The organism is Maricaulis sp., assembly GCF_030149235.1.
Lineage (GTDB): Bacteria > Pseudomonadota > Alphaproteobacteria > Caulobacterales > Maricaulaceae > Maricaulis.
The window spans coordinates 1-40,935 of record NZ_JASBRW010000047.1 but is presented as its reverse complement, the minus strand read 5'-3'; the positions used below and the strand labels follow the sequence as shown (position 1 = coordinate 40,935).

At 63.0% G+C, this 40,935-nt stretch carries 42 protein-coding genes and 1 tRNA gene; 18 read left to right on the top strand and 25 right to left on the bottom strand.

The genetic code is table 11. From position 1 onward, the window contains the following. The 4 genes from Q1V51_RS07145 to Q1V51_RS07130 all read right to left on the bottom strand — a co-directional run. On the bottom strand, positions 1-831 hold an 831-nt coding region (locus tag Q1V51_RS07145), incomplete at its 3' end, for a CCA tRNA nucleotidyltransferase (RefSeq protein ID WP_300554614.1). Continuing rightward, positions 831-1,151, bottom strand: coding sequence for a DUF6111 family protein (locus Q1V51_RS07140; RefSeq protein ID WP_300554611.1), 321 nt, complete (start codon positions 1,149-1,151; stop codon positions 831-833). The genes Q1V51_RS07140 and Q1V51_RS07145, both read right to left, overlap by 1 nt. Before the next feature lie 3 nt (positions 1,152-1,154). Next, positions 1,155-1,772, bottom strand: a complete 618-nt coding sequence (locus Q1V51_RS07135) for a CoA pyrophosphatase (protein ID WP_300554609.1) — start codon at positions 1,770-1,772, stop codon at positions 1,155-1,157. After that, a complete protein-coding gene (locus Q1V51_RS07130) occupies positions 1,765-2,334 on the bottom strand; it encodes a DUF1285 domain-containing protein (RefSeq protein ID WP_300554606.1) in 570 nt (189 codons plus the stop codon). Before Q1V51_RS07130 ends, Q1V51_RS07135 begins: the two co-directional genes overlap by 8 nt. An 82-nt stretch (positions 2,335-2,416) precedes the next feature. On the opposite strand from Q1V51_RS07130, the gene Q1V51_RS07125 reads away from it, so the two are divergent. From Q1V51_RS07125 to Q1V51_RS07095, 7 genes are all read left to right on the top strand, one after another. Next, positions 2,417-3,415 (top strand): MoxR family ATPase, encoded by a 999-nt coding sequence (locus tag Q1V51_RS07125; RefSeq protein ID WP_300554604.1) that lies wholly within the window; start codon positions 2,417-2,419, stop codon positions 3,413-3,415. 4 nt (positions 3,416-3,419) lie between these two features. Beyond that, positions 3,420-4,316 carry a DUF58 domain-containing protein gene (locus Q1V51_RS07120; protein WP_300554601.1) on the top strand — a complete coding sequence of 299 codons (897 nt, stop codon included), beginning with the start codon at positions 3,420-3,422 and terminating at the stop codon, positions 4,314-4,316. A gap of 1 nt (position 4,317) precedes the next feature. Next, the gene (locus tag Q1V51_RS07115; protein WP_300554598.1) at positions 4,318-7,029 is read left to right on the top strand and encodes a DUF4159 domain-containing protein; all 2,712 of its coding nucleotides are present in this window, start codon (positions 4,318-4,320) and stop codon (positions 7,027-7,029) included. Further along, entirely contained in the window at positions 7,026-9,080 is a 2,055-nt protein-coding gene (locus tag Q1V51_RS07110; RefSeq protein ID WP_300554596.1) for a hypothetical protein, read from the top strand. The genes Q1V51_RS07115 and Q1V51_RS07110 overlap by 4 nt, the downstream gene beginning before the upstream one ends. 106 nt (positions 9,081-9,186) lie before the next feature. After that, on the top strand, positions 9,187-9,885 hold the full coding sequence (locus Q1V51_RS07105) for a pirin family protein (protein WP_300554594.1): 699 nt from the start codon (positions 9,187-9,189) through the stop codon (positions 9,883-9,885). Positions 9,886-9,966: 81 nt separating this feature from the next. Continuing rightward, positions 9,967-10,167: a hypothetical protein gene (locus Q1V51_RS07100; protein WP_300554592.1), complete on the top strand. Its 201-nt coding sequence runs from the start codon at positions 9,967-9,969 to the stop codon at positions 10,165-10,167. 96 nt (positions 10,168-10,263) lie between these two features. After that, positions 10,264-10,767, top strand: a complete 504-nt coding sequence (locus Q1V51_RS07095; RefSeq protein WP_300554589.1) for a hypothetical protein — start codon at positions 10,264-10,266, stop codon at positions 10,765-10,767. A gap of 78 nt (positions 10,768-10,845) precedes the next feature. On the opposite strand, the gene queE is transcribed toward Q1V51_RS07095, so the two are convergent. Continuing rightward, positions 10,846-11,475, bottom strand: coding sequence for a 7-carboxy-7-deazaguanine synthase (gene queE, locus Q1V51_RS07090; protein ID WP_300554587.1), 630 nt, complete (start codon positions 11,473-11,475; stop codon positions 10,846-10,848). Continuing rightward, positions 11,472-12,185: a 7-cyano-7-deazaguanine synthase QueC gene (gene queC, locus Q1V51_RS07085; RefSeq protein WP_300554585.1), complete on the bottom strand. Its 714-nt coding sequence runs from the start codon at positions 12,183-12,185 to the stop codon at positions 11,472-11,474. The genes queE and queC overlap by 4 nt, the downstream gene beginning before the upstream one ends. Positions 12,186-12,221: 36 nt before the next feature. Here queC and cutA point away from each other — a divergent pair, with 36 nt between their 5' ends. The 3 genes from cutA (at position 12,222) to Q1V51_RS07070 (ending at position 14,648) form a co-directional block, all read left to right on the top strand. Continuing rightward, positions 12,222-12,554: a divalent-cation tolerance protein CutA gene (cutA, locus tag Q1V51_RS07080; RefSeq protein WP_300554583.1), complete on the top strand. Its 333-nt coding sequence runs from the start codon at positions 12,222-12,224 to the stop codon at positions 12,552-12,554. Positions 12,555-12,649: 95 nt separating this feature from the next. Beyond that, positions 12,650-14,275, top strand: coding sequence for an ATP-binding protein (locus tag Q1V51_RS07075; protein WP_300554582.1), 1,626 nt, complete (start codon positions 12,650-12,652; stop codon positions 14,273-14,275). A 67-nt stretch (positions 14,276-14,342) separates the two neighbouring features. Continuing rightward, a complete protein-coding gene (locus tag Q1V51_RS07070) occupies positions 14,343-14,648 on the top strand; it encodes a hypothetical protein (RefSeq protein WP_300554580.1) in 306 nt (101 codons plus the stop codon). A 58-nt stretch (positions 14,649-14,706) separates the two neighbouring features. Here Q1V51_RS07070 and Q1V51_RS07065 read toward each other — a convergent pair whose 3' ends face one another. The 4 genes from Q1V51_RS07065 to Q1V51_RS07050 all read right to left on the bottom strand — a co-directional run bounded on the left by Q1V51_RS07065 (position 14,707) and on the right by Q1V51_RS07050 (position 17,766). Then, positions 14,707-14,958, bottom strand: coding sequence for a hypothetical protein (locus tag Q1V51_RS07065; protein WP_300554577.1), 252 nt, complete (start codon positions 14,956-14,958; stop codon positions 14,707-14,709). 113 nt (positions 14,959-15,071) lie between these two features. Further along, positions 15,072-15,148 (bottom strand) — tRNA-Met (locus Q1V51_RS07060). A 93-nt stretch (positions 15,149-15,241) separates the two neighbouring features. Continuing rightward, the gene (locus Q1V51_RS07055; protein ID WP_300554575.1) at positions 15,242-17,299 is read right to left on the bottom strand and encodes a methyl-accepting chemotaxis protein; all 2,058 of its coding nucleotides are present in this window, start codon (positions 17,297-17,299) and stop codon (positions 15,242-15,244) included. A gap of 134 nt (positions 17,300-17,433) precedes the next feature. Then, positions 17,434-17,766 (bottom strand): energy transducer TonB, encoded by a 333-nt coding sequence (locus tag Q1V51_RS07050; RefSeq protein WP_300554572.1) that lies wholly within the window; start codon positions 17,764-17,766, stop codon positions 17,434-17,436. Between the two features lie 333 nt (positions 17,767-18,099). Here Q1V51_RS07050 and Q1V51_RS07045 point away from each other — a divergent pair, with 333 nt between their 5' ends. Further along, entirely contained in the window at positions 18,100-19,167 is a 1,068-nt protein-coding gene (locus tag Q1V51_RS07045; protein ID WP_300554569.1) for a malate/lactate/ureidoglycolate dehydrogenase, read from the top strand. Here Q1V51_RS07045 and Q1V51_RS07040 read toward each other — a convergent pair. The 10 genes from Q1V51_RS07040 to Q1V51_RS06995 form a co-directional block, all read right to left on the bottom strand. Beyond that, positions 19,164-19,646 carry a thioesterase family protein gene (locus Q1V51_RS07040; RefSeq protein ID WP_300554567.1) on the bottom strand — a complete coding sequence of 161 codons (483 nt, stop codon included), beginning with the start codon at positions 19,644-19,646 and terminating at the stop codon, positions 19,164-19,166. The two genes, Q1V51_RS07045 and Q1V51_RS07040, sit on opposite strands and share 4 nt — an antisense overlap. A gap of 12 nt (positions 19,647-19,658) precedes the next feature. Next, complete coding sequence (lpdA, locus tag Q1V51_RS07035) at positions 19,659-21,089, bottom strand: dihydrolipoyl dehydrogenase (RefSeq protein ID WP_300554564.1); 1,431 nt, start codon at positions 21,087-21,089, stop codon at positions 19,659-19,661. A gap of 191 nt (positions 21,090-21,280) precedes the next feature. Further along, entirely contained in the window at positions 21,281-21,553 is a 273-nt protein-coding gene (locus Q1V51_RS07030; RefSeq protein WP_300554562.1) for a hypothetical protein, read from the bottom strand. Between the two features lie 55 nt (positions 21,554-21,608). Beyond that, the gene (locus tag Q1V51_RS07025) at positions 21,609-21,812 is read right to left on the bottom strand and encodes a hypothetical protein (protein WP_300554559.1); all 204 of its coding nucleotides are present in this window, start codon (positions 21,810-21,812) and stop codon (positions 21,609-21,611) included. 26 nt (positions 21,813-21,838) lie between these two features. After that, on the bottom strand, positions 21,839-22,426 hold the full coding sequence (locus Q1V51_RS07020) for a TetR/AcrR family transcriptional regulator (RefSeq protein WP_300554557.1): 588 nt from the start codon (positions 22,424-22,426) through the stop codon (positions 21,839-21,841). After that, complete coding sequence (locus tag Q1V51_RS07015; RefSeq protein WP_300554554.1) at positions 22,427-22,876, bottom strand: YiiD C-terminal domain-containing protein; 450 nt, start codon at positions 22,874-22,876, stop codon at positions 22,427-22,429. A 274-nt stretch (positions 22,877-23,150) separates the two neighbouring features. Beyond that, positions 23,151-23,384: a hypothetical protein gene (locus tag Q1V51_RS07010; protein WP_300554551.1), complete on the bottom strand. Its 234-nt coding sequence runs from the start codon at positions 23,382-23,384 to the stop codon at positions 23,151-23,153. Positions 23,385-23,510: 126 nt separating this feature from the next. Next, on the bottom strand, positions 23,511-24,794 hold the full coding sequence (locus Q1V51_RS07005) for a dihydrolipoamide acetyltransferase family protein (RefSeq protein ID WP_300554548.1): 1,284 nt from the start codon (positions 24,792-24,794) through the stop codon (positions 23,511-23,513). A gap of 2 nt (positions 24,795-24,796) precedes the next feature. After that, the gene (locus Q1V51_RS07000; RefSeq protein WP_366522718.1) at positions 24,797-25,810 is read right to left on the bottom strand and encodes an alpha-ketoacid dehydrogenase subunit beta; all 1,014 of its coding nucleotides are present in this window, start codon (positions 25,808-25,810) and stop codon (positions 24,797-24,799) included. 2 nt (positions 25,811-25,812) lie between these two features. Further along, positions 25,813-27,042, bottom strand: coding sequence for a thiamine pyrophosphate-dependent enzyme (locus tag Q1V51_RS06995; RefSeq protein WP_300554545.1), 1,230 nt, complete (start codon positions 27,040-27,042; stop codon positions 25,813-25,815). 286 nt (positions 27,043-27,328) lie between these two features. On the opposite strand from Q1V51_RS06995, the gene Q1V51_RS06990 reads away from it, so the two are divergent. The 4 genes from Q1V51_RS06990 to Q1V51_RS06975 all read left to right on the top strand — a co-directional run bounded on the left by Q1V51_RS06990 (position 27,329) and on the right by Q1V51_RS06975 (position 30,241). Then, positions 27,329-27,619, top strand: coding sequence for a hypothetical protein (locus tag Q1V51_RS06990; protein ID WP_300554543.1), 291 nt, complete (start codon positions 27,329-27,331; stop codon positions 27,617-27,619). 113 nt (positions 27,620-27,732) lie between these two features. Continuing rightward, complete coding sequence (locus Q1V51_RS06985; RefSeq protein ID WP_300529171.1) at positions 27,733-28,212, top strand: Lrp/AsnC family transcriptional regulator; 480 nt, start codon at positions 27,733-27,735, stop codon at positions 28,210-28,212. A 13-nt stretch (positions 28,213-28,225) separates the two neighbouring features. After that, entirely contained in the window at positions 28,226-28,807 is a 582-nt protein-coding gene (locus Q1V51_RS06980; protein ID WP_300554541.1) for a TetR/AcrR family transcriptional regulator, read from the top strand. A gap of 45 nt (positions 28,808-28,852) precedes the next feature. After that, positions 28,853-30,241 carry a S41 family peptidase gene (locus Q1V51_RS06975; RefSeq protein WP_300554538.1) on the top strand — a complete coding sequence of 463 codons (1,389 nt, stop codon included), beginning with the start codon at positions 28,853-28,855 and terminating at the stop codon, positions 30,239-30,241. A 65-nt stretch (positions 30,242-30,306) separates the two neighbouring features. On the opposite strand, the gene Q1V51_RS06970 is transcribed toward Q1V51_RS06975, so the two are convergent. Next, positions 30,307-31,494 (bottom strand): thiolase family protein, encoded by a 1,188-nt coding sequence (locus tag Q1V51_RS06970; protein WP_300554535.1) that lies wholly within the window; start codon positions 31,492-31,494, stop codon positions 30,307-30,309. A gap of 153 nt (positions 31,495-31,647) precedes the next feature. On the opposite strand from Q1V51_RS06970, the gene Q1V51_RS06965 reads away from it, so the two are divergent. Beyond that, positions 31,648-32,058: a CPBP family glutamic-type intramembrane protease gene (locus Q1V51_RS06965; RefSeq protein ID WP_300554533.1), complete on the top strand. Its 411-nt coding sequence runs from the start codon at positions 31,648-31,650 to the stop codon at positions 32,056-32,058. Here Q1V51_RS06965 and Q1V51_RS06960 read toward each other — a convergent pair. From Q1V51_RS06960 to flgK, 4 genes are all read right to left on the bottom strand, one after another. Then, positions 32,055-32,768, bottom strand: coding sequence for a hypothetical protein (locus Q1V51_RS06960; RefSeq protein WP_300554532.1), 714 nt, complete (start codon positions 32,766-32,768; stop codon positions 32,055-32,057). The two genes, Q1V51_RS06965 and Q1V51_RS06960, sit on opposite strands and share 4 nt — an antisense overlap. A 33-nt stretch (positions 32,769-32,801) precedes the next feature. After that, positions 32,802-34,016, bottom strand: coding sequence for a tRNA 2-thiouridine(34) synthase MnmA (gene mnmA, locus Q1V51_RS06955; protein ID WP_300554530.1), 1,215 nt, complete (start codon positions 34,014-34,016; stop codon positions 32,802-32,804). Positions 34,017-34,169: 153 nt separating this feature from the next. After that, the gene (locus Q1V51_RS06950; protein WP_300554528.1) at positions 34,170-35,084 is read right to left on the bottom strand and encodes a flagellin; all 915 of its coding nucleotides are present in this window, start codon (positions 35,082-35,084) and stop codon (positions 34,170-34,172) included. 14 nt (positions 35,085-35,098) lie between these two features. Then, complete coding sequence (flgK, locus tag Q1V51_RS06945) at positions 35,099-37,237, bottom strand: flagellar hook-associated protein FlgK (protein ID WP_300554526.1); 2,139 nt, start codon at positions 37,235-37,237, stop codon at positions 35,099-35,101. A gap of 507 nt (positions 37,238-37,744) precedes the next feature. On the opposite strand from flgK, the gene Q1V51_RS06940 reads away from it, so the two are divergent. Both Q1V51_RS06940 and Q1V51_RS06935 read left to right on the top strand, forming a co-directional pair. Next, positions 37,745-40,105 (top strand): flagellar hook-length control protein FliK, encoded by a 2,361-nt coding sequence (locus Q1V51_RS06940; RefSeq protein WP_300554524.1) that lies wholly within the window; start codon positions 37,745-37,747, stop codon positions 40,103-40,105. 11 nt (positions 40,106-40,116) lie between these two features. Continuing rightward, a complete protein-coding gene (locus Q1V51_RS06935) occupies positions 40,117-40,791 on the top strand; it encodes a flagellar hook capping FlgD N-terminal domain-containing protein (RefSeq protein ID WP_300554522.1) in 675 nt (224 codons plus the stop codon). Positions 40,792-40,935: the final 144 nt, after the last annotated feature.

Below are 40,935 nucleotides of genomic sequence, written 5' to 3'. Positions count from 1 at the left end.
TTCCGGTCCGCCATCGGCCAGCGCCACAAACCGCAACAGCGAATCGGGCGCTAATCCGTATTCTACATCTTGATCAATGATTGCGGTCAGGACTCTTAAGGATCCGTTCACTTCCAAAAGTTGCTGCAGAAGACCAAGCTCACGCATCTGCGCGAGGGCATGGCGCGGATCTGGCGCTGCGAGCAGCTTCTTCAATTCCGACCAGACCCGCTCCACCGAGAGCGTCGACAAGCCCGCCTTGAGCTCGGAAATCGCTGTCAGCGCTGCCGGATCGGCCACATCTCTGCCATACCAGGCCTGGAAGCGGAAAAAGCGCAACGCACGCAGATAGTCCTCACGGATGCGATCCCTCGCCTCGCCGACGAAAACGAAGCGCCGCGCTTCCAGATCCTCCAGACCACCGGTCGGGTCATGAATTATTCCGTGGAAATCTGCGTAGAGCGCGTTGAGCCGGAAGTCTCGGCGCTGAGCATCCTCGGCCCAGTCCTCGGTAAAGGCGACCACCGCCCGGCGACCATCGGTCTCGACATCCCGGCGCAGGCTGGTGACCTCGAAGGGCTCGCCGCCGGAGATAATGGTGACGGTACCGTGCTCGACACCCGTGGGAATGACGCGAAGGCCCGCGGCTTTGGCGGCTGCAATGACCTCCTGCGGCTTCATCTGGGTGGCAATATCGACATCAGCGACCGGAGCCCCCAACAAGGCATTGCGGACACAGCCGCCCACATAGCGCGAGGCGCCCGCCCGCGCCGTTTCAAGCGCTGCCGTCACGGCACGCGTTTTCGCACTGGACATCCAGGCATGGGTTTCGGGATCGAGGCGAGTGGTCATCACGGGCGCGCCGGCGGGTCCTCGGGCTCCTCCTCCGCATCCTCATCCACGGTCTCGTCGTCGATGAAATGCCCCGGCTGGATGACACCATCAACGAGGCGTGGCGGGACGTAGACCTGCCCCTCATGTCCAGACCGGGAACTGTCAAGAAGAACCAGCGCCACCATCACCATCATCACCAGGAATGCCCCGGCCGCCGACAATTTGAGAACCGGAGTCGGCTCAACCGGGTGATTGCTGGTGCGTTGCCAGCGCCATATCAGGAAGAGGACGAATGGCAGCAGGAAGGACGCGATCTGAAGCAGAAGAATGCGTGTCATGTTTTACCCGTATAACCGGTCGTGCAGGGATTTGAGCATGCCTGCCGTAGCCCCCCAAATATAGCGCTCCTGCCAGGGCATGGCATAGAAATAGCGTCGAACCCCCTGCCATTCGAGCGATTGGCGCTGGTGGTTGGCCGGATTCATCAGGAAGTCGTAGGGCGCTTCGAATACATCCGCCACTTCTCCCGGATCAGGCCGGAGCCGGTAACCGGGCCGGACGATGCCGACAAAGGGCGTGACGGAGAAACCGGTCGCGGTCTCATAGGCATCGAACCGGCCCAGCAAGTCGACATAACCCGGCGCGATTCCGACTTCCTCTTCCAGTTCCCGCAAGGCCGCATCCGCCGGCGTCGCATCGCCCGGATCGATCCGGCCGCCGGGGAAGCTGATCTGGCCGGCATGCTTGGAGAGATGCGCCGCACGTTCGGTGAACAGGAAGCGCGGTGCGCCATCATGCAGGATCAGAGGCGCTAGGACAGCGGCCGGGCGCAAATCCCGACCGGTCGGTGAAGGCGCTCCGTTGAGGTCGCCATCACCACGCGCCGGCACCTCACCGCCCGTTGCGACCGGATCGAGCTTGCTGCGAAGGAAATCCTCAAGCGCTTGCGTCTCAGGCATGCACGCCCCCCAGCGGGAAGAAGACACCGCCGCTCCAGACCCCGAGTTCACCGTCGTGCTCGACGGCCAGTCCGGCGAGCTCATAAAAGACGGGCCGGGTCATCAGAGCGTCCAGCCGGCCGCGCACCCGGACCAGAGGTGTCGGCTCGCCGCTCTGCGCATCGATTCGCACATCAATCGGCCGTTCCGGTCCCGCCTGGGTCAAATCACCAAAATTTGTTGTGAAGATCAGGGTTTGCTCCGGACCACCGCCGGCCGCATCGACTCGCACGGCGACAAAGGGGGCTTCCTCGACAGTGATCGAGATCTTTTCGACGGGCGTAACGAGATAATGAATGCCGTCGTCATCTTTCCGCACGATCTTCGAAAACAAACGTGTCAGACGCTCACGCGTAATCCGTGTTCCCTCATGCCACCAGGAGCCATCGCGCCGGATGACCATATCCATTTCACCGCAAAATTGCGGCTCCCAGCGATCGACGGGCGGCAGGCCCTCGCCAGCCGTCTCGGCGGCTTTCAGCAGCGACTGCAATGCGTCCGGCGTTTGCTCGTCTTCAGGCATGGACACCTCGTGTGTGCAACGTCATCCTCGACGTTTGCATCCTGGTCTATAAATCAACCGTGTGGCGAAGGAATTTAGTGCGATGACAGACAGACATGAAGCCGGTGCGGAACTTATTGCCGAAGCGGATGCAGCAACCGAACGGCTGAAAGCCGTCAAATCCTCGATTGGACGGGTGATTTTCGGCCTCGAAAACGAGGTGGACCTCTGCCTTACGGCCATCCTGTCCGGTGGTCATGCCCTGCTGGTCGGCGCACCCGGCCTGGCCAAGACCAAGCTGGTCCAGACCATTGCCATCGCCACCGGGCTCGACACCAAGCGCATTCAGTTTACCCCGGACCTGATGCCGGCCGATATCCTCGGCTCCGAAATCCTCGAGGAAAGCGATGACGGCAAACGCCATTTCCGCTTCCTCGCCGGTCCGGTCTTCTGTCGCCTGCTGATGGCTGACGAGATCAACCGCGCCAGCCCGCGCACCCAGGCCGCCCTGCTGCAGGCCATGCAGGAGGGTCATGTCACCGTCGCCGGTGAACGCCACGACCTGCCCCATCCCTTCCACGTGCTGGCGACCCAGAACCCGATCGAGCAGGAAGGCACCTACCCGCTGCCGGAAGCCCAGCTCGACCGCTTTCTGCTGCGTGTCGATATTCCTTACCCGGAGCGAGATGCCGAGCGCGCCTTGCTGCTGGCCACGACCGGCGCCGATGAGGCGGAAGCGGAAGCGATCCTCGATGCCGAAGAAATCATCAAGCTGCAGTCGCTCGTACGCCGACTGCCGGTCGGTGAGAAAGTTCTGGAGGCCATTCTCGACCTGCTGCGCCTTGCCCGCCCGGATGAAAGCGAGATCGAGGCGGTTCGTGACGGCGTCGCCTGGGGCCCTGGCCCGCGCGCCGGCCAGGCACTGATGCTGGCCTGCCGCGCACGCGCCCTGCTGCAGGGCCGTCTGGCGCCGTCCACGGAAGACGTCGCTGCACTGGCTGAACCGGTTCTGAAACACCGTATGGCGCTGTCCTTCGCCGCTCGGGCCGATGGGCACACGCTGGAGGGCCTGATCAAGACCCTGGCAGACCAGGCCGCCTGATCCCATGGCCCGCGGCGTCGACCGTCATAAGGAGGCGCAGGTCGTCAAGCTTCGCCATGAGGGCGAAGAGGCGGCTGCCAGCCTGCCAGCCCTGCTGGCCGAGGCCGAGCGTATTGCCGCGACAGTCGCCCAGGGTGTGCATGGCCGCCGCCGCTCCGGTGTGGGCGAGACGTTCTGGCAATATCGCCATCATCGCCCTGAGGACGGCCGCGCCGCGATCGACTGGCGCCAATCCGCGCGCTCGGACCAGCTGTTCGTTCGCCAGAATGAATGGGAAGGCGCCAATACGATTTGGCTCTGGCGCGATGGCAGCGCATCGATGCGTTTTGCCTCCTCCAAGCATGTCCCGCACAAGGCTGATCGCGCGGCCGTCTGCCAGATCGCGCTGGCTGCCCTGCTGACCCAGGGCGGCGAACGGGTCTCGGTTCTCGGCGAGAGTGGCATTGCGCGCACCGGTGCCCTGGGACTGGAACGCAGCTCGCGCCGTCTGGCCCTCGGCCCGGGTGCCCTGAGCTCGGTTGAAGCCCCGCATATTTCCCGCTTCGGGCGCGTGGTCCTGGCCAGCGACTTCCTTGATCCGATCGAGACCTGGCACGCCCGGCTCAGCCGCTTCACGGCCGAGGAATGCGAGGGCGTGCTGTTGCGCATCGTCGATCCGGCCGAAGAAGATTTCCCCTATTCCGGCCGCACCCGGTTTGAACCGGCAGACGCTGGGGACAGCCTGTTATTCGGCCGGGCGGAAGAAGCCCGTTCGACCTATCGACTGCGTTGGCGCGAACATGGTGAGGCTTTGGCCGAACTGGCACGCAGCCGCGGTTGGGCCCTGGTCACCCACAGGACCGACCGACCGGCCACGAGCGCGGTATTGGCGCTCTATCGAGCCCTGGCGCGGGAGGTCTGAGATGCTGAGCTTTGGACCGCTGAGTTTCGCCGCCCCCTGGGCCCTGGCCGGTCTTTTGACCCTGCCGGCGCTCTGGCTGTTATTGCGGGCGACACCACCGGCACCCAAGCGCGCGGTCTTCCCGCCCTTGCGACTGCTGCGCGATGCGCCCGACGACAATGAAACCCCGCACCATGCACCCTGGTGGCTGATCCTGTTCCGACTGCTGATCGCGGCGCTGATCATCATCGGTCTGGCCCGCCCGGTCTGGACCCCGCCTGCGGTGGAAGTGGACGACCGCCCGATCCTGATCGTGATGGATAATGGCTGGGCCTCGGCGACGGCGTGGAGCGAGATGGAGCGTCTCGCGGCGCGGCTCATTGACGATGCCGATCGCGATGGCCGCAGCGTCGCGCTGGCGATGACCGCACCGGCCATCGATGCGCCCCTTCCGCTTCGCCTGGACAGCGCGGACAGCGCCCGGCGCCTGCTCAGCAGCGCCGAGCCGCAAGCCTGGTTTGCTGACCGGGCCGCACTGGCTGAACGCATCGATGACGCCATTGCCAATGATGCACTCACCGCCCCGCTGGCGGTCACCTGGCTTTCCAATGGCCTGACCGATACGGGCGCGCGCGATCTCGCCGCGGCGCTCAACGATCTCGGCTCGGTGCGGGTCATCGAACCCGATACCGGGCGCGCACCGCTGGCTATCGACGCCCCCGAAGCCACGACAGAAGGCCTGCGCGTTACCGTCCGCCGCGCCGCCGCTGATTTGCCCATGAGCGTCGACATCGTGGCCCTGGGACAGGACGGTCGGGCCATTGCCCGCGCGCCGGCCGTTTTTGACGGCGGTTCCGGCAGCACCAGTGTGGACATCGCGCTCCCTCTGGATCTGCGCAATCGTATCGCCAGCCTGCGGGTCGATGCCCGTCCGGGGGCCGGTTCGGTTCGCTTGCTCGGAGATCGCTGGCAGCGCCCGCGCGTGGGATTGATTGAAGCCAATGCCGATGACGGACAGCCGCTCCTGTCTGACCTGCACTATGTAGAAAGTGCCATCTCGCCGGTCTCGGTTCCCTATCGCGGTGAGCTCGACACCCTGCTCGAGGAGCCTCCGGCGGTTCTGGTCATGGTGGACGATGCGCGCAGCGATGATGAGCGCATCAGCGACTTCGTCCTCGATGGCGGTCTCCTCATCCGTTTCGCCGGGCCTCGCCTCGCGGCCCGCGGCGATGATCTTCTTCCGGTCGACCTGCGCCAGGGGGGGCGCCTGCTTGGTGGCGCGTTGAACTGGGAAGAACCGCAACGCATGGCCGCCTTCGGTGCACAATCGCCCTTTGCCGGGCTGCCGGCCGATGCGAGCGCGACAATTGACAGCCAGGTCCTGGCCGAGCCGGGCAGCGCCACGCCGGACCGGGTCTGGGCGCGGCTGGAAGATGGCACGCCGCTGGTGACCGCGCAGCGCCGCGGCCGTGGCTGGATCGTACTCTTCCACGTCACTGCCGGACCGACCTGGTCCGACCTGCCCTTGTCAGGCCTGTTCCCGCGCATGCTGGAACGAGTTCTCGGCCTGGCCGAAGGCGGTGAGGTCAGCGCCTCCCTGAACGGCGCCTGGTCGGTCTCCCAGGCCCTGGACGCGGGCGGGCAATTGGCCAATCCGCCGGTCAGCGCTCGCCCGATCCCGGCCGAGGCCTTCTCGCAGACCCGTGTCAGCCCGTCGGCCCCACCAGGTCTTTATCGCCTCGGCGCCGCCGTTCAGGCCCTCAATACGGTGCCTGCCGACTTTGCCTTGGCGCCGCTGCCGCGTGATCTGCCCGGCGCCGTCTTCGCGGGCTTTGACGGTCCGCGTCCCTTCCGCTTCGAAACGCCCCTACTGGTAGGCGCCCTAATCATGATGATCCTGGATGTTCTGATCGCCCTTGGCCTGGCGGGACGATTGCGTCTGCCCTTCGGCGCCACAGCGGCGGCGGTTGGCGCGCTCTTATTCCTGCCTGTCGTGCCACACGCCGAGGCCCAGGATGCCGATGCCTACGCCCTGGAAGCCGCGCTGGACCTGCGCTTCGCCTATGTTGCCACCGGTGTCAGCGCCATCGACAGCCGGAGCCGCGCCGGCCTGATCGGCCTCAGCCAGCAAATCACTCGCCGCAGCGCCATGGAACCGGGCACACCGATGGCGATCCATCCGGAAACCGACGAGCTGATCTTCTTCCCGATGATCTACTGGCCGGTCGAGCGTGACGCCGCCGCCCTGTCTGAGGAGGCCGCCTCTCGCATCACCGCCTATCTGCAAGGCGGCGGGCTGATCATTTTCGACACCCAGGATGCCGATGTGGCTGCGCTTCGTGCCGGTGCGCCGCATCCCGGACTGATCACCATTCTCGACAGTATCGATGTGCCGCCCCTGGCGCAGATCTCGTCCGACCACGTCCTGACCCGCAGCTTCTACCTGCTGCAGGAATTCCCGGGCCGCTTCTCCGGCAGCCCGGTCTGGGTTGAAGCCAATCCGGACGGAGCGTCGCGTGACGGCACATCCGGCGTGATTATCGGGGCCCATGACTGGGCCTCGGCCTGGGCGGTGGATGAAAACGGCCGCCCGATGGCCCCGGTTGATGGCGGCGAGCGCCAGCGCGAACTGGCACAGCGCTTCGGAATCAATGTCGCCATGTATGCCCTGACCGGCAACTACAAGGCCGATCAGGTCCACATCCCCGATATTCTGGAGCGGCTCGGACAATGATGGCGACGACGATCGATTTTGCGCCGCTCATCCCGGCGCCCTGGCTCATCGGTCTCCTGACCGTGGGCTTTGTCGTGCTCATTGCCGGCGCGCTGCAGCGCCTGTCGGGCTGGCTCTGGCGCGGCCTCGCCCTGGCGGTCGTCGGTCTGGCCCTGGCCAACCCGTCTCTCGTCGAGGAAGAGCGCGACCCGCTGGCCGACATCGCCATTCTGGTCACTGACACCAGTGCGTCGATGCGCATTGGCGAACGCGAGGCCGCCGCTGATGGCCTGGCCGAGCGTATGCGGGCCGCCGCGGAGGCCGACCCGCTGCTTGACCTCGTCGAGGTGGAGGCCCGCGAGGGCACAGATGGCTCTCGTGTCTTTGACGCGCTCAACCAGGCGCTGGCCAGCGTGCCGCAGGACCGGCTCGCCGGTGTCGTCATGGCGACCGATGGCCAGGTGCACGACGCGCCAAGCGACACCGATGCGCTTAATCTGGACGCTCCACTCCACCAGGCCATGCCCGGGGACCGCAATGCCGGTGATCGCCGGCTGATCATCGAGGAAGCCCCGCGCTATGGCATTGTCGGGCAGACGGTGAGCTTCTCCATTCGTATCGAGGATGAAGCCGTCACAGGTACGGCACGGGTCGAGTTCCGCTTCGAAGGCGGCGAACCGCAGGTCCACAATGTCCCGATCGGCCGCACCATCCCGGTCAATGTCCCGGTCGAGCGGCGAGGCCAGAATGTCATCGAGATCGAGGTGGCCGCCGGACCACAGGAACTCTCCCTGATCAACAACCGCGCCGCCGCCAACGTGAATGGCGTAAGGGACCGTCTGCGCGTACTGCTGGTCACCGGTGAGCCGCACAATGGTGCCCGCGCTTGGCGTGATCTGCTCAAGTCCGACCCGTCGGTCGACCTCGTTCATTTCACCATTCTGCGACCGCCGGATCGCCGCGATACCACGCCGGTCGACGAACTGGCCCTGATCGCCTTCCCGGTCCAGGAACTGTTTGTGGAGCGTCTCGCCGAATTCGATCTGGTGATATTCGACCGCTATTACCGGCGCAACATCATGCCGCCGCTCTATTTCGACAATATCGCCCGCTATGTAGAAAACGGTGGGGCCCTGCTGGTCACAGCCGGCCCGCCCTTCGCCGGCCGGCCAAGCCTGTTCCGCACGCCCCTGGCCTCGGTTCTCCCGGTGCGCCCCACAGGAACACTGAGCGAGGGCGGTTTCACACCGCAATCAACACTGCTTGGCCTCCGCCACCCGGTCACAACCGGACTGGAAGGCGGCGGTGAGGACCCGACCTGGGGACGCTGGCTGCGCCGCATCAATGGCACCGCCCTGTCGGGCCAGGTGCTGCTCGAGGCACCGGACGGCAATCCGCTCCTCGTTCTCGATCGCTCCGGTCAAGGCCGGGCCGCGATGGTGATGTCAGATCAGACCTGGCTCTGGTCCCGCGGCTTTGAAGGCGGGGGTCCCTACGCGGAAATGTTCCGCCGCGTCGCCCATTGGCTAATGCGTGAACCGGAACTGGACGAGGAACGCCTGACGGCCAGCATCATCGATGGCGAGCTTCGCGCTGACCGGGTCACCCTGGCCGGTACAGCCCCGCCCCTGCAGGTGACCTGGCCGGACGGGCAACAGGACGTGGTCGATATGAGCGAAACCGCAACCGGCCGCTTCGCTGCTGCCCTCGAAGCGGAAGGCGCCGGCATTGTCCGCCTGCGCTCGGGCGATCTGACCACGGTCGCCGCCCTGGGGCCGCTCAACCCGCTAGAATACGCCGACCTGCGTCCCACTACCGAGGTCCTGGACCCGTTTGTCGATGCCACGAGAGGCGGTCAATACTATATCGGCGAGGGTGACAGCCTGCGCCTGCCGGACATCCGTCGCACGCGTGCCAGCGGTGACCAGGCCGGCCGCAACTGGCTCGGGCTGAAGCGCAATGAGCGCTATATCGTCCGGGCCTCGACCCAGACTCCGATCATGCCTGCCCTTCTCCTGGTCCTGATCATCGCGACGTTGATGGGCCTGGGATGGTGGCGCGAAGGCCGCTAGCGGGCATTATTTCCCGCTAGGAAACTAACAGCGTCCGACCTGCCTGTTTATCGCCAGCGACCGGCGACCTATCTCTGCCTCAACACGAAACCCAGGGAGCAAAACCATGATCGAGAAACGTTCCTTTGACAGCCTTGGCCGCTTTCAGAATGAGTGGCTGAACGCCAAACACCATTTCAGCTTCGGCAGCTATTTCGACCCGAAGCGGGTCGGATGGGGCGCACTTCGCGTCTGGAATGATGATGAAATCCAGCCGGGCGAAGGCTTCGCGCCGCACCCGCACAAGGATATGGAAATCATCACCTATGTCCGCGACGGCGCCATCACCCACCGCGATAATCTGGGCAATGAAGGCCGCACCGAAGCCGGCGATGTCCAGGTCATGTCGGCCGGGTCCGGTATCTATCACTCCGAGTTCAACCGCGAGGACGAGCTGACCCGGATCTTCCAGATCTGGATCATCCCGGAAACCTCCGGTGGTGAGCCGCGCTGGGATGCGATGGAGTTTCCCAAGGGCGAAAGCGCCGGTGACTTCGTCGTTCTTGCCTCGGGCAACCCGGAGCGCGATGGCGGGCTGATGATCCGCGCCGATGCCAAAGTGCTTGGCGCCACTGTGGAAGCCGGCAAGACCGTCACCCACGCCCTGCCCCAGGGCCGCCAGGCCTATCTGGTGCTGGCCACGGGTTCGGCGACTGTGAATGGTGAAAGCCTGAAGGCCCGCGATGGTGCTGCAATCCGCGATGTCGGCGAGATCATCATTAAAGCCGGTAACGACACCGAGCTGGTGCTGGTGGAAACCAAGTAAGCAGCAGCAATTTCGCGGCGGTTTTCATACTTCCGCAACACGAGTAGGCGAAGTCTGATGCATCGATCCCTGGAGGTTTTCATGCGCCGGCTTCGCCCGCTTGTTTTTCTGCTTTTCGCCGCTCCCGCCCTCAATGGCTGTCTGGCCATCGGTGCTGCCGGTTTGGCTGCGGATATCGCTATCGGCACTGTGGGCAATACCGTGGAAGCCGCCGTCGATGTGACCGGAGCCGCCATCGATATCGTCACCCCGGGTGATGACGACGAGGATGACGACCGCTAGGTGCGTCAACTTTCCCGCCGCTGGTCAGGTGACAGCTTGCAGCGACCTTTGTTAGCATTACCTATCGAGGGATGGGTAACGCAAACGGAGGCGCTCATGACGCGCACTATACTAGCCTGCCTTGCTGCCACGGCCGTATCTGCTGCGGCGCTGGCTGATGAACATATCGAAATTGCCCCAATCGCCTTTGGCGATGAAATGCTCGAGAAAGCCGACGAGTATGGCGAGCGCGAGCTTAACCGCTTGGCCGGTTACCTGACCGATGACCTGGAACAGGCTTTGCGCGGTATTGACATGATGGACGGTACGCGCCTCGAGGTCACCTTGCTAGACGCGACGCCAAATCGCCCGACATTCCAGCAGCTTCGTAACCGGGTTGGTCTTTCCATGCGCAGTATCGGTATCGGCGGCGCCGAACTCGAAGCGCGTCTGGTCAGCGAGGACGGCCGGGTCCTGGAAGAGTTCGATTACTCCTGGTCGTCGCACAATCTTCGGGAAGTGTACGGCGCCTCGACCTGGTATGATGCCCGCCGGGCCTTCCACCTCTTCTCGCGTCGTGTGCGCAATGAGGTCCATGAGGAATTGCGCGGCGAGTCCTGATTTTCAAAGGCTAAACTACTATGTTCAAGGGCTTGTCTTCGGGCAGGCCCTTTTGCTTGCCGCGACTTCGGACACCGATCAGGGGGCGCCGATCCACTTGTGGGTCTGCAGGCTGAGCACCCATTTGGGATGTTCAAGGCAGTACTCGAACGCCGCCTTGGCATTCTCCATCATCGCAGGCCCGTCCATGGGCTGAAGCGAGAATCGCTTGAAGTCGAGATGTTCCACATCAGCCGGTTTGATCTCGTCCTGCGGGTAGACCAGTTTGAGCTCGTCGCCGGAGGTCTGGATAACCTCGGCTTTCGCCTTGGGACTGACGGTAATCCAGTCGATACCCGCCGGGGCTTTGACGGTGCCGTTTGTCTCGACGGCAATTTCGAAACCGGCCGCGTGCAGGGCGTCGATCAGCGAGCTGTCGAGCTGCAGCAATGGCTCACCGCCGGTGCACACCACCAATGGCGTTCCGCCGCCCGGCCAGTATCCGGCCACCGTGTCGACCAGGGCTGCCGCATCGGCGAATTTGCCACCGCCGGGTCCGTCGGTGCCGACGAAATCGGTATCGCAGAAACGGCACACGGCACTTGCGCGATCCGCCTCGCGACCGCTCCACAAATTACATCCCGCAAAGCGCAGGAAAACCGCAGGCCGCCCGGCCTGGGCGCCCTCGCCCTGAACGGTGAGGAAAATCTCTTTAACGGAATAGGTCATGCCGCCTCGGTCCATTCTTGCCAGCCGCGCGCGCGCAATTCGCAGGCGGGACATGTGCCGCAGCCATGACCCCACTCATGCAAGGTGGAGCGGTCACCAGTATAGCAGGTGTGGGTTTCTCGACGGATGAGGTCGACCAGATCGGTGCCTCCAAGCTGATGCGCTAAAGCCCAGGTCGCCCCCTTGTCGATGAACATGAGCGGCGTTTCCAGCACGAGTTTGCGATCGAGGCCGAGCGACAAGGCTGACTGCATGGCGTCGATCGTTGCGCGCCGGCAATCGGGATAGCCAGAGAAATCGGTCTCGCACATGCCGCCGACCATCACGTCATGGCCGCGCCGGTAGGCCAGCGCAGAGGCGACAGTGAGGAATACCAGATTACGGCCCGGCACGAAGGTCGAGGGCAGTCCGTTTTCCTGAATCTCGATGGCGCGGTCGGCAGTCAGCGCGCTTTCGGCGATGGCGCCATAACCGGAGAGATCGATGACGAAATCCTCGCCCAGACGGTCAGCCCATTGGTCAAAACGCTCGACCATGGAACGGCGCACATCCAGCCGCGCTTGCATCTCAACGCCATGGCGCTGGCCATATTCGAACCCCACCGTCTCCACGCGGGGATATCGCTCCAGGGCCCAGGCCAGGCAAGTCGCGCTGTCCTGACCGCCGGAGAAGAGCACAAGGGCTGTATCAGGGTTCGACGTGTTGGTCATGGCGCCGTTATATAGGCGTGCTGAGGAGAGATAGCCATGCCTGCTTTCCATTGGATTTACACGACCTGGCCGGACGCACAGAGCGCCGGCACCGCCGCGCGTCGTCTTGTCGCCGACGGCCTATGCGCCTGCGCCAACATCCTCCCAGGTATGACAAGCGTCTATGTCTGGGACGGCAATCCCCAAGAGGACCAGGAGACCGTGATGATCTTGAAGGCCGACGGGGCGCAGACAGATGCGCTCAGGACCCGGTTCGTCGAGCTTCACCCTTATGAGACACCGTGCTTTGTGGTCTTGGACATTGATGAAACCCATTCCCATCGCGGCTATCTGGACTGGTTGAAAGTAAGCTCCCGTCAACCTCTGTGACAATCTCGCGATTGTTTTGTGACGCGCCGCTCGTTTAACGAAACCGAAGCCCAGTTCTGCCTATTCTACGTGCGGATGGAACTGGGGTAGTCGCTATGAGCCGCTTGGTTCGTGATGTGCTCGTCGAAGCACCAACTGTAGCGCCAACCGCGCGCGGGGAAGACGTTTACGAGTTGTTTTCCCACGATGATGACCTTCTTGTCGTCGCCGTGGTTGATAACCGCCATCCGGTAGGCCTGGTTACCCGCGACCAGTTTTTTCTGCGGATGGCGGACCGGCATGGTCGCGCGCTGTTTTCCAAGCGTCCGATCACCTTCCTGATGAATAAGGAACCTCTCATCGTCGAGGCCTCAACCCCGGTTGAGGCGCTTAACGCACGGATCGTTCGCGATCGCCCGTCTGCATTGATGGAGGGCTTCGTAGCCGTTCGCCAGGGCGAGTTTGTAGGGGTCGGAACCTCGCTCGAGCTATTCACCGCGATGGCGCGGGAATCCGAAGAGCGCAACCACAAACTCTCCGCGCTGGCAGAACAGCTTGGCCGCGCCCGCATTGAGGCGCTAGCCGCCTCCAAAGCCAAGTCGGATTTCCTGGCCACTATGAGCCATGAAATCCGGACCCCGCTTAACGGGGTACTCGGGATCGCACAATTGTTGACAGCGACGGACCTGGACGAGGAACAGACCGAGTTTGTTCGCGTTATCGATGATAGTGGCCAAATCCTCCTACGCCTGCTCAACGACATTCTGGACCTCTCCAAGATCGAAGCCGGAAAGATGGATCTGGATATTCACCCATTCAATCCGAAGCAGCTGGCCCAGGATGCTCAAACGCTATGGCAAGGGCGCGCACGAGAAAAAGGGATCACATTTACGATCGAGGTCAGTGGCGCCGAAGGACGTGAATTCAAGGGTGACCCGGTACGGCTCAAGCAGATCCTGTTTAACTTGATCGGCAATGCGATCAAATTCACAGATCAAGGCATGGTCGACGTTAGCATGGTCTTCCATGATATTGGCCGGAAACGCTCGGTGATGCGGATCGAGGTTCGGGATAGCGGCTGCGGTATTCCGCTCAGCGCGCAGGAGCGCATGTTTACCGCCTTCACCCAAGCGGACGCAGAGACCACCCGTCGCCATGGCGGCAGTGGTCTCGGCCTGGCAATCTGTAAGCGTCTGGTGGACCTGATGGGCGGAACAATTGGCTTCCGGTCGGTGGAGAATGAAGGCTCAACCTTTTGGTTCGAGGTTCCTTTGAAGGTCTACTTTGGTGAACAGACTGCCGGGAGTACTGAAGACATCGCGCACGAAGAGGAAACCGCAGTCACAACAACGCGCGTTCTGGTGGCTGAGGACAATCCGGTGAATCAGGCTGTAGCGAAGGGATTCCTCAAACTTAAAGGCCTGACAGCAGACTATGTTGAAAACGGAAAACTCGCCCTCGAGGCGGTCCAGGCGCGTTCCTACGACCTCATCCTGATGGATATGGAAATGCCGGTCATGGACGGTATTGCGGCGACCCAGGCCATCCGCGCCTTGACGTCTGAAGCCGCTACGATTCCGATCATTGCTTTGACCGCAAACGCTCTCTCCGGGGCGGCAGAGCGTTGCATCGCAGCGGGCATGAGCAGCCATGTCAGCAAGCCAGTCGAACGCGACGCCCTGTTCTCCGCCATTGACGCAGCCCTTGCCATGGACCGGCGCGAGAACCGGAAGGTCGCCTGATCGACGGATTGACAGACCTTCACCGTTTCACTCGTGCGAGGGATACGCAAACGGTAAAGGACATGCCATGCCCTACAGGTTTATCGCGATCGCATTGATGGCCGCCAGCACAGCCGCTCCGGCCTATGCCCACCCCTATCATCACACGACCCGCGAGGTCCGCGACAGGATCGAGGATGTTTATGACCGGCGCGAGGATCGCCGCGACCGGCGGGAGGATATCCGCGATGCGCGCGAGGATATCCGCGATGCCCGCCGATTTACCGGCCCGGGTGATCTGATTGAAGATTATTTCGATATGCGGGAGGATATCAGGGATGCCCGCGAGGATGTCCGCGATCGCCGCGAGGACCGCCGCGACCGACGCTATTGAGATAGGTCATTGAAGACGCCATGCACGAGCCCGGTCAACGGCCGGGCTCTTTGCTTTTCTAGCGGTCCTCAACCTCCTTGTAGACCTCGTGGGCGGCCTCGTCGAAGCCGCGACGACGGGAGATGATCAGGACGGTCGCCAGTGCGCCCCCCACCAGCAATGACAAAACAGAGCCGAGAATTAGGGCGAACCACCCATGCCCGCTCATGCCGTTCTCCGGCAGGATGCTCGCGCCCACGACGAGATAGGCAATTCCGGCAAGGATGATGATGGCTCCGGCGAAGACCGACAAAACCGTACCCGTAGACATCGGCGCACTCCTGTTCACTGCCTTGAGGATATAGGTCCACAACGGCCCAAGGGAAACGCGACAGATAGGCGCTTCACGGCGAGTTAATCTGTATTCGACTGAGAGAAGGTTGGTGGTGGCGAGGGAGAGACTTGAACTCTCGACCTCACGATTATGAGTCGTGCGCTCTAACCAGCTGAGCTACCTCGCCACACGTGTTCCCCACAAAGGGAGGATCGGCATATACGCGCACCGCCCGCGGCTGGCAAGCCGCGGGCGGTGGCTGATTTCAGTTGATCTGCAATTAAGCGGTGCGGACCTCGTCGAGGAACTGCTCGACGGACGTCTTGAGGGTCTCAGACTGGCGTGACACCGCCAGCGATGCCTCGAGCACCTGACCCGCGCTTTCGCCGGTCTCCGAGGTCGCCTGGTCGACTTCCTGGATGTTGGAGAAGACCTCGCGGGTACCGTCTGCTGCTTCCTGCGCGGAACGGGTGATCTCACTCGCAGCCGCGCGCTGTTCTTCCATTGCCGCAGCGATTGCGGTGGCGATCTCGCTCATCTCGTGAATGGTGCCGCCGATCGAGCCCATGGCTTCCACAGCCTTGGAAGTCGCAGACTGGATACCACCGATATGCTCGGAGATGTTCTGCGTCGCGTTACCGGTCTGGCTGGCCAGGGCTTTCACCTCGGAAGCCACGACCGCGAAGCCCTTGCCGGCCTCACCAGCCCGTGCCGCCTCGATGGTCGCGTTCAGGGCCAGCAGGTTGGTCTGCTCGGCGATGTCGTTGATGAGGTTGACGATGTCATCAATGCTCTTGGCGGCATCATTGAGCGCCTGCACGTCGACATTGGTCTGCTCGACCTGGTCAACGGCATTGCCGGCGATTTCGGTTGAGCGGGAGATCTGCTGGCTGATTTCGCCGATCGAGGAGACCATCTCCTCGGCGGCGGCGGCCACAGTTTGTACGTTCTGCGACGCGCCTTCCGACGCCTGGGCCACAGCGGCAGACTTGCCTGTCGTGGCCGCAGCCGTCGAGCTCATGGCGCGAGCGGAAGTTTCCATCTGGGTCGCGGCCTCGTTCACCTGGCTGAGAGCGCTGGTGGACGCTTCCTCGAAGGCCTGGATCAGGCTTTCCACCGCAGCGGAACGCTTCTCCTTCATGCGGCGCTCTTCTTCGGTCTCAGCTTCCAGTCGAGCGCGCTCGATCGCGTTCTGGCGGAAGACGTCGACCGAACGGGCCATGTCGCCGATTTCGTCACGGCCCGGCGTGAAGCCAAGTTGGACCTCGCTATTACCCTCAGCCAGCGCACTCATGGTGCGTGCCATGGCGCTCAGGCGGGCCAGAACCATGTTGGACACGTAGAACCAGGCGATCGCAGCGGCGATAATCAGGCCAACGGCCGCAATGATAATCAGCAGGATGCGTCCGGTCAGGACTGCGCCATTGGCATTGGCGGTGGCCGCTTCGACGCGGCCATCCACTTCGCCTTTGAAGGCATTGACGCGAGACAGAAGGGCTTCTGCCGCGATACGGGCTTCCTCGGAAACGCGCTCTGCCTCGGTGACAGCCTGCAGCTCGGACTTGCGCAGCTCGAACACGCCCGCTGCACCTTCGCCATACCCCAGGAGGGCATTGGCGCTTGTGCGCATTTCGTCGGTGACGATATCGCCGAGAATGGCGATGTTCACATCCAGCTCGCCCAGGGCCATGTCGAAATCATCGAACAGGGCATCGACTTCAGCGTCAGAGGCGGCGACGTCGGTTTCTGTGTACTGGATCAGGATCTGATTGGCGGCCACGAGCGTGCGGAGCAGGCTCTCGATATCCGCCTCATCGCTATTATCGAGTGCGCCTTCAACGCTCTCTGTCAGGGTCACGCGAGCCTGACGGGCTTCGCTGGTGACATACCAGCGGCGGTCACGGATTTGCAGGCGCTCACCGACAACGCCATTCATGGTGTCGACGAGGGTGGCCAGGTCTTCAACAGCGGTCGCCAGCTGAGCGGTTTCGTTGTTTCCTGACATCTGACGCAGCGAAGACAGATTAGCGAGGAGGCCATCCCGCATCTCGGTCAATCGCGAATAATTCGTCAGGCGCGCCTCAACAGTCGGGGACAGAGCAAAGGCCTGGAGCCCTTCGGCCATCGCCTGGCTTTCCTCGCTGACCCGGGCGGCCGCTTGAATTTCGGGAATTGAACGGTTGGAAATTTGCTCCACCGCGTAATTAGCCGAGTTAAATCCGAAAACGCCGACACCCGCTGCAACAAGCGTCATCGCAGCAGAAAGCCCGAAAGCGGCCAGCAACCGCACGCGAATGCTGGATGTCTTTTCGTTAAGAGCGGCGAAAAAGGAATTCATGGCCTCAAATCCTCCCGACAACGAGTCGGCAATTACAAAAAATCACGGCGACGCTACCGCGCCGCCGTAAATGAATTCTTATTATTATTTTCGCGTTTCAGTTCTGATGCTGATTTGCGTGGTCTGGATTAACCTTAGCCGCCGAGATTGAAGTCGAAACGTTGCTCCAATCCCTCGGTTGCAGCTGCGGCCGGCGCATAAGCCCACCCTTCAATGGCGCGCAAAACGGCGCGATCAAAGACGCCCGCAGGCTCCGATTCGACCACAGTGGGATTCTGAACGCTGCCGTCTTCGGCAACCGAATACTGGACCACTGCATAGCCCTCGATGCCGCGACGCTCAGCACTACGCGGATAGGACGGTGCCTCAACGGACGTGCGTTCGCGGTCCTGTGCACTCGCCGGAGCAGCCGCGAAGCTCATCGCCGTCATGGCTGCCGCAATAAACATGATACCTGCCGTTTTCATCGACATTCCCTCATCCATCTCAAAGTCGCGCCGTGGGGATTTCCCTCTTCTGACGCCAAGGTTATCTCTGCGAGGCTGTTGCCGCCTCGACGTGATGAAGAATGGCAAAGACCGATTGCTAAACTTTTAAATCGAATCGAAAATTTCAGCTCAGGCTGCGTTTAATTTCACAAATTATTTCAAAAATTTAACTCTGTAAAATTTTACTCAAATCGACTCTGTGCCAATTCGGAACGGGTTTGGCTTTCAAGTGTAGTTAATATTCGACTAAACAAAGGGAATTGTTTTTATCGACCCCTCTTTCATGGTCCCCGCCACGCAGATTGATCTTCGATGATTGCCAATGAACGCCGCTTTGCCGCCCCGGACCTGACCGCCTTCGCCCAAGGCCTGGTTCGCTCAACCGGAGCGAAGGACACGGATGCCGCACGGGTGGCCGAACACCTGGTCGAGGCCAATCTGAGCGGTCATGACAGTCACGGGGTCGGCCTGCTACCCGCCTATATCCGTCACGCCCAATCCGGTCTGGTAAAGCTGGATGGCGAACCGGAGGCGATCACCGACACCACCGTGCTCACCCAGATGCATGCCCATTCTTCCTGGGGCGCCCCCAGCGCGGACGCGCTGTTTGCCCGTGCCGCGCCAAAAGCCCGTGCCCACGGGCTGAGCTGCGCCACCCTCGCCGATGCCCACCATCTGGGCCGCGTCGGTGCCTATGCGGAACGCCTGAGCGTGCAGGGGCTGGTGTCGATGCACTTCGTCAACGTCACCGATCACACCCCGCTCGTTGCGCCCTTCCGCGGCTCTGATGCCCGCTTCGGGACCAACCCGGTCTGTATCGGCTTTCCCGCGTCCAACGAGCGCGGTGCATTCCTGCTCGACATGGCCACCAGCCGCATCGCCCTCGGCAAGGTCCGTGTCGCCGCCAATAAGGGGCTGACCGTCCCCAAGGGCGCCCTGCTCAACGAGCACGGGATGGAAACCACCGATCCCAGCGGCATGACCGGTTTCGAGGTCAAGGGCGCCCTCACCCCGATGGCCAGGCACAAGGGCTATGGTCTCGCCTTCGCCTGTGAGCTGCTGGCCGGCGTCCTGTCGCGCTCGGGCACGATCCAGCCGGCCAAGGCGCGCCGCGGCGGCATTCTCAACTCACTCTTCTCCATCCTGATTGACCCGGCCGCCTTCGGTGACCCGGCCTGGATGGCCGAGGAAATCGACGCGGTGAGCGATTATGCCACCCAATCCCCGCTGATGGACTGGGACAGCCCGGTCCTCGTCCCGGGCGACGCCGAACGCGCCTGGCGCGGCAAGCGCGAACGCGACGGTGTACCGCTGGACGAAATGACGATCGATCAGTTGAATGAGGCCGCGCAGGCGGCCGGCATTGACGCGCGCCTTTAAAGCAAGCCGGCAACCCCGAACGTGTCCAGCACATCGCCCGCCACCCGTTTGGGCCGGCGCGTTGCGGTGTCGATTCGGCACCATTCCGTCACCGCCCGGGCAGAGAAGCGTTTGGCGCCCGGCTTGCGGATATCGACATGACGATCAAAGCGCGGGCCATGCACCCGACCAAGCCAGGTGCGGATCTCGGCGGTTTCGCCGGGCAGGATCGGGTCGCGGTATTCGATCGTATGCTTCAGCGCTACCCAGACATCGCTCGCGATCTGCTCAGGCGGTGAAACGGTATGCCAATGAGTAATCGCGACATCCTGCACCCAGCGCAGATAGACGACATTATTGACGTGGCCGAGCTCGTCGATCTCCTCCGGTGCCACCGTACGAGACCGCAGAAAGGCCGTCTCGAAGGAGATACAGCCAACGCCCTCCCCCTCGAACTGGCGCTCCGTGCTCATCCGGCTGGCTAGCGGGTGATCGCTCATCTCCCCTCGACCTTACTTCTTCGGTGCGGAAATATGGATCGGGTGCCCCAGCGCGGTCAGGGCCGCCTCGGCGAAGCCCTCGGTCAGGGTCGGGTGGACGTGGATGGTGCCGGAAATGTCTTCCAGGCGCGCACCCATTTCGACCGCCAGGGCAAATTCACCTGACAGCTCGGAGACATGCGTGCCCACGGCGTGGATGCCGAGCACGACATGGTCGGACTTGCGCGCCGTGATGCGGACAAAGCCGCCATCCGTGCCCGCTTCCATCGACAGGTAGCGGCCCGAAGCGGCGAGCGGGAATTTGCCGACAATGGTCTCTTCGCCCTTGGCCTTGGCCTGGTCCGGGGTCAGGCCAACGCCGACGACTTCCGGCTCGGTAAAGCAGACCGCGGCAATGGAGACCGGGTCATGAACCCGGCGGTGGCCGGCAATGATCTCGGCGACCATTTCACCCTGAGCCGTCGCCTTGTGCGCCAGAAGCGGTTCGCCGACAACATCGCCGATCGCGAACACGCCGCGCATACCGGTGCGACACTGATTATCGACCTTGATGAAGCGGCCATCGACCAGGTCGAGGCCCATATTCTCCAGACCCCAGCCGTCGAGGCAGGCTTTGCGGCCGACCGCGACGAGGATCTTGTCGGCTTCGATCGTCTGCAGCTCGCCCTTGGCGTCTTCATATTCAAGCACGGCCTTGCCGTCCCGCTCGGACATGCCCTTGGCCTTGCAGGACAGGTTGACCGCCACCTTGTGCTTCTTCAGCCACATGGTGATCGGGCGGGTGATCTCCTTGTCATAGAGCGGCAGGATACCGTCAGAGGCTTCGATAAAGGTCACCTCGGAGCCCAGCTTGCGGAAGGCAATGCCCAGTTCCAGCCCGATATACCCCGCACCGACGACAACCAGCTTTTCCGGCTTCTCGGTCAGATCGAGGGCGTCGGTAGACCCGATCACCTTGTCGCCGAACGGCAGGAAAGGCAGCTCGACCTCGACCGAACCGGTGGCCAGGATCACGTGCTCAGCCGTGATCTCGACCTGTTCGCCATTGTCCATGTCGACAAGGCAGGTCTTGGCATTCTGGAAGCTCGCCCACCCGGCAATGTGCTCGGCACCGGCAGCCTTCAAGAGCTGGCCGACGCCACCGGTCAGCTTGGAGACGATACCGTCTTTCCAGCCCACCAGCTTGCCCATGTCGAGCTTCGGAGCTTCGGCCAGCGAGATACCCAGCACGTCACCCTCGGCATGCTTGGCCATTTCCCCATACTTGGTCGCCGCATGGATCATCGCCTTGGAGGGGATGCAGCCGCGATTGAGGCAGGTTCCACCGAGCCCGTGCTTGTCGACGATAATCGTGTCCAGTCCCAGCTGACCGGCGCGGATCGCCGCCGGATAACCACCCGGACCACCACCTACAACAAGAACCTGGCAAGAGCGTTTCTGCATGGGAGAGCCTCTTGAGAAAGAAATGTGCGCGAATGCGCGGAATATCGCGAGCCGTTTAGACGCTCAGGCAGGAAAGGGAAAGGGTTTGTGCTCAGACACGGAAAGCCACGTGCTTTTTTCGGCGCCTGCAGCCCGCCAAGAAAGGCGCGACCCATCGCATCCGAGGGCTTCGGCCCGGTTCCGGAGAAAAGCTAGCGTTCCTGATCGGCCTTGCGGGACAGATAGACCAACACACCGATCGTCCCGCCAACCAGGACAATGGACCAGCCGATAATCGGCACGAGGGGCGGCCAGGCAAAGCCGTGCAGCAAGAAGCCGTAGACAATCATGGCCAACGTAAAGCCGAATATGCCAGCACTGGTTCGCCACAGGCTGCGCTCGAGCTCATCGAGCGTCTCCTTTGGCGTGTCATTGGGGTGGTCCCAGGAACTGTGCCAGAATCGGTAGCGATACTTCTTTCCCATCGGCTCAGACTAGGATGTTATCGCGATAGGAGTGAGGGGGATTGTCTGGCGAACCTTACCGCGCAAGGAAGCGGCGCCCCAGCGTCCAGGCGACTGCAGCAATAATCACCGCCAGCGCAGACCCGAACACAATGCCGGGCAGGCTGTGCGGCTCGATGCTCAGACGCTGATAGTTGAACATCAACAGGAAAACGCCCACGCCCCAGACGGCGATGGCGCTAATGGTCAGGGACCAGATCTGTTTGACGAGCTCAGGCATGCCCCTAATTGGCGCGGATTGTCGTCTCAGGTCAAGCGCAGAACCTGCCCCTCGATCACGCCGGTGACCTGCTCGACCAAAAACGCCTCCAGAGCGTCCGGCGAGCGCGGTGCGAGCGTCATCGAGGCGGCCAAAGTAATCAGACCGTAACTCGCTCCCAGCGCGGCAAAGACCAGATTGCGGACGATTTCCTCCGGCGCGTCTGGCCCCAACAAGGCCTGGCCCGCGATCATGAAGTACCCGAGCAGTGCCCGCACGCTCTGCTCGGGGACGCCCTCATCAAACAACCGCTCCCGCGGCTGGCTAAGCATGAGGGCGTAGAGTTTCGGCCGGGCGAGCGCGAAGCGGATCGACACCTCGAAGTCGCGCTTCAGGTCCGGCGTCGACCCGGCCGCCTGCATCGCCTCGAGCAGGTCGCCGTAGCCCCGGGCCGCGACTTCGGTGAGCAGCCCCTCCCGGTCATCGAAATGGCGATAGATGGCCCGGTGGTCGATCCCGACACGCGCAGCGACCGCGCGCATGGTCACCGCCTCCGGACCGCCCGCCTCGGTGAGCGCCAGCGCTGCGCTTATGGCCTCTGGCCGCACCTCGCCATGGTGATAGCGCCGCGCCACCTAGCCCAGCTTCTTGATATGCCAGGCCACCGTCATCTCGGCGCAGGTATTCTCGTCGGCATCACGGATATCGACATGGACATCGAACACGACCTTGCCGTCCGCGTGGAAAGCTTTGAGCGCATCCTCAGCCGGGATGCTCGCCGTCGCGATTGCCTTGATATCGGTCTTGGCCGTCTTTACGTATTTAATCGAGGCATTCGCCGCGACGGGACGGGCCGCCAGCAGCTGGTCCGCCAACAGTCCCCCCATCGCCGCACCCGAGGCGGCTTCTCCGAGCGTGAACATCGCACCGGCATGCATGGTCTGGATATGGTTCTCAACCTCGGGCCGCTTGCTCAAACGGGCCACACCCCGCTCGCCATTCAACTCGACAAGCTCCACGCCGATATAGCCGGCAAAGGGCACATTATCGGTCATGTGCTGGCGGATCATTTCGTAGATTTCCATCGGCTCAGCCTCTTATGTCACCATTGGTGACATAAGATATAGGGCAAGCGGGAGGGTGTGGGAAGGACGCAGTTGAATTCAGACCGCAAAAGGGGGGCGCTGAGATTCCAAACCACACTTTCCCCGGATTTATTCCGGGGCCTGGCGGAAATGAACACGTCAATGACTCCTGGAACCCTCAGCGCCTGGAGTCATCGACGCTGAGATACCGCCGGGCCCCGACATGAAGTCGGGGGAACTGACAGGCCCCTCGGCGCAGTTGAGTTCATAAACGTTATCGCCGCCTCTTGCGGAAGGCGCGGCGGCGAGGCCGCTGCATCTGCAGCCAAGCTGAGCGGGCAGCGATATAAATCAGCAGCCCGAAAAAGGTTACGGCCAAGCCCGCGGCGCTCGCGACCGGCGACCAACCCCAGAGCTTCGGTGCGAAAACCATCGACAGCATACCGGCGCCACAGACGGATATGGCCAACCCCCAATTATCGAGCATCCAGCTCCAGGCGCGGAACATCAAACCCTCTTTGCGACACCTTCAAGGGTATCCGAGAGAGGTAAGAACAAAAAAGCGGGACGCGCCGTCAGCGCATCCCGCTCTTGAATGTCTCTGGCTCCCTGCCTGCGCGGGGATGCCCGCCGGTCACATGAACAGCGTCGCCGGGTTTTCCAGATAGCCTTTGACCCGCTGGATCAGCATGGCGGCATCATAGCCGTCGACGATGCGGTGATCGAAACAGCTCGACAGGTTCATCACCTTGCGCGCGACCACCTGACCATTGTCATCGAAGCGTGGCAGGGTCTGCATCTTGTTGACGCCGATGATCGACACTTCCGGTGCATTCAGGATCGGCGTGGTGACCAGACCACCGATCGCGCCGAGCGAGGTGATGGTGATGGTCGAACCGGAAAGCTCATCCTTGGTGCATTTGCCGGCCTTGGCGGCGGCGCCGAGACGCTTCAGCTCACCGGCGATCTGCCAGATGTCGAGCGCTTCGGCATGCTTGATGACCGGCACCATAAGACCGTTCGGCGTCGCCGCAGCGACACCGGCATGGATCGCGTCGAACTTGGTCAGCACCATGTTCTCGCCGTCAAAATGGCTGTTCGCCTGCGGCGTTTCCGGCAGCGCCTTGGTCAGCGCCATGACCAGGAAGGGAATGAAGGTCAGCTTGGCCTGATCATCCGACTTGGTCGCATTGAGATGCTTGCGCAGCTCTTCCAGCGCCGTGACGTCGATCTCCTCGACATAGGCGATGTCGGGGATGGTGCGCTGGGCGTGCGACATGTTCTCGGAGATGCGGCGACGCAGGCCGATGATTTTCTCTTCCGTCACACCGGTGCGCGGGGCACGGCCGGAACCCGACCCGCCGGCCTTGGCGACCAGGCGGCCACCGGCGGCGATAAAATCATCCAGGTCGGCATGGGTGACACGGCCGGCCGGGCCGGTTCCCGGCACGGAGGACAGATCGATATCGGCTTCCAGGGCCCGCTTGCGCACGGCCGGGCTGGCCAGGGCGCGGCTGCCCTCCGGGCGCGCGGCAACAGCCGGTGCTGTGGGAGCGACCGGAGCCGGTGCCGGAGCAGGCTCTGCCTTCGGCGCGGGTGCCGGAACAGCGTCTGCCTTCGGCGCCTCCTCGGCCGGCGCTTGTGCCGGTGCGGCTTCTTCTTCGGCCGGAACTTCGCCGTCCACGGCAATGAACATGATCTGGGTACCGACCGCGATCACCTCGCCTGGCTCGCCGACCAGCTTGGTGACGACACCGTTCACGGCGCAGGGAATTTCCACCGTCGCCTTGTCGGTCATCACATCAAGAACGTGCTGGTCCTCGCTGACCGTATCGCCTTCCTTGACGTGCCATTCGACAATCTCCGCCTCGACGATACCTTCGCCGACATCGGGCATCTTGTAGCGATATTCGCTCATGATCAGGCCTCCAGAACTTCGCGGATGGCGTTGATGAAACGCTGCGGGCCCGGGAAATAGGCCCATTCATGTGCATGCGGGTAGGGCGTGTCCCAGCCGGTGACGCGCGCGATCGGCGCCTCGAGAGCATAGAAACACTCTTCCTGGATCTGCGCAGCCAGCTCGGCAGCAAAGCCCGAGGTGCGCGGCGCTTCCTGGGAGACGATGCAGCGGCCGGTCTTGTTGACCGAGGCGGCGATGGTCTCGATGTCATAGGGCACCAGCGTCTTCAGGTCGATGATCTCGGCATCGATGCCTTCGCGCTCGACCGCTGCCAGGGCGACATGCACCAGCGTGCCATAGGCGATGATGGTGACGTCATTGCCCTCGCGGACCACTTCCGCCTTACCGATCGGCAGGGAGTAGTGACCTTCCGGAACCTCGCCCTTCTCATGCTTGGCCCAGGTTTCCAGCGCCTTGGTGGGGTCACCGTCGAACGGGCCGTTATAGAGGCGCTTGGGCTCGAAGAAGACGACCGGGTCCGGGCTCTCGATCGCGGCGATCAAGAGGCCTTTGGCGTCATACGGGTTGGATGGCATGATCACCTGGATGCCGGGCACCTGGGTGAAGAAGGCTTCCGGGCTCATCGAGTGGGTCTGACCACCGCGGATACCGCCGCCGCAAGGCGTGCGCACCACGACCGGCGTGGTGAACTGGCCGGCGGTGCGATAACGGATACGCGACAGTTCGGAGACGATCTGGTCGATCGCCGGGAAGATATAGTCGGCGAACTGGATCTCGGCGACGGGCTTCAATCCCTTGGCTGCCATGCCGATCGCCATGGCGGTAATGGCCGCCTCATTGATCGGTGCATCGAAGGAACGGTCGAGACCGTATTTTTCCTGCAGGCCGGCGGTGACACGGAAAACGCCGCCGAAATAACCCGCATCCTCACCGAAGGAGATGACGTTCGGGTCCTTCTCCATGGCATTGTCGAGCGCCGAATTGAGGCTCTGGATCATGTTCATCTTGGCCACGATTAAACTCCCAGATCCTGACGCTGGCGGCGCAGGCGCCAGTCCGGTTCGGCATAGACATCTTCGAAAATGCTTTCGACCGGCGACAAGGGCCCGTCATGCAGGGTGCCGAAGCTTTCCGCTTCCTTGTAGGATTTGATCACGAGCTCATCGAGTTCCTTCTCGAGGGCGGCGTGACGCTCCTCATCCCACTCGCCCTGACCAATCAGGTGCTGCTTCAGGCGCTCGATCGGGTCACCCAGCGGCCATTTGGCTTCCTCGCCTTTCGGGCGATAGCCGGACGGGTCATCCGAGGTAGAGTGCGCGTCGGCGCGATAGGTATAGCTTTCGATCACGGTTGCACCGAGGCCCGCACGGGCGCGCTCGGCCGCCCATTGCGTTGCCGCGTAAACCGCGAGGAAGTCATTGCCGTCGATGCGCAGCGTGGCGAGGCCGTAGCCCTGGCCCTTGAGCGCAAACGTCTCCGCCTGACCGCCGGCAATACCCTGGAAGGTCGAGATCGCCCACTGGTTATTGACGACATTGAGAATGACCGGCGCCTTGTAGGTCGAGGCCAGGACCAGTGCCCCATGGAAATCGCCCTCGGCGGTGGAACCTTCTCCAATCCAGCTCGCCGCGATCTGGCTCTCACCCTTGTATTGGCAGGCCATGGCATAGCCGACCGCCTGCGGGAATTGCGTTGTCAGATTGCCCGAGATGGAGAAGAAATTGCCCTCGGCCCAGGTGTAGTGCACCGGCAGCTGGCGGCCCTTGAGATTATCGCGGCTGTTGGAGATGCAGTGGCACATCATGTCGACAATGTCGCGACCGCGGGCAAACAGGATGCCCTGCTGGCGGTAGGAGGGGAAGACCATGTCGCCCTTGTCCAGCGCCATCGCGGCGGCGACGGCAACAGCCTCCTCGCCCGTCGACTTCATGTAGAAGCTCATCTTGCCCTGGCGCTGCAGCTTGAGCATGCGGTCGTCATAGACCCGCGTCAGCACCATGTGCTTGAGACCTTCGCGCAGCACGTCCGCGTCCAGCTTCGGATCCCACTCGCCCACGGCCTGGTGGTTGTGGTCAAGGACACGCACCAGAGAGGTCGCCAGATCGCGCGTCTCGTGAGCCTCGACATCGGGCTCGGGGCGCTTGGCTTCGCCGGCCGGTGGAACCTTGATATGGGAGAAGTCGGGCGTATCGCCGGGCCGCACATGCGGCGCGGGAACGTGGAAGCGGGGATCGGTCTGCGTCATGGGCTCTCGCAATGACTGCGGCGGAACTGCCTGGATATGCGCCCCGGGGAATGCCGGTTGCGCGAGGGGCGTCTAACGCGGATGGCAGGGCCTTGTCCAGCGCTGGATCAATGTGCCATTTGCGCGTGCAAATCTGCAGCAATCCGGATGAATTTCGCGACCAAAGGATGTTTGCCGCAAAAATTCGTCGCCACCCAGGGGCCATTCCAGACCGCACAACCCAAATGGTTGCGCTCACAGAACGAAGCGGGGTTAGTTATCGCCTCGAAATCCGGGGATCGAAATCATGATCAAAAAGCCAGTCGGCGCGCTGATCGGCGGTGCCATCGGGGTGCTTGTCATTCCGGTTTTCTTCGGCCTGTTCATCTACTTCGTGGCCGACCGCAACCCACTGCCGATCCTGATGAGCCTGGCCGCTCAGCCTTTCGTCCTGGTCATTGCGGCGAGCTTCGGCCTGTTCGGCGCCTTCATCGGCGGCAATCCCGGCTCGGGCAAAGGCGATGGCAGCGGAGGCGGCGGCTTCATCGATGGCGGCGGAGATTTTGGGGGCGGCGGCGGCGACTGTGGTGGCGGCTAGAGCTACTCCTCCCAACACGAGCCTTGCCTGACCTTGGATCAATGTGCCATATGCGCCATCGATAACGCTCCGCGTTGCACAAATTTCGCCGAAAACGGGGGTTTCGGGCAAAAATGATCGCCGACCTTGATTCCGTAGACGTCCGCATTCTTGAAGCGCTGCAGGAAGATGCAGGCCGCTCCGTAGCCGATATTGCCGAGATTGTCGGCCTCACTCCCTCGCCCTGCTGGCGCCGCATCCGCCGGCTGGAGACCGAGGGCATTGTCCGTCGCCGCACGGTTCAGCTCGATCGCCGCACGCTTGGCCTGATGTTCACCGCCTATATCGAGGTGAAAATCTCACCGGCGCGCAAGGCCAATTTCGAGAAATTCGAAGCCGCGATCCAGAGCTTCCCGGAGGTCACCGAGGCCGTCACCATGACCGGCCCGTCCGACTATCTACTCAAGGTCGTGATGCCGGATATCGACGCCTATAACGACTTCGTCTCCGACAAGCTCATCCCGCTGGACGTGGTCGGCGATTTCCGCACCTCCGTGCAGATTCGTAACGTCAAGGACAGCACCGGCCTGCCCCTGGGTCATATCGAGGGCTAGCGGGAGAAACGGCTTGGCCGGACGGCGCGAAGAAAAGAAACAGGCGGTCCGGCAGGCGATTTATGACGCCGCCCTGCGCCTGATTGAACGCGATGGCTATGACACGGTCAGCGTCACCGATATCACCCGCGCCGCTGGCATCGCCAAGGGCACATTCTTCAACCACTTTCCAACAAAGGCCGATATCCTCGCGGCCTGGTATGACGCCTTGATCGCCGACTATCTCGCAGCGCAGTTACCTCAGGGCGAGCTGATCGACAGCCTGCTCGAACTGACCATGGGCATCGGGCGTCTGACCCGGCAATATCCCGAGATGTGGCGCGCCAAGAATATCGAGGCGCCGCGGTCGCAAAGCCTGCGCGTTGTCGAACAGGACACCGATCGCCAAGTCGCCGACCGGATTGAGGCTTTGCTGCGCAGCGCCAACCTGCCAGCACAAGCCCCCGACCCCAGACACCTCGCCGACCTCATCCTGGCCCTGGCCACCGGCACCTGGCGGGAGGCGATGGTTACCGACCAGCTGGACGATGCCCCAGATCGTATGCGGCAGCGGCTGCAAACCCTGCTCGGCACGATTGGCGCTTGCCATTCCTGACGCGAGACCATAAAGGTGACCGCGGTCATTTTTGGAGCTTCACCCATGCGTCGCCGTTTTCTGATCCCTGCCCTCCTCACGCTGGTTACCAGCGCCAGTGCGTGTGCGGCTGAACCGGTTCGCCAAGACATTCTCGGCGAGGACAGCGTTCTGGCCGCGGCGCAGGGCGTGTGGCGATCACACGAAAGCGGCTGGATCCTCGAGATCGACGAGGACGGGATTACCCGCTGGCAGGACACGCCGGCCGCCTGCTATCCCAGCCCGACTGACGGCCCGACCCTGATGGGGCAGATCGAGTACCGCTATTTCACGGCCATCAGCGCCGACACGGCGCGCTTCCAGTACCTACCCGGCGATGGTCATGCCCGCTTCGAGCGCCTCGACGCGCTGCCAGCGCACTGTACTGCGAACCTCGACACCTCGCCGCAGGCCGTCTTCGACGTCTTCGTATCGGTGTTCGAACGGCATTACGCCTTCTTTGACGCCCGCGGTGTCGACTGGCCGGCCCAGGTCGGCACGGCACGCCGCCAGCTCAGAGGCGACATGAGCGAGGCCGAGCTATTTGATCTGCTGGCCGGCATGATCGCCCCCCTGGGCGACAGCCACACCAAGCTGATTGCCCAAATTGACGGCGAGCGCCGACGGGCCCAGTTCGGCCTTGGCGACACCCTGCCCCGCATTGACGCCACACTTGGGGAAACGCCGTGGCTTATCGGCCTGATCCAGCAAACAGTCACGGATGTCCTCGACGAGGACGCACAGCATATCGCCAATGACCGCATCATAACCGGAACGATCGATGACCGGGTTGGCTATCTGCAATTTTTCACCATGGGCGGGTTCGTAACCGAGTTTGAAGCTGGCACGCCACAATGGGCCGCTGCCGAGCTCGCGGCTCTCGACACCATCATGGACGAGGCCCTCACACAGTTCGAGGGAATGGACGCCGTCATTCTCGACCTATCCAATAATCGCGGCGGCTATGATGCGGTTTGCCGGTCCATCGCCTCGCGCTTCACGGACGCACCGTTTCTTGGATATGCCGTCAGCGTCGGCAATGAACCGGAACCGGTCGCCCGCTACACGATTGAGCCCGCCGAAGGTCCGCGCTTTACCGGCCCGGTTTACGTGCTCACGAGCGATGTCACCGTGTCCTGCGGCGAGATCACGACAATGATGCTGCGCCAGCTTGAGCACGTCACCCAGGTTGGCGCGACGACGCGCGGCGCCTTTTCCACCCCGCTCGCCAAGCCCTTGCCCAATGGCTGGTATCTGGAATTGTCCAATGAGAGGTTCGAGGACACATCCGGAACCGCCCATGAAGCGCGCGGACTTGAACCTGATATAGCGATCCACCCCTTCCCGGAAGACTCGCCCGTGGCGGGGCATGCGGCAGCAATCGCGGCGATACTGGCCGATCTCGATCCCCGCTAGAGCGAGAAAAAGGGCGGCACCATCGGCACCGCCCTCTATCATCTCATCGGAGCTGAGGTCGCTTGCTACATACGCTCGACAGCAATCGCCGTAGCTTCGCCGCCGCCGATGCAGAGAGAAGCAACGCCCTTGTTCTTGCCATGCTTTTCCAGCGCGGAGAGCAAGGTCACCATGATGCGGGCACCGGACGCGCCGATCGGGTGGCCCAGCGCACAGGCCCCGCCATTGACGTTGACCTTGTCGTGGGAAATGCCGAGCTCTTTCATGGCGATCATCGGCACGACCGCGAAGGCTTCGTTGATCTCCCACAGATCGACATCATCGGTCGTCCAGCCCGCGCGCTCGAGAACCTTGCGCATGGCGGGAACCGGGGCGGTGGTGAAGTATGCAGGCTCGTGAGCGTGGGCCGCGGTGGCAACGATCTTGGCCAGCGGCTTGAGGCCACGGCGCTCCGCTTCCGACGAACGCATCAAGACCAGGGCAGCAGCACCATCCGAGATCGCCGAGGCGTTGGCGGCGGTGACGGTACCGTCCTTGTTGAAGGCCGGGCGCAGGGACGGGATTTTCTCCGGCATCGCCTTGCGCGGCAATTCGTCGGTGTCGACGGTGATCTCGCCCTTGCGGGTCTTGATCGTCACCGGGGTGATTTCGCGGGAAAAGTCGCCCTCTTCCGCAGCGCGCTGGGCGCGAGCCAGGGTTTCCAGCGCATAGGCGTCCTGCTGCTCGCGGGTGAACTGATGTTCCTTCGCGATCATGTCAGCGAAATTGCCCATCGGGCCGCCTTCATAGGCATCTTCCAGGCCGTCCTGGGCCATGTGGTCCTTGACAGTGTCATGGCCGTATTTGAAGCCGCCGCGATGGCTCGGCAGCATGTGCGGAGCATTGGTCATGCTCTCCATACCGCCGGCAATGATGATGTCGGCATCGCCGGCCATGATCGAGGCCCGGCCCATGATCGCCGCCTGCATGCCGGAGCCACACATCTTGTTCAGCGTAGTGGCTTCAACGGACTTGGGCAGACCGGCCTTGATCGCCGCCTGGCGCCCCGGGGCCTGGCCCTGACCAGCCATGAGCACATTGCCCATGACAATCTGGTCAACGTCTTCGCCCGCCACACCGGCTTCTTCCATCGCGGCCTTCACCGCTACGGCACCGAGTTCATTCGCGGATTCGCTGGCCAGTTCACCCAGCAGGCCACCCATCGGGGTGCGGGCCATGCCGACGATGACGACCGGATCGTCCATTGCGCTCATGTGAAATCTCCTTGCAAAGACTTGGGGCGGGATGCCGAACGGTTTTAGTCTGCGCGCATGTTGAGAAGATGCGGCACTGCGTCAAGCCTTTTCGCACATGCAGCAGGCGTACTCCGCCCTCCTGCAAAACTGCGCCATTACTGGCAATCCCTTATGATTACGGCACTCTTTCTTGTCGTGGCCGGATATGTCGGACTTTGGTCTGACCTCTTCAAGGTCGCTTGGGCAGTTGAATGGCCGTCATTCGCGATTGTCGCCGGGGTGACATTCGTCGTGCCGTCGCTGGCTGAGGAGCTGGTCTTCCGCGCGGGGCTGGCGGGACGGACCAGCTCCATACGCGCTGCCGCCGCCCTGGTCGCCTTCATCCTCTGGCACCCGGCCCAGGTCTGGCTCGGCCTGCCCATGGCGCAGGACATCTTCCTGGACTGGCGCTTTTTGATGATCACCGGGGCGCTCGGTGCGACCTGCACACTTCTCTACCGCCTGACCGGATCAATCTGGCCGGCGGTCATTCTGCATTGGCTGGTGGTTCTGGCCTGGAAAGGCCTGACGGCGCCGGCCTAATCGGCTGCGCCGGCCAAAGTCCCCGCCAGAGTGCGCAATTGCCGGGCCCGGCGGGTGTCACGATGCAGATGCAGCGCCCCGTCGCGGCCGCGTTCCAGCATGGTGGCCAGGGTCAGGCAGGCCTCGCGATCCCCGGCCTCACAGCCTGCCTCGCAATAGGGCGCCTTGGGCAGATAGCCCGGGCGATTGCCAAAGCAGGCCTCGGCCCGTGCCGGCGCGGCATCGCCGCCGGTCGCTACGAGGACATCCGTCCAGACGGCACAGGCATCGGAAAAACCGCGCACACAGCCCAGCTCACCATGCTCCAGCGCCTCCGCCAGATCTCCGGGACCATTTCGATCAAACAATTCCCGCGCCGCCTGGAAACAGGCCATGTCCGATCCGTTACGGCAGCCCTCGCGCACCATGGGCAGGAAAGCCCCGCGGTCATTGCGCATGGGGGCGTAAGGGTTGGGTCGGCCGATCCGCTCGAACTTCCAGCACGACCCGTCCTGACCAAAGCGGCAGCCCAAGATACGCAAACGCACCTGTTCGTCGGAGAGCCAAAACGTCTGGTCACCGCGCTGACCGAGCTGGGCCGCATAGGCACAGGCATACCCCTCCCCCGCCTCGCAACGGGCGACATGCTCGATATAGGCCGGCGTGCCGACCTGGGCTGCTGCCGGGGCAGACAGGCCGAGCAGGAGAAGTATGAAAGCGATCAGTCGCATGGGCATGATCATAGGGCCGCGAGACCGGACGCGCTAGCCGATAAGCCGCACGCCGGACCCGCTCGCCTTTCCGCCAGTGGCCGCGATCCAGCCCCCACCGAGGACGCGGTCCTCATTATCGGTGGAGTAGAAGACACAGGCCTGGCCCGGCGCGACACCCTCCTCGCCTTCAGCCAGCACGACACCGACCGTGTCGCCATCAACTGACAGTGCGGCGGGAACAGGCGGCCGGGTCGAGCGGACCTTGACGCGCACGGGGGCGCCATCGGCGAGGTCTTCGTCGCCCAGCCAGTTGACGTCATTCAGGCGGATCGTATCGACCTCGAGTGCTTCGCGCGGACCGACCACGACCTGCGCATTCTCCGCATCGAGCCGCACGACATAGAGCGGGTCACCCGCAGCAATGCCCAGCCCCCGGCGCTGGCCGACCGTATAGCGGATCACGCCTTCATGGCGGCCCAACACCCGGCCATCAACATGCACAATCTCGCCCGGGCGCGACGCGCCGGGCCGGACTTTCTCGACAATGTCGACATAGCGGCCATTGGGCACGAAACAGATATCCTGGCTGTCCGGCTTGTCGGCCACGATCAGGCCAAAGGCCTCGGCCAGCTGCCGGGTCTGGTCCTTGTTGAGATGTCCCAGCGGGAAGCGCAGGAAGTCGAGCTGTTCTTCCGTCGTGGCGAACAGGAAATAGGACTGGTCCTTGCCCTGATCCGCCGCCCGGCGCAGCTCTGGCCCCTGCTCGCCCATGACGCGCTGGATGTAATGCCCCGTCGCCATGCACTCGGCACCGAGCTGTTTCGCGGTCTCCAACAGATCAGCAAATTTGACCGTCTGATTGCAGCGCACACAGGGAATGGGCGTATAGCCGGCCAGATAGGTGTCCGCGAATTCCTCGATCACGGCTTCGCGGAACCGACTCTCATAATCGAGCACATAGTGCGGAAAGCCGCACTCCTCCGCGACGCGCTTGGCGTCGTAAATGTCCTGACCGGCGCAGCAGGCACCCTTCTTCTGGATCGCCGCACCATGGTCGTAGAGCTGCAGCGTCACGCCGACCACGTCATAGCCAAGATGGTGCAAGAGCGCCGCGGTGACAGAACTGTCGACCCCGCCGGACATGGCCACAACGACACGATGATCGCCAGGTTTGCCGCCAAGACCGAGCGGATCGCCGGACAGGTTGAGATCGGAAAGCAGAGCATCGACAGACGCAATGGCGCCGCCGGTCGCGGAAGTAGTCATTTACGCCTCCAGCGGGGTCAAGGCCCGCAGCAAACGGTGAATAAGGTGGCGGGTATATAGGGGATGGAGTGCGCGGCGGCAAATTTGCGGTGGGATGAGCATGCCGTCGGGGCGTTAAAAACGCCAGACTAGCGAATTCGGACCGCCCGCCAATTATCGCAGGAAGTTCAGCAGCGAGACCTGGCTCAGCGAGGAGAAGGTTCGCGCCGAGACATCCAGGGCCGTCTGGGCCTGCTGGAAGCGGGTCGCCGCGTCGGCCATGTCGACATCCTCCATGTCGCCGATGAAACGCTCGAGGAAGCCCTGTCGATCCTGGTGGCTGGAGATCAGGGTTTCGACATGCGCCTGGGACGACCCGGCCTCACCGGTCTTGTTGATGATATTGTCGATCGCCGCGATGACGTTGCCGACCTCGGTGGTCACGAAGGTCTGCTGCACATCGGTCATCGGCTGCACGAAGGGGCCGTTGACTCCGTTTTCGAAATCGACAATGCGCTTGAAGGCGTCCATCAGCGGACCTGCAACCTCGTCGGCCAACATGCCGACATCGACCGAGATCTGCTGGTCCAGCTGAGCCGCCGGGCGGCGCTGATTATTCTCGAAGACCTCGGCGGCGCTGCCCAGTGGGAGCAGGTCATTGAGCGAAGCGACATTGACCGGCGCGATATCAGACCGCGTGCCGCCAAAGATGAAGGCCCCGGAATGGCGCGTATTGAGGGTGTTGACGACGCTGTTAAAGATCTCGCGGACCTCGTGCATCATGTAATTGCCGTCCTTGGTGGTCAGCGCCATGCGCAGATCCGTCGCCGCATCATTGAGACGATTCAAGGCGGTGTCCTGGGCCTCAAGCCGGGCCTGGGCGCGGACGCCGGCCTGCTCGTAGGCCTTGGAACGAGCCAGCGCCGCGCGGGTGGCGCTCAGCGTCTCGGCCTCCTGGCCCACCCCCTTGAGATCGGTCGCCTTCTTGCCGGTGATCAGCTCTTTTTGCGTTTCGAACACGCTGCGCTGCGCTTTCATCAGATCCATCAGGGCGGTCTGCGACGCAGCAAAGGTTGAAATACGGGCCATGGGTCAAAAGCCTCCTAGAGCATGTTCATCAGCGTATCGGCCATTTCCTTCGCCGCCTGGAGCATGCGCGCCGAGGCATTGTAGGACTGCTGATACATGGTCATCGACGCCAGTTCCTCATCGAGATTGACCCCCTCGACATCGGCCCGTTTCTGGGCCGCTGTCTCCATCAGAACACTGGCACTTTCAGCTTCGCTTTCGGCCCGCGCAGCACGCGAGCCGACCATGCCGGCGAAGCGGGCGGCATAATCATTGAGATTGGCGTTGGACTGGGCCAGGGAGCCGGCCGCATTGAAGGTCCGGGTTTCGCCCAGCGACTGCTGCAGCAGAATACCGCCGCGATTATCACCCGAACTCAGCACGACATCACCGGCCACCGTCGCCGCATCAATATCCAGCTGGCCCAGGGCCAGCAGGTCAGAATTGGCCCGGATCGCGGTGTCGACCGAGAAAATCTCGGCCCGGCCGGCACGGGCATCCAGCCCCACGCCGAACAGCTCGGAGAAAGACAGGCCGGAACTGGTCCGCGCCGTGGTATCGCCGGACAGGTTGACATCAAAATTCTCGAAACCCGAGACCGGCGTCTGGATCAGGCGGCCCTGGGCATCCAGCGACAGTGTGACATAGCGGCCGACACCGTTCGCCGGGTCGTTGATCGCGGTGATGAGGTCGTTGAAGGACTGGCCGGCGACGATCGGGACATTCACCGAGGCCACGGAACCGCCGCTCGCCGTCTTGACTTCATAGGTCACGGACTCACCGGCCGAGAACAGGTGCGGCCGCGAACCATTGACGCCGGTCTCGAAGAAATAGGGCCGCTCAGAGCGAACAATGTCGTTGAGACCAAAGAAGTGCGAGAAGCCGCGACCGCCACGGTCGGACGGGTTGGCCGGGTCCTGCAGGATGGACACGCCATTACCGGCGACATCGGCCTGCAACGTCATCACGCCATTGGAAAAGCTCATCGAGCCATTGGCACCCAGCGCGGCATCGATCGCCGTCGACAGGGTGCCGATCGTATTGCCGATCCCGACCGCTGCGCCACCATCGACCGAAAGGGTCGCCGCATCGAAGTCCACATCCACACGCGAGACCAGCACGCCAGTCGCATCGCTGACGCCGATCGTCATCTGACCGGTGAAATAGTGATAGTCATTCACATCCCAGCCGGTATTTCCACCCGTCAGGATCTGAGGGGCCGGATAGGCCGACGAATTATTGTGGGCTGCATTCAGCGTGTCAGCAAAGCCGGCCGTAAGCTCGGCCAGCTCTTCCGCCATCTGCGGCAACTGGACATCGCGCAGCTCCATCAGCCCGCGCAGCTCACCGCCCATGATGTGACTGTTCAGCTCAACGGGCACCCCGTTCGGCGGCACCGCAGAGATACTGCCATAGCTGGTCTTGAACGCGCCGGTCCCCGCCGGCTGATAGGTGATGTTCATGGCGAAATTGTCCATCAACAACACGCCGTCTTCGGTCCGCACCACGACCCGGCCATCGGGCTGGGTGGTCGCGCGGATATCCATGATACTGGCCAGCTCGTCGAGAAGCTCGGACTGGCGATTGGCAGCACCGGAATTGTCACCGCCGCCTGAGGCCAGGTTCTGCACGCTGGTATTGAGCTCGAACAGCTCGCCAAGGATCTCGTTCACCCGCTGAACATTGGAATTGATACGGGCGTCTGCTTCCTGTCGCTGCTGCTTGATCTCGATCGACAGACGCGTGGTCTCGTCAAAGAAGCTGTCGATATCAGCCGCGGCAGACAGGCGTGCGACAGACAGGGACGGGTCCACGCTGGCCTGCGACAGGCTGTCGAACACCTTGTTCATGCGTGCGAACATGGAACCGGGGTCATCCAAACCACCGAACTGGGCTTGCACGCGGTCCAGTGCGGTCGCCAGGGCGCTGGCGCGCCCCTCATCGCTGATCGCATTGATTGATGCGGCCTGGAGAAATTTATCGGCGATACGGGTGACGCCCTGGATCTCGACGCCCATCGCGGTCCCGCCGACATTGCGCGAGACCAGGTTCGGCGTCGTGCGGGCGTAGCCGGGCGTATTGACGTTGGCGACGTTGTTGGAGGCCGAACGCAGACCCACCTGGCTCGCATTCAGACCCGTCAGGGCATTCCCAAGGACACCGCTCAGCGACATGGCGAGCTCCCTTCATTGCGCATAATTTCACGCGTAGGCCGGCGAATAATGCCGCCGGACCGGCAAGCCTTGCCCACATCGAGCGCACTCAGCAACAAGGTGCCAAGGCGCTCAGAATGCTGACAAGTAACTGTTTTCGCGTTGTCTTTCATGCGCTTTCAAATCCGTACAGGGCACGACCGTGTGCGCGCCGTATGATTAACATCGCAATCGGCGGGCCAGTTTCGCGCCACTCCCGGATTCAGGTCCCGGATCGGTGAAAATGCCACCGCCGGATGCCGTCTCGCTCTGCCCACCCCGGAACCCGGCAGCATCGGCCTAGCAGGCGGCAGAAAGCGCCGGGCCAGCCCGGAATTTACAGGTGTTACCACGAAATTAACACATATTTTCAATTGGTTGTGTGATTTTCTGAATGGCACGACGCTTGCGGATGATGAGGCGGACCATCGCCACCCCGGCGTTGGGCGTTTGAAACGAGTGACCAGAAGCGACATGCAAGCCAGCCTGTTGAGTACGACATTTCTAAGTGGGTCTGCAGCCACCACGACGACCGACGGTCTGACCGGTGCCGGCACCACGGCGGGCAATGCAGATGGTCAGCCGACCGGGCTGTTCGATTCCCTGTTACCGCAGCAGCAGAGCGTAGCCACTGCCGCCACAGCGCAAGCTGCCCCCAAGCCGCAATCACCGGCCACGCAAAACGCCCCCTCTCCTGATGATATGGCGCAAGCCAGCCCGGACGGCGCCTTGCTGATCACCGAACCGGTGGATGCCGCCGCGATCGCTCCGGCGAATATGCAGGTGCCGACCGCACCCGCGCTGCCGCCCGGGACCGCACTGCTGCAGCCGACCACAAACCCGGGGCCGTCGATCCTGGACCAGGCCGCCCGCGCAGAAGCCATGCTGAAAGCAGCAGGTCAGACAAGCCGCAATGCCGGCCAGGACATTGCTCCGGCGGCGGGCTCGGCGACCGATGCAAATCCGGCGCTTGCCACTGACCGGCCCGTTATCAATACACGTGCGAACATACCGGCACCGGCCTTCTCGGCTCCGCCCGTGACGGGAATGACGGCTGATAGCGGACCAACCATCAATCCGGGGCCGGTCGGTCTGACCCTGCCCCCGCAAACATCGCTGCACCAGGCGAACCCGGTTGAATCCAGCCCGGCGCTCGCTGCAGGCGTATCCAATCCGGTCCGCTCACCTGTCACCGCAACGGACGCGAACCCTGTGGCAACAGCGGCGGCGCAGCCCGCTGCGACGCTCGGCCCTGATGCCCTGGAGCAGACCGCGCGAGCCAATGGTCAGGTCGCTCAAGTCGAGACAGCCCAGGCTGACGCCCTCGCCGGCCGCTTCAACCAGCGCGCCGAATGGCTATCCAGCCGGATTTCTGCAGATGGCTATAATGGCGCCGCGCTCGCTGCCGCGCTGAACGCCAGTGGCCAGGCACCGGCCGACCCAACAATCACGCCGAACACCACATTGCCCGCATCACCGCAGGGCGATGTCAGCGCTGCGCTGGAACCCGGCAAACAGCCCACCATGGCAGTCGTGCCCGGCGATGCAAGCGGCGCGGAGGTGACGTCCGCTGTAAAAATGGCCGTGTCAAAGCCGGTGAATGTGTCAACGCCGGCCGGAACGGCGAACCCGCAAGTGTCAGCCGCCAGCGTCATGCCTCCGACGGCGCCGGAGGTAGCGGCTGCGGCAGCGACGCCCCCGGCCCCAGCGGCACCCTCAGCACTGCCCACCGGATTGCCGTCCATCCCGACGGGGCCCAACACGACGGCACCGGCGACGCCGGCCTTGGAGCCGCTGCCAGGCACCGGGCCTGCTCTGGCCGACCCCAGCATGGGCAAGCCGAAAATCGATGCAACGGGCACAAAGGCCGATCTAAAGCCTGACGTCACAGCGAGCGCTGCCAAGGGCGTGACCTTCAATCCGGAACCGGTTCAGCCCCGCCCCGCCGGTCAGACTGCGCCCGGCGCGACCATGACCGCGCCTGCTCAAATGCCGCCTGCTCAAGCCCAGTCGGGCATGACAGCTGAATCCGCCGCACCGGCTATCACGCCGGCACCGCCGCAACAGGCTCCCGCGTCGGCACCCGGCGTGCAGCTGAAGCAGAAAAACGCCAAGGCCGCCGCAACCAGCGCCGGGGCGACCGCCAATCCCAGCGCCAAGCCGGCCAGCGCCCCGGCTGCCACAGCCGCATCAACGGCCGATAGCGCCACCCTGACAGCCACGTCGACCGCCTCGGCAGCGGCCAAGCCAGTCACGACCGCGCCCTTGCCCGCCGACACCCTGCCGCCGCCCCTTCCGCTTGATGGCGGAAGCGGACTGCGCGCCGAGCCGGATCTGTCCCTTAACCGCATGGACGCCCGCCCGACCGGCCTGGAACGCTCCACGACGCCGGACGGCGCCCGCTTCACACCGCAGACCGCGACCAATCTGGCGGCCCAGATCCAGCGTCGTTTTGTGAATGGTGCCCGGGTCTTTGATATCCGCCTGGATCCGGCTGAGCTTGGACGTGTCGATGTCCGGCTGGAATTGTCACCGGATCAGCGCGTTCAGGCGATCCTGACCATCGAACGCCCGGAGACCCTGGCCGAGATGCAGCGCAATGCGCGCGAGCTGGAGCGGGCCCTGGCCGAGGCGGGACTGGAAGTCGGCGATGACGGGCTGGAATTCCAGCTTGGCAGCGACACGCACTGGGAGGATGCCGAGGATCAGCTCGATGAGGACATGATCCCGGTCTTCCAGGAAAGCGAATATCTCGAACTGGCCGAAACGGCCGTCGAACCCCAAGCAGAACATGAAGCCTATGGCTTCCGCCTGGCCGGCGGACGCGACCGGCTGGACATGCGGATTTAGGACGAGAACCCATGGTCGACATTTCCCAAATCACCGGCTCGCTCGGCTCCAATAGCGCCCTGTCCAGTCAGAGTGCGAGCCTCGGCGACAATTTCGAAATGTTCCTCACCCTGCTGACCGAGCAGATGAAGAACCAGGACCCGCTTGATCCGCTGGACTCGACCCAGTTCGTCAATCAGCTGGTCGATTTCTCCAGTGTCGAACAGCAAATCCAGCAGAACCAGAATCTGGAAAACCTGCTCCTGCTCCAGGCGGCCTCCGCGCAGAACTCTGCCGTTTCCTATATCGGCAAGGTCGGCGTTGCCGAGACTAATCAGTCTACGCTGAGCAATGGCAGCGCCAGCTGGGATTACGTCCTGCCAGAGGACAGCCGCCAGACAACGCTCGTGGTCAAGGACGCGGCCGGCCGTGAGCTTGGCCGCTATGACGGCTCCAGCTCGACCGGGACCCACAGCTTTACCTGGGACGGGCGCGACAGCGCCGGTTCCGTCATGCCCGATGGCGCCTATTCGCTCGAGATTCTCGCTGCGGACGCCGACGGCAACACGCTAGCGCCCACCATCCGTGCCTCGGCCAGGGTGACGGGCGTGGATCTGTCCGGATCCGATGTCATCGTTGAGATGGGCGGCATTCGCGTCCCGCTCTCCTCGATACTCTCACTCAGAGACGGAGAGACCCCCGTCTAATTCTCTCAGGCCGCCGGCCTGAACCCGGTCGCCAGAAGGGCGGTCCGGTCAACCTTGAAAGCAGAAGGCTCCCTTTGTCGTTAAACGCAAGGAGCATGCAATGAGCATCAATTCCGCGTTACTGGCCGGCGCTTCCGGCCTGAT

Bases quoted from the DNA above. Each gene is read 5' to 3' on its own strand.
- Q1V51_RS07140 (WP_300554611.1), bottom strand. From the start codon at position 1,151: ATGACACGCATTCTTCTGCTTCAGATCGCGTCCTTCCTGCTGCCATTC.
- Q1V51_RS07135 (WP_300554609.1), bottom strand. From the start codon at position 1,772: ATGCCTGAGACGCAAGCGCTTGAGGATTTCCTTCGCAGCAAGCTCGAT.
- Q1V51_RS07130 (WP_300554606.1), bottom strand. From the start codon at position 2,334: ATGCCTGAAGACGAGCAAACGCCGGACGCATTGCAGTCGCTGCTGAAA.
- Q1V51_RS07125 (WP_300554604.1), top strand. From the start codon at position 2,417: ATGACAGACAGACATGAAGCCGGTGCGGAACTTATTGCCGAAGCGGAT.
- Q1V51_RS07120 (WP_300554601.1), top strand. From the start codon at position 3,420: ATGGCCCGCGGCGTCGACCGTCATAAGGAGGCGCAGGTCGTCAAGCTT.
- Q1V51_RS07115 (WP_300554598.1), top strand. From the start codon at position 4,318: ATGCTGAGCTTTGGACCGCTGAGTTTCGCCGCCCCCTGGGCCCTGGCC.
- Q1V51_RS07110 (WP_300554596.1), top strand. From the start codon at position 7,026: ATGATGGCGACGACGATCGATTTTGCGCCGCTCATCCCGGCGCCCTGG.
- Q1V51_RS07105 (WP_300554594.1), top strand. From the start codon at position 9,187: ATGATCGAGAAACGTTCCTTTGACAGCCTTGGCCGCTTTCAGAATGAG.
- Q1V51_RS07100 (WP_300554592.1), top strand. From the start codon at position 9,967: ATGCGCCGGCTTCGCCCGCTTGTTTTTCTGCTTTTCGCCGCTCCCGCC.
- Q1V51_RS07095 (WP_300554589.1), top strand. From the start codon at position 10,264: ATGACGCGCACTATACTAGCCTGCCTTGCTGCCACGGCCGTATCTGCT.
- queE (WP_300554587.1), bottom strand. From the start codon at position 11,475: ATGACCTATTCCGTTAAAGAGATTTTCCTCACCGTTCAGGGCGAGGGC.
- queC (WP_300554585.1), bottom strand. From the start codon at position 12,185: ATGACCAACACGTCGAACCCTGATACAGCCCTTGTGCTCTTCTCCGGC.
- cutA (WP_300554583.1), top strand. From the start codon at position 12,222: ATGCCTGCTTTCCATTGGATTTACACGACCTGGCCGGACGCACAGAGC.
- Q1V51_RS07075 (WP_300554582.1), top strand. From the start codon at position 12,650: ATGAGCCGCTTGGTTCGTGATGTGCTCGTCGAAGCACCAACTGTAGCG.
- Q1V51_RS07070 (WP_300554580.1), top strand. From the start codon at position 14,343: ATGCCCTACAGGTTTATCGCGATCGCATTGATGGCCGCCAGCACAGCC.
- Q1V51_RS07065 (WP_300554577.1), bottom strand. From the start codon at position 14,958: ATGTCTACGGGTACGGTTTTGTCGGTCTTCGCCGGAGCCATCATCATC.
- Q1V51_RS07055 (WP_300554575.1), bottom strand. From the start codon at position 17,299: ATGAATTCCTTTTTCGCCGCTCTTAACGAAAAGACATCCAGCATTCGC.
- Q1V51_RS07050 (WP_300554572.1), bottom strand. From the start codon at position 17,766: ATGAAAACGGCAGGTATCATGTTTATTGCGGCAGCCATGACGGCGATG.
- Q1V51_RS07045 (WP_300554569.1), top strand. From the start codon at position 18,100: ATGATTGCCAATGAACGCCGCTTTGCCGCCCCGGACCTGACCGCCTTC.
- Q1V51_RS07040 (WP_300554567.1), bottom strand. From the start codon at position 19,646: ATGAGCGATCACCCGCTAGCCAGCCGGATGAGCACGGAGCGCCAGTTC.
- lpdA (WP_300554564.1), bottom strand. From the start codon at position 21,089: ATGCAGAAACGCTCTTGCCAGGTTCTTGTTGTAGGTGGTGGTCCGGGT.
- Q1V51_RS07030 (WP_300554562.1), bottom strand. From the start codon at position 21,553: ATGGGAAAGAAGTATCGCTACCGATTCTGGCACAGTTCCTGGGACCAC.
- Q1V51_RS07025 (WP_300554559.1), bottom strand. From the start codon at position 21,812: ATGCCTGAGCTCGTCAAACAGATCTGGTCCCTGACCATTAGCGCCATC.
- Q1V51_RS07015 (WP_300554554.1), bottom strand. From the start codon at position 22,876: ATGGAAATCTACGAAATGATCCGCCAGCACATGACCGATAATGTGCCC.
- Q1V51_RS07010 (WP_300554551.1), bottom strand. From the start codon at position 23,384: ATGTTCCGCGCCTGGAGCTGGATGCTCGATAATTGGGGGTTGGCCATA.
- Q1V51_RS07005 (WP_300554548.1), bottom strand. From the start codon at position 24,794: ATGAGCGAATATCGCTACAAGATGCCCGATGTCGGCGAAGGTATCGTC.
- Q1V51_RS06995 (WP_300554545.1), bottom strand. From the start codon at position 27,042: ATGACGCAGACCGATCCCCGCTTCCACGTTCCCGCGCCGCATGTGCGG.
- Q1V51_RS06990 (WP_300554543.1), top strand. From the start codon at position 27,329: ATGATCAAAAAGCCAGTCGGCGCGCTGATCGGCGGTGCCATCGGGGTG.
- Q1V51_RS06985 (WP_300529171.1), top strand. From the start codon at position 27,733: ATGATCGCCGACCTTGATTCCGTAGACGTCCGCATTCTTGAAGCGCTG.
- Q1V51_RS06975 (WP_300554538.1), top strand. From the start codon at position 28,853: ATGCGTCGCCGTTTTCTGATCCCTGCCCTCCTCACGCTGGTTACCAGC.
- Q1V51_RS06970 (WP_300554535.1), bottom strand. From the start codon at position 31,494: ATGAGCGCAATGGACGATCCGGTCGTCATCGTCGGCATGGCCCGCACC.
- Q1V51_RS06965 (WP_300554533.1), top strand. From the start codon at position 31,648: ATGATTACGGCACTCTTTCTTGTCGTGGCCGGATATGTCGGACTTTGG.
- Q1V51_RS06960 (WP_300554532.1), bottom strand. From the start codon at position 32,768: ATGCGACTGATCGCTTTCATACTTCTCCTGCTCGGCCTGTCTGCCCCG.
- mnmA (WP_300554530.1), bottom strand. From the start codon at position 34,016: ATGACTACTTCCGCGACCGGCGGCGCCATTGCGTCTGTCGATGCTCTG.
- Q1V51_RS06950 (WP_300554528.1), bottom strand. From the start codon at position 35,084: ATGGCCCGTATTTCAACCTTTGCTGCGTCGCAGACCGCCCTGATGGAT.
- flgK (WP_300554526.1), bottom strand. From the start codon at position 37,237: ATGTCGCTGAGCGGTGTCCTTGGGAATGCCCTGACGGGTCTGAATGCG.
- Q1V51_RS06935 (WP_300554522.1), top strand. From the start codon at position 40,117: ATGGTCGACATTTCCCAAATCACCGGCTCGCTCGGCTCCAATAGCGCC.